57 protein-coding genes (1 of these 57 cut by a window edge) are annotated in these 57,671 nt (G+C 48.0%); 29 read left to right on the top strand and 28 right to left on the bottom strand.

What is annotated here, in order from left to right:
• Positions 1-608 precede the first annotated feature (608 nt).
• Positions 609-1,667: a response regulator gene (locus ACYVFD_RS09330; protein WP_461089644.1), complete on the bottom strand. Its 1,059-nt coding sequence runs from the start codon at positions 1,665-1,667 to the stop codon at positions 609-611.
• Positions 1,645-2,862, bottom strand: coding sequence for a PAS domain-containing sensor histidine kinase (locus tag ACYVFD_RS09325; RefSeq protein ID WP_461089642.1), 1,218 nt, complete (start codon positions 2,860-2,862; stop codon positions 1,645-1,647). Before ACYVFD_RS09325 ends, ACYVFD_RS09330 begins: the two co-directional genes overlap by 23 nt.
• A gap of 208 nt (positions 2,863-3,070) precedes the next feature.
• On the opposite strand from ACYVFD_RS09325, the gene ACYVFD_RS09320 reads away from it, so the two are divergent.
• The 5 genes from ACYVFD_RS09320 (at position 3,071) to ygiD (ending at position 6,008) form a co-directional block, all read left to right on the top strand.
• Positions 3,071-3,373, top strand: coding sequence for a thioredoxin domain-containing protein (locus ACYVFD_RS09320; protein WP_461089640.1), 303 nt, complete (start codon positions 3,071-3,073; stop codon positions 3,371-3,373).
• Between the two features lie 17 nt (positions 3,374-3,390).
• On the top strand, positions 3,391-3,795 hold the full coding sequence (locus ACYVFD_RS09315) for a hypothetical protein (RefSeq protein WP_461089638.1): 405 nt from the start codon (positions 3,391-3,393) through the stop codon (positions 3,793-3,795).
• A 54-nt stretch (positions 3,796-3,849) separates the two neighbouring features.
• Positions 3,850-4,431, top strand: a complete 582-nt coding sequence (locus tag ACYVFD_RS09310; protein WP_461089636.1) for a Crp/Fnr family transcriptional regulator — start codon at positions 3,850-3,852, stop codon at positions 4,429-4,431.
• Between the two features lie 157 nt (positions 4,432-4,588).
• Entirely contained in the window at positions 4,589-5,110 is a 522-nt protein-coding gene (locus ACYVFD_RS09305; protein WP_461089635.1) for an NAD(P)-binding domain-containing protein, read from the top strand.
• Positions 5,111-5,174: 64 nt separating this feature from the next.
• A complete protein-coding gene (ygiD, locus tag ACYVFD_RS09300) occupies positions 5,175-6,008 on the top strand; it encodes a 4,5-DOPA-extradiol-dioxygenase (protein ID WP_461090146.1) in 834 nt (277 codons plus the stop codon).
• Positions 6,009-6,197: 189 nt separating this feature from the next.
• Here the strand turns inward: ygiD and ACYVFD_RS09295 are convergent, their stop codons facing one another.
• From ACYVFD_RS09295 to ACYVFD_RS09275, 5 genes are all read right to left on the bottom strand, one after another.
• On the bottom strand, positions 6,198-6,959 hold the full coding sequence (locus ACYVFD_RS09295) for an SDR family NAD(P)-dependent oxidoreductase (protein WP_461089634.1): 762 nt from the start codon (positions 6,957-6,959) through the stop codon (positions 6,198-6,200).
• Between the two features lie 97 nt (positions 6,960-7,056).
• Entirely contained in the window at positions 7,057-7,965 is a 909-nt protein-coding gene (locus tag ACYVFD_RS09290) for a helix-turn-helix domain-containing protein (RefSeq protein ID WP_461089633.1), read from the bottom strand.
• Between the two features lie 110 nt (positions 7,966-8,075).
• On the bottom strand, positions 8,076-10,745 hold the full coding sequence (locus ACYVFD_RS09285; protein WP_461089632.1) for an ABC transporter permease: 2,670 nt from the start codon (positions 10,743-10,745) through the stop codon (positions 8,076-8,078).
• A 212-nt stretch (positions 10,746-10,957) separates the two neighbouring features.
• Entirely contained in the window at positions 10,958-11,923 is a 966-nt protein-coding gene (locus ACYVFD_RS09280) for a bestrophin family protein (RefSeq protein WP_461089631.1), read from the bottom strand.
• Positions 11,924-11,984: 61 nt separating this feature from the next.
• Entirely contained in the window at positions 11,985-13,547 is a 1,563-nt protein-coding gene (locus tag ACYVFD_RS09275) for an aminotransferase-like domain-containing protein (protein ID WP_461089630.1), read from the bottom strand.
• A gap of 91 nt (positions 13,548-13,638) precedes the next feature.
• Between ACYVFD_RS09275 and ACYVFD_RS09270 the strand changes: the two genes are divergently transcribed.
• The 6 genes from ACYVFD_RS09270 (at position 13,639) to ACYVFD_RS09245 (ending at position 16,818) form a co-directional block, all read left to right on the top strand.
• Complete coding sequence (locus ACYVFD_RS09270; protein ID WP_461089629.1) at positions 13,639-14,262, top strand: pyridoxamine 5'-phosphate oxidase family protein; 624 nt, start codon at positions 13,639-13,641, stop codon at positions 14,260-14,262.
• Positions 14,263-14,309: 47 nt separating this feature from the next.
• Positions 14,310-14,759 (top strand): GNAT family N-acetyltransferase, encoded by a 450-nt coding sequence (locus ACYVFD_RS09265; RefSeq protein ID WP_461089628.1) that lies wholly within the window; start codon positions 14,310-14,312, stop codon positions 14,757-14,759.
• Between the two features lie 14 nt (positions 14,760-14,773).
• The gene (locus tag ACYVFD_RS09260) at positions 14,774-15,418 is read left to right on the top strand and encodes a LysE family translocator (RefSeq protein ID WP_461089627.1); all 645 of its coding nucleotides are present in this window, start codon (positions 14,774-14,776) and stop codon (positions 15,416-15,418) included.
• A 27-nt stretch (positions 15,419-15,445) separates the two neighbouring features.
• A complete protein-coding gene (locus tag ACYVFD_RS09255) occupies positions 15,446-15,787 on the top strand; it encodes a cupin domain-containing protein (protein WP_461089626.1) in 342 nt (113 codons plus the stop codon).
• Positions 15,788-15,888: 101 nt separating this feature from the next.
• Positions 15,889-16,365 carry an OsmC family protein gene (locus tag ACYVFD_RS09250; RefSeq protein WP_461089625.1) on the top strand — a complete coding sequence of 159 codons (477 nt, stop codon included), beginning with the start codon at positions 15,889-15,891 and terminating at the stop codon, positions 16,363-16,365.
• A 9-nt stretch (positions 16,366-16,374) separates the two neighbouring features.
• Complete coding sequence (locus tag ACYVFD_RS09245) at positions 16,375-16,818, top strand: GNAT family N-acetyltransferase (protein WP_461089624.1); 444 nt, start codon at positions 16,375-16,377, stop codon at positions 16,816-16,818.
• Positions 16,819-16,830: 12 nt separating this feature from the next.
• On the opposite strand, the gene ACYVFD_RS09240 is transcribed toward ACYVFD_RS09245, so the two are convergent.
• The 5 genes from ACYVFD_RS09240 to ACYVFD_RS09220 form a co-directional block, all read right to left on the bottom strand.
• Entirely contained in the window at positions 16,831-17,574 is a 744-nt protein-coding gene (locus tag ACYVFD_RS09240; RefSeq protein WP_461089622.1) for a universal stress protein, read from the bottom strand.
• 101 nt (positions 17,575-17,675) lie between these two features.
• Positions 17,676-18,629 (bottom strand): SPFH domain-containing protein, encoded by a 954-nt coding sequence (locus ACYVFD_RS09235; RefSeq protein WP_461089621.1) that lies wholly within the window; start codon positions 18,627-18,629, stop codon positions 17,676-17,678.
• Between the two features lie 92 nt (positions 18,630-18,721).
• Positions 18,722-19,897: an MFS transporter gene (locus ACYVFD_RS09230; RefSeq protein ID WP_461089620.1), complete on the bottom strand. Its 1,176-nt coding sequence runs from the start codon at positions 19,895-19,897 to the stop codon at positions 18,722-18,724.
• Positions 19,898-20,424: 527 nt separating this feature from the next.
• On the bottom strand, positions 20,425-23,520 hold the full coding sequence (gene polA, locus ACYVFD_RS09225; protein WP_461089619.1) for a DNA polymerase I: 3,096 nt from the start codon (positions 23,518-23,520) through the stop codon (positions 20,425-20,427).
• Between the two features lie 248 nt (positions 23,521-23,768).
• Positions 23,769-24,776: a fasciclin domain-containing protein gene (locus ACYVFD_RS09220; RefSeq protein WP_461089618.1), complete on the bottom strand. Its 1,008-nt coding sequence runs from the start codon at positions 24,774-24,776 to the stop codon at positions 23,769-23,771.
• Between the two features lie 239 nt (positions 24,777-25,015).
• On the opposite strand from ACYVFD_RS09220, the gene ACYVFD_RS09215 reads away from it, so the two are divergent.
• Positions 25,016-25,531 carry an acyl-CoA thioesterase gene (locus tag ACYVFD_RS09215; RefSeq protein WP_461089617.1) on the top strand — a complete coding sequence of 172 codons (516 nt, stop codon included), beginning with the start codon at positions 25,016-25,018 and terminating at the stop codon, positions 25,529-25,531.
• A 104-nt stretch (positions 25,532-25,635) separates the two neighbouring features.
• On the opposite strand, the gene ACYVFD_RS09210 is transcribed toward ACYVFD_RS09215, so the two are convergent.
• Together ACYVFD_RS09210 and ACYVFD_RS09205 are read right to left on the bottom strand one after the other, a co-directional pair.
• On the bottom strand, positions 25,636-26,118 hold the full coding sequence (locus tag ACYVFD_RS09210) for a nuclear transport factor 2 family protein (RefSeq protein ID WP_461089616.1): 483 nt from the start codon (positions 26,116-26,118) through the stop codon (positions 25,636-25,638).
• A 162-nt stretch (positions 26,119-26,280) separates the two neighbouring features.
• Positions 26,281-26,781 carry a hypothetical protein gene (locus ACYVFD_RS09205; RefSeq protein ID WP_461089615.1) on the bottom strand — a complete coding sequence of 167 codons (501 nt, stop codon included), beginning with the start codon at positions 26,779-26,781 and terminating at the stop codon, positions 26,281-26,283.
• 209 nt (positions 26,782-26,990) lie between these two features.
• Here ACYVFD_RS09205 and ACYVFD_RS09200 point away from each other — a divergent pair, with 209 nt between their 5' ends.
• Positions 26,991-27,428: a hypothetical protein gene (locus ACYVFD_RS09200; protein ID WP_461089613.1), complete on the top strand. Its 438-nt coding sequence runs from the start codon at positions 26,991-26,993 to the stop codon at positions 27,426-27,428.
• 14 nt (positions 27,429-27,442) lie between these two features.
• On the opposite strand, the gene ACYVFD_RS09195 is transcribed toward ACYVFD_RS09200, so the two are convergent.
• Positions 27,443-28,771 (bottom strand): rhamnogalacturonidase, encoded by a 1,329-nt coding sequence (locus ACYVFD_RS09195; protein WP_461089612.1) that lies wholly within the window; start codon positions 28,769-28,771, stop codon positions 27,443-27,445.
• A gap of 195 nt (positions 28,772-28,966) precedes the next feature.
• Here ACYVFD_RS09195 and ACYVFD_RS09190 point away from each other — a divergent pair, with 195 nt between their 5' ends.
• The 4 genes from ACYVFD_RS09190 (at position 28,967) to trxA (ending at position 34,048) form a co-directional block, all read left to right on the top strand.
• Complete coding sequence (locus ACYVFD_RS09190; protein WP_461089610.1) at positions 28,967-29,263, top strand: DUF6922 domain-containing protein; 297 nt, start codon at positions 28,967-28,969, stop codon at positions 29,261-29,263.
• A gap of 8 nt (positions 29,264-29,271) precedes the next feature.
• Positions 29,272-29,832: a nucleotidyl transferase AbiEii/AbiGii toxin family protein gene (locus tag ACYVFD_RS09185; protein ID WP_461089608.1), complete on the top strand. Its 561-nt coding sequence runs from the start codon at positions 29,272-29,274 to the stop codon at positions 29,830-29,832.
• Positions 29,833-29,995: 163 nt separating this feature from the next.
• On the top strand, positions 29,996-33,631 hold the full coding sequence (gene dnaE, locus ACYVFD_RS09180) for a DNA polymerase III subunit alpha (protein ID WP_461089607.1): 3,636 nt from the start codon (positions 29,996-29,998) through the stop codon (positions 33,629-33,631).
• A gap of 72 nt (positions 33,632-33,703) precedes the next feature.
• Positions 33,704-34,048, top strand: a complete 345-nt coding sequence (gene trxA, locus ACYVFD_RS09175) for a thioredoxin (protein ID WP_020595105.1) — start codon at positions 33,704-33,706, stop codon at positions 34,046-34,048.
• Between the two features lie 93 nt (positions 34,049-34,141).
• Here the strand turns inward: trxA and ACYVFD_RS09170 are convergent, their stop codons facing one another.
• Both ACYVFD_RS09170 and ACYVFD_RS09165 read right to left on the bottom strand, forming a co-directional pair.
• Positions 34,142-35,875 carry a pyruvate dehydrogenase complex dihydrolipoamide acetyltransferase gene (locus ACYVFD_RS09170; RefSeq protein WP_461089606.1) on the bottom strand — a complete coding sequence of 578 codons (1,734 nt, stop codon included), beginning with the start codon at positions 35,873-35,875 and terminating at the stop codon, positions 34,142-34,144.
• A gap of 159 nt (positions 35,876-36,034) precedes the next feature.
• Positions 36,035-37,228 (bottom strand): class I SAM-dependent rRNA methyltransferase, encoded by a 1,194-nt coding sequence (locus tag ACYVFD_RS09165; RefSeq protein WP_461089605.1) that lies wholly within the window; start codon positions 37,226-37,228, stop codon positions 36,035-36,037.
• A gap of 154 nt (positions 37,229-37,382) precedes the next feature.
• Here ACYVFD_RS09165 and ACYVFD_RS09160 point away from each other — a divergent pair, with 154 nt between their 5' ends.
• The 3 genes from ACYVFD_RS09160 to ACYVFD_RS09150 all read left to right on the top strand — a co-directional run bounded on the left by ACYVFD_RS09160 (position 37,383) and on the right by ACYVFD_RS09150 (position 39,091).
• Positions 37,383-38,252 carry a sugar phosphate isomerase/epimerase family protein gene (locus tag ACYVFD_RS09160; protein WP_461089604.1) on the top strand — a complete coding sequence of 290 codons (870 nt, stop codon included), beginning with the start codon at positions 37,383-37,385 and terminating at the stop codon, positions 38,250-38,252.
• A gap of 67 nt (positions 38,253-38,319) precedes the next feature.
• Entirely contained in the window at positions 38,320-38,619 is a 300-nt protein-coding gene (locus tag ACYVFD_RS09155; RefSeq protein ID WP_461089603.1) for a hypothetical protein, read from the top strand.
• Positions 38,612-39,091, top strand: a complete 480-nt coding sequence (locus tag ACYVFD_RS09150) for a PDDEXK-like family protein (protein WP_461089602.1) — start codon at positions 38,612-38,614, stop codon at positions 39,089-39,091. The genes ACYVFD_RS09155 and ACYVFD_RS09150 overlap by 8 nt, the downstream gene beginning before the upstream one ends.
• On the opposite strand, the gene ACYVFD_RS09145 is transcribed toward ACYVFD_RS09150, so the two are convergent.
• The gene (locus tag ACYVFD_RS09145; protein ID WP_461089601.1) at positions 39,088-40,101 is read right to left on the bottom strand and encodes a zinc dependent phospholipase C family protein; all 1,014 of its coding nucleotides are present in this window, start codon (positions 40,099-40,101) and stop codon (positions 39,088-39,090) included. The genes ACYVFD_RS09150 and ACYVFD_RS09145 overlap by 4 nt on opposite strands.
• Before the next feature lie 103 nt (positions 40,102-40,204).
• Here ACYVFD_RS09145 and ACYVFD_RS09140 point away from each other — a divergent pair, with 103 nt between their 5' ends.
• The 3 genes from ACYVFD_RS09140 to radC all read left to right on the top strand — a co-directional run bounded on the left by ACYVFD_RS09140 (position 40,205) and on the right by radC (position 41,851).
• A complete protein-coding gene (locus ACYVFD_RS09140) occupies positions 40,205-40,603 on the top strand; it encodes a Dabb family protein (protein WP_461089600.1) in 399 nt (132 codons plus the stop codon).
• A 103-nt stretch (positions 40,604-40,706) separates the two neighbouring features.
• The gene (gene rpsT / locus ACYVFD_RS09135) at positions 40,707-40,973 is read left to right on the top strand and encodes a 30S ribosomal protein S20 (RefSeq protein ID WP_461089599.1); all 267 of its coding nucleotides are present in this window, start codon (positions 40,707-40,709) and stop codon (positions 40,971-40,973) included.
• 182 nt (positions 40,974-41,155) lie between these two features.
• Positions 41,156-41,851, top strand: coding sequence for a RadC family protein (radC, locus tag ACYVFD_RS09130; protein ID WP_461089598.1), 696 nt, complete (start codon positions 41,156-41,158; stop codon positions 41,849-41,851).
• A gap of 85 nt (positions 41,852-41,936) precedes the next feature.
• Here the strand turns inward: radC and ACYVFD_RS09125 are convergent, their stop codons facing one another.
• The 5 genes from ACYVFD_RS09125 to ACYVFD_RS09105 all read right to left on the bottom strand — a co-directional run bounded on the left by ACYVFD_RS09125 (position 41,937) and on the right by ACYVFD_RS09105 (position 45,375).
• Positions 41,937-42,515, bottom strand: coding sequence for a pseudouridine synthase (locus ACYVFD_RS09125; protein ID WP_461089597.1), 579 nt, complete (start codon positions 42,513-42,515; stop codon positions 41,937-41,939).
• Between the two features lie 66 nt (positions 42,516-42,581).
• Positions 42,582-43,361: an exodeoxyribonuclease III gene (locus ACYVFD_RS09120; protein ID WP_461089596.1), complete on the bottom strand. Its 780-nt coding sequence runs from the start codon at positions 43,359-43,361 to the stop codon at positions 42,582-42,584.
• 78 nt (positions 43,362-43,439) lie between these two features.
• On the bottom strand, positions 43,440-43,742 hold the full coding sequence (locus ACYVFD_RS09115) for a hypothetical protein (protein WP_461089595.1): 303 nt from the start codon (positions 43,740-43,742) through the stop codon (positions 43,440-43,442).
• A 125-nt stretch (positions 43,743-43,867) separates the two neighbouring features.
• Positions 43,868-44,065 carry a hypothetical protein gene (locus tag ACYVFD_RS09110; protein WP_461089593.1) on the bottom strand — a complete coding sequence of 66 codons (198 nt, stop codon included), beginning with the start codon at positions 44,063-44,065 and terminating at the stop codon, positions 43,868-43,870.
• Positions 44,066-44,154: 89 nt separating this feature from the next.
• Entirely contained in the window at positions 44,155-45,375 is a 1,221-nt protein-coding gene (locus tag ACYVFD_RS09105; RefSeq protein WP_461089592.1) for a nucleoside permease, read from the bottom strand.
• Positions 45,376-45,563: 188 nt separating this feature from the next.
• Here ACYVFD_RS09105 and ACYVFD_RS09100 point away from each other — a divergent pair, with 188 nt between their 5' ends.
• From ACYVFD_RS09100 to ACYVFD_RS09090, 3 genes are all read left to right on the top strand, one after another.
• Positions 45,564-46,283, top strand: coding sequence for a DUF4292 domain-containing protein (locus ACYVFD_RS09100; protein ID WP_461089591.1), 720 nt, complete (start codon positions 45,564-45,566; stop codon positions 46,281-46,283).
• Between the two features lie 144 nt (positions 46,284-46,427).
• Positions 46,428-48,617 (top strand): M28 family peptidase, encoded by a 2,190-nt coding sequence (locus tag ACYVFD_RS09095; RefSeq protein WP_461089590.1) that lies wholly within the window; start codon positions 46,428-46,430, stop codon positions 48,615-48,617.
• Positions 48,618-48,720: 103 nt separating this feature from the next.
• Entirely contained in the window at positions 48,721-50,142 is a 1,422-nt protein-coding gene (locus ACYVFD_RS09090) for a vanadium-dependent haloperoxidase (protein ID WP_461089589.1), read from the top strand.
• A 31-nt stretch (positions 50,143-50,173) separates the two neighbouring features.
• Here ACYVFD_RS09090 and ACYVFD_RS09085 read toward each other — a convergent pair whose 3' ends face one another.
• From ACYVFD_RS09085 to mutS, 4 genes are all read right to left on the bottom strand, one after another.
• Positions 50,174-50,677, bottom strand: a complete 504-nt coding sequence (locus ACYVFD_RS09085) for a Rad52/Rad22 family DNA repair protein (RefSeq protein ID WP_461089588.1) — start codon at positions 50,675-50,677, stop codon at positions 50,174-50,176.
• 154 nt (positions 50,678-50,831) lie between these two features.
• Positions 50,832-51,041, bottom strand: coding sequence for a hypothetical protein (locus ACYVFD_RS09080; RefSeq protein ID WP_461089587.1), 210 nt, complete (start codon positions 51,039-51,041; stop codon positions 50,832-50,834).
• Positions 51,028-51,498, bottom strand: coding sequence for a DUF6932 family protein (locus ACYVFD_RS09075; protein ID WP_461089586.1), 471 nt, complete (start codon positions 51,496-51,498; stop codon positions 51,028-51,030). The genes ACYVFD_RS09080 and ACYVFD_RS09075 overlap by 14 nt, the downstream gene beginning before the upstream one ends.
• Positions 51,498-54,143: a DNA mismatch repair protein MutS gene (mutS, locus tag ACYVFD_RS09070; RefSeq protein ID WP_461089585.1), complete on the bottom strand. Its 2,646-nt coding sequence runs from the start codon at positions 54,141-54,143 to the stop codon at positions 51,498-51,500. Before mutS ends, ACYVFD_RS09075 begins: the two co-directional genes overlap by 1 nt.
• 126 nt (positions 54,144-54,269) lie before the next feature.
• On the opposite strand from mutS, the gene ACYVFD_RS09065 reads away from it, so the two are divergent.
• The 3 genes from ACYVFD_RS09065 to ACYVFD_RS09055 all read left to right on the top strand — a co-directional run bounded on the left by ACYVFD_RS09065 (position 54,270) and on the right by ACYVFD_RS09055 (position 56,442).
• Positions 54,270-54,803 (top strand): RNA methyltransferase, encoded by a 534-nt coding sequence (locus ACYVFD_RS09065; protein ID WP_461089584.1) that lies wholly within the window; start codon positions 54,270-54,272, stop codon positions 54,801-54,803.
• A gap of 71 nt (positions 54,804-54,874) precedes the next feature.
• Entirely contained in the window at positions 54,875-55,330 is a 456-nt protein-coding gene (locus tag ACYVFD_RS09060) for a hypothetical protein (protein ID WP_461089583.1), read from the top strand.
• Between the two features lie 287 nt (positions 55,331-55,617).
• A complete protein-coding gene (locus ACYVFD_RS09055; protein ID WP_461089582.1) occupies positions 55,618-56,442 on the top strand; it encodes a sensor histidine kinase in 825 nt (274 codons plus the stop codon).
• Between the two features lie 66 nt (positions 56,443-56,508).
• Here the strand turns inward: ACYVFD_RS09055 and ACYVFD_RS09050 are convergent, their stop codons facing one another.
• On the bottom strand, positions 56,509-57,671 hold the final stretch of the coding sequence (locus ACYVFD_RS09050; RefSeq protein WP_461089580.1) for a PVC-type heme-binding CxxCH protein. It continues 2,602 nt past the right edge of the window; only the last 1,163 of its 3,765 coding nucleotides appear in the window; the start codon falls outside the window, past its right edge — the gene reads right to left on this strand; it ends in the stop codon at positions 56,509-56,511.

The following is a 57,671-nucleotide window of genomic DNA, read 5'->3' as shown; positions in this document are numbered from 1 at the left end:
CCTTAAACTGATGACCTCACCTGGAGTCTGCCAAAAAATCTTTTTAGGCACCTAAGATTTTTTTTCTACCAGGTCAATTGTTTAGTAGACTAAGAAGCTGATTAGATAGTGCTCAGAAATGACAAGGTCTATGCCAAAACGGGAAAGGGTATCTGGAAGGTAAAAAGCAAGTTTACCTAAAAATTGATCGATCACTCAACGTGTAACTATACACCATGAACCATAAATAAGTTACATTACTAGCAAAATTCATACCTATTTGATATACCATAAAAAGTATGTTTATATATAGATAAATGAAATTGCCGTTTTTACATATAAATACCAACTCAAGGCTAACGAACAACAATAAAGTTCATATATTACTAATAATCAGCAACTTACCTGATCAAGAAAAGAAATACGGTGTTTAGCATTTTTTTTGTGCCAACAAATAATTCAGGGGCTCCTGGCTACGCTTATCGTGTAGCCAGGAGCCCCTGAATTTACTAGAGTAAAAGATTCGATAAAGGGCGTTTGCACGCCCAATCTGGCAGACCGTTATTCGATGAAGTTGATCCTCGTTTTTCGCCAGACTCAACCATCGAATTTTCAATTTACCAAACCGTTTACCAATTTGCCCGGCGTAGTTTGTCGGGCTGCAGCACACGAATTCCTGCGCCCGAAATTTCGATTAGTCCGTCGTGCTTGAATTCGCTCAGCGTTCGGATCAACGATTCGGTGGCGGTGCCGATTACCGACGCCAGATCATCGCGTGACAGTTGAATCGGTGGAGCAGGTTCGCCACTGGGCAGGGGTTCCTGCAAGCGTAAGAGTGCATTCGCTACCCGTCGACGCAGCGAACTATAGGCCATACCCAGTAACTGATCTTCCCGATCGCTGATCCGCCCGGCCAGCATCCGCACAAACTCCCGCCCGACTTCGGGATGGACGGTCAGCAGATGTTTAAAATCGTCCTTAGGAATATACACCAGTTCAGAATCGTCGAGTGTCAGGGCCGATTCGGTGTAAGGCTTCTCTTCCAGCAGGGCCAGATCGCCGAAAAATTCACCGGCTCCGTAGATTCCGGTCACTAATTCTTTTCCATCGTTGTTGGTCCGAACGGTTTTTACCCGGCCGCTTTTCAGAAAATACAGGCGAGTAGGTTCATCTCCTTCGGTGTATACAAACTGCTTTTTGGCCATAAAATGGGGCTTACGATCGATAGACAGGCGTTGCAGCCCTTCTACTGCACTCACATCATCCAGAAAATCGTTAAACCCTTCCTGCTTCAGGTTGTAGCCCTCAGGCCGAATTTTGGCAAATCGATTCAGGCGCCCTTCTACCGCACTGAGCAATTCCGACTCATCGAATGGCTTGGTCAGGTAGTCGTCGGCTCCTAATTCCATGCCCTTTCTGAAATCCGTACGTTCCGACTTAGCCGTCAGAAAAATAAAGGGAATACCTGACAACTCCCGATTTTTGGTAACGATGTGCAACACGCCGTACCCATCCAGTACGGGCATCATAATGTCACAGATAATCAGATCCGGCCGATCAACGAGCGCCAATTCTACACCGACTTTACCGTTATTGGCCGTCTGCACATTGTATCCGGCCAGCTCCAGAATTTCAGCCGTGTTCTCCCGAATATCGTCGTTGTCTTCAATTAACAGAATAGTTTTCATAGGGAAATGTTATAGTTACGGTGGTGCCCTGCCCTAACTCACTGTTCAGTACAATAGTACCGCCCAACAGCTCGAGGTATTTGGCAACAATATGAAGTCCAAGGCCTGTACCCGCGAAATTGGTGGCGTTCTTAGCCCGGAAAAAACGTTCAAACAAATGCTTCTGATCATCAGCCGCAATCCCAATGCCTTCATCACGAACGGTCAGTTGAAAAGCGGTCTCATTGCAGTTAGCCTCCAGCTCAATAGTCTGATTTTCGGATGAATACTTAATCGCATTCGACAATAGGTTAACGACTATTTTACGCAACAGCGACGGGTCACTTCGGATCAGCTTCGGGCAGTTGACCTGCATTTGAATACGCTGTCCGGTTTTCAGCATATCTTGCAAATCGGTTACCACCTCGTTGATCAAACCGCCTAGTTCAACCCACAACCAGTTGGCTTCCAGACGCCCTTCCTCCAGGCGTCCGACCGACAGAAACTCTTCCAGAATGGTGTTCAGATGATAAACGGAAGCCTTGATCCGGTGAATGTGCCGGGTTCGCTTGTCCTGTTGTTCGGTTGCCGGATATTTTTCAATCAGGGCCGCCGATGTCAGTATGGCACTCAGCGGAGTTCGAAATTCGTGTGATGCCATCGAAACAAAGCGTGACTTTAGTTCACCCAATTCCCGTTCTACTGCTAAGGCTTTAGCCAGTTCATCTTTCGACTGCTCAAGTTGATGAAGCGTTGCCATCAGGGCATGCGTTCGATCGACAACTTTCTGCTCCAGTTCGGCGTTGAGCTGCTCGATTCGGGCCTTTTGAGCCAATAAAGTCAAATCAGCTTCTTTTTTGGCGGTAATGTCAATTATATAGGCAACCGTCAATAGAACCGTTTCCCGATAAAAATAACTCAGACTGATTTCGGCCGGAAAAACGGAACCGTCTTTACGTTTGGCATATAGGTCGCGGCCGTGCCCCATGGCGCGTACCTGCGGGTAGGTATTAAACGACATTCGTAACTGAGCATGTCGATGCGCAACCGAATCGGGAACCAGCGCATCGATCAACAGCCCCGTCATTTCTTCTTTCGTGTACCCAAACAGGGTATGCGCATGTCGGTTGGACGATACAATATGACCTTGTTCATCCGACACGATTATGCCGATGGTAGCATGGGTAAAAACGGCCTCAAACGAGTCGTCGAACATGGTAAACGATACAGTTAGCGTCCAGTCTTTTTGTCTGGGATTTGAACAACCTGACAAAAATTACTTCTGAGTGCAAAATAAATGGCTGTGTAGCGTAGCCGACTGATTAAAATCAGGTTCTCTGCTGATCTGTGTCACCTACTACCGGGGCCAAAAAGAACAACTTTGACCTATTAATTGGCTTATTGTCATGGTATCTTATTCGTCCATGGTAACGACAGCTCCACAACTGCCTGTACTATTGGTATTTACTTCATCGTCAGCGGTCCAGCAGACTCATGTGGGCCACCTGCTGGATACCCTGCGTTCGGTGCTTCGTCCGCAGGTGCAGATCATGCAGGTAAACGAAAGCAGTCATCCAGAAATAGTACGCAGCTTTGGCATTACATCCTTACCGGCTTTTGTCTTACTGAAGCGAGGTCTGGAGCTGTGGCGGTATACGGGCCCTATCGACAATTCTGATCTTTTCAACCAGCTACATACCCAGTTGATTGAAACACCCACAACATAGAACTACTGCAGATCATTATGAACTCAACAACTGATTCCACTTTAACACCAACCTCCTGCCATCAAAATCATCAGTACTGGCAGCAGATTATTTGTCAGCAGGCCGAAGAAATTCGTCAACTCCGCTCGTTACTGCTGGAGGTTATGAACCATTATAACAGCCGTAGCCTTCGTCATGACGCGGTTGACTACTTCGAAGATTTAAGCCATTTACAGGTAAAACTGGACCAGCTTAACCAGAATCTAATTTGTACCGGAACAGAATGCCCCCCCATCAAACAAACGCTGAGTTGCTCGGATAAACACTTCGGCCTATCGGCTGCCATTGAGCGTCATACCACGGTGCTGATGAATGAATTTACCCGTGTAAAAGACGGTTGCCTGCAATTCCTGTCGGGTATGATGAGCCTGAACATGTTGTAGGTTTGGTGGCTACGTTGCCAGGTCGTATACTTGTTGTGATCTTTTCCTCACACGATGTACGACCGGCTCCACCAGCATGTTTCGCGTCTGGTCAATCTGACCGACGATGAATTTGCTCTTCTGAAAACACTCTTTATCCCCAGGAAACTTCGCCGGAAACACTATTTGCTCCAGGAGGGCGATGTCTGCAAATCGATTGCCTTTGTGGAGAAAGGGTTATTGCGGGCTTACACCGTTGATTCGAAAGGCACGGAGCATATCCTTCAGTTTGCGCCCGAAGACTGGTGGATATCCGATATGTACAGTTACCTCACGGGCGAACCTTCGGATAGCAACATCGATGCGCTGGAAGATGCCGAGCTATTGCTGTTGGAGCGGGCAAATATGGACGTAATGGTCGAAAGCGTACCCAAAATGGAGCGTTTTTTTCGGATTACACTACAGAATAATTACCTAGCAACACAACGCCGAATCAAGAGCGCCCTTAGCCAGTCGGCCGAAGAGAAATACGCGGATTTTGTACACCGATACCCCGACATCGTACAGCGCGTTCCTCAGCACATGATCGCTTCTTACCTGGGCATAACGCCCGCTTTTCTGAGCCGTATTCGTGGCCGGAAGGCAAATCACGATTGATTTTCAATAGTTTTCGGCCTGAGCCGTGCCACGGTTCTGACCGAAAACTATTGACCTGGTACAACGTTTTTTCTTGGCTTAAGCCATCGTTTTCAGCCGTATGCTGGTGGTAATTTTGTTCTGTCAGTCGATCGAAACGACCTGACAATGAATCATTATGAAGCCAACAATCGCCATTATCGGTTTGGGTAGTACGGGTTCTGCACTAGCCGCCCGGCTGGCCGATCATACATACCGATTGCTCCTTGTCGATCAGGATGTTTCGAAAGTACAGACATTGACAGATAAGCTTGTGCAGTCAGCGAATGCTGTAGATGTTGAGCCTATCGACAGTAAAGTAACTGCCTGCTGGGAAGCGGATATATTGGTTCTGGCAGTTCCAGAATCAGCGAAGAAAGCCATAGCAGAACAGATACGGCAGGTAGCAACCTGCAAAATTGTGATCAGTTTGGCGGTCCTTTCCAATGACAACAAACTGGATACACAGGTCAGCGAAGAACTCCAGCAATGGCTACCCAATTCGAAAGTGGTAAACGTACTGATAGCCTCTTCAGAAGAGGCTACTCTATCCGACAATGCTTTTCTATCGGGCACGCACGAGGGGGCAATTGCCACTGTTTCGGACTTACTGACTGTTGCGAACCTGACACCGATTGTCGTTGAAGACTGGTCGGTTTAACCCACGACGATTCGCTATGAAGCGAGGACAATTTGTAAAAACGATTTTAACCGGGGCCATTACCATGAATACCTTATCTGATTTTAAAAAATTCACCGATGATCTAGCCGAGAAAGGACCACTGATGCCGGTTCTGTTCGTTGGTCACGGTTCGCCCATGAACGGGATCGAAGACAATGAATTTAGCCGTCGATGGAAGAAAATAGCGACCGAAATACCGACGCCAACGGCGGTTCTGGTGGTTTCGGCGCACTGGTTCAGCCGGGGAACGAAGATTACAGCGATGGATTTTCCAGAGACTATCCACGACTTTGGGGGCTTTCCGCAGGCGCTGTTCGATGTGCAATATCCGGCTCCTGGCAGTCCGACACTAGCCAAAGAAACCGCTTCATTAATTCACTCGGCGCATGTGGAACTGGCTCACGATTGGGGCCTCGATCACGGCACCTGGACCATTGTTCGGCACATGTATCCCGATGCGAAGATTCCCGTTTTGCAATTGAGTATTGATTTCACCAAAGGACCACAGTACCATTATGATCTGGCGCGCGAACTGTATGAGTTACGCAAGAAAGGTGTCCTGATCATGGGCAGTGGTAATATGGTGCATAACCTGCGGATGGTGGCCTGGGATAAAATGAACGTGCCGAACTATGGCTACGATTGGGCACTGTCGCTGAACGATCGATTTAAGCAATTGATCAGCGATGGTGATACCAAACCGCTGATCAACTACAACCTGCTTGGTCGGGAAGCGGCACTGGCCATTCCGACACCCGAACATTATCTGCCGCTTCTGTACACGCTTGGTCTGAAAGGCAGCCACGATTCGGTATCGTTCTTCAACGACCACGCCGTAGCGGGTTCGCTGACGATGACCTCGGTTAGGCTGGGTTAGGGGCATGGAGCAAGGAGCGGGGCGCGGGGAGTAAGGGGCAGGGATGGCAGGGGTTGCTTGGATGGCAAAGCTGTAACCATACGGCTACACCTGAACAATCCCCGCTATCCCAGCAACCCTTGCTCCTTGCACCACGCTCCCTGCCATCCCTGCCCCATGCTCCTTGCCCCACGCACCCTGCTCCCTGCACTACAACCCTTGCCCGCCGGATACTTCGATCCGTTGCGCATTGATCCATCGGGCTTCGTCGGTACAGAGGAATGCCACTACACCGCCAATGTCGTCGGGAAGGCCAACCCGGCCCAGAGCCGTTCGGCTGGCAATCTGCGCGTTGATCTCTTTATTGTCACGAACGTGGCCACCGCCAAAATCGGTTTCGATAGCGCCTGGTGCCACCACATTGACGGCAATACGTCGGGGGCCTAATTCCAAGGCCATATACCGCGAAAGTACTTCAATAGCCCCTTTCATCGACCCATAAGCCGACGAACCGGGGTAGGTCATGCGGGCCAGCCCTGATGAAATGTTGATAATGCGGCCACCGTCGTTGATGAATGGAAGCGCTTTCTGACTGAGGAAAAATACCCCTTTGTAATGAATGTTCAGGGCTGTATCAAATTGCTCTTCAGTAGTTTCGGCAAAGGCGCCATAGAGAGCGGTTCCAGCATTGTTGATCAGAAAGTCGAACTGATCGGTAGCGAACGTCTCCTGCAAAACAGTTTTCAGTTGCCCGAAAAATGCATCGAAACTTTTCACGTCGCCTGCATTGAGTTGTAAGGTAGCGGCTTTCTGCCCGGCCTTTTCAATTTCAGCGACTACCGCGTTTGCTTCGTCTTTTTGAGTATGATACGTTAGAATGACGTCGATTCCTTTTTGAGCGAGACTCAGCGCCATATTTTTGCCTAGCCCACGGCTACCACCGGTTACTAATGCGATTTTACTTGTGCTCATCGTTTCTGGTTGATTTTGATGAGACAAAGGTAGATCGGCCACCAGAGCAGGTGTTTGCGCGAATCAATCCGAGATTTGCAAAAATCAAATCAAGCCTTTACGCTCGAAACGTAACTGGCGAAAAGGAGGTCTGCTTTTTGAAGAAGTTGGAGAAGTGAGCCACCTCTTCAAAGCCCAGGCTGTAGGCAATTTCGGAAATGTTCCAGTCGGTTTGCTTCAACAGAATTTTGGCCTCCTGAATAATTCGGCTACTAATCAGATCAGTCGTAGTTTTACCCGTATTTTCTTTGAGCACTTTGTTGAGGTGATTGACATGAACCGCCAGCCGATCGGCAAAATCCTTGGCTGTCCGCAAACCCAGTTTCTGCTGGGGCGACTCGATCGGAAATTGCCGTTCCAGCAACTCAATAAATAAGGAAGAAACCCGCGCAGAGGCTGTATGTGTAGGATAAAGTGCCGAAGCGGGTTGTAATTTCTGACCGTAGTGGATTAATTCGAGGACGTAATTCCTGAGCAAATCATACTTATATGCATAATCTGAAGAGATTTCCTTCGCCATCTTTCGAAAGATATAGAGCAGGTCTTCAATGTTCTCATCCGACAGTTGAAAGACCGGGTAGCCACCTGGCTTAAATATCGGCAGTTCATCGAGCACAATTCCACTTTTCTGCTGAATGAGGAAATCGGCGGTGAAAATGCAGAAATAGCCCGCCAAACCCTCCTCCTGCGGAATCCAGTGATACGGAATTTTGGGCGTAGCGAATAGAAGTGCACTCTGCTCAATATCAATGACCTTATCGGCATATTCGGCTTTGCTACGCCCACGAATCAGACTGATTTTGTAATACGCCCGTCGATTGTACGGCATCAGGCGGGGATTCTTTTTAATTCTCGCATGCACTTCTTCAATATTAAATACATTGAAGTGCCCGATCTCTTTGTTAAGATCTTCGGGAATAAGTGTGGCAATCTCTTTATAGAATCCCTCCAGCGTTGTCGTCTCCATACCGCATCTGATTTGCAAAAATCAAATATAGGCATTTTTGGGCGAAGGGTAAAGGGGTAAGGGCAGGGGGATACAAGTTGACCCTTTGCCCTTACCCCTTTGCCCTATGCTCATTCACTTCGCAAACTCTTCACCGGATTTACCAGGGCGGCTTTGATGCTGTGGAAGCTGATCGTTGCCAGGGCGATAAAAAGGGCCGATAGTCCTACTAATACGAAAACCCAGGGGCTTACATCAATCCGGTAGGCATACCCAGAGAGCCATTTGTCCATTCCAAACCAGGCTAATGGAATAGCAATGGCAAGTGCGATCAGAACCAGCTTGACAAAATCCCGCGATAAGGTGACAATGATGCCGGGGATGCTGGCGCCCATGACTTTTCGAATACCTATTTCCTTCGTCCGTTGTTCGATGACGATGAGGGCTATGGCAAACAGACCGATACAGGATAGCAGAATGGCAATGCTGGACGCCAGACTAAACATCCGCGAAAGCATCTCTTCGTTCTGGTACCAGGCATCTACGTTCTCATCCAGAAATGACCCCATGAACTCCGATTGGGGAGCTATTTCTTTCCAGATCTGTTTCATTCGGTCCATCGAACTAGCCAGGCTCTGGGGGGATACCCGCACAAAAATATACCGAATCGGATCAGCATGCGAAATGTGAATAGTGATGGGCTTTGCCTGATCGGCCAGGGAATAGAGATGAAAATCGGGTACGACTCCAATAATCTGCGTTTGAGCGCCCGATGTATCGGCATCATCGTGGTAGAACGAGCCAACCGGATTCTTCTCGCTCAAAAGCTTCGCCATACTTGCCGTAACCACCACCCGATTTACCGAATCAGCAGCATAGGCCGGATTGAAATCTCGGCCAGCCAGCAACTTTATATTCAACGTTTTGAAGTAGTCATAATCAACGAGGAGCAGGTCTGACGTTATTTCACGGCCTTTGAAGGTAAACCCAACGCTACTCCGCGAACTCACGCGGTCTTTACCCTTTCCCAGATTGACATCGGTACCTGTTATGGCCAGAACCGTCGGGTCGGTCGCCAACACATTTCGCATCCGTTGGAGTACCTGCCGCCCGTTCACCTGATTCCCAACCGGTATGCTGATGACCTGCTCTTTCTGAAACCCAAGCGGCTGCTGACGCAAAAAATCGACCTGCTGCATGGCAATAATCGTAGCGCAGGCCAGCATACTCGACAACGAGAATTGCGTAACAAGCAGTGAATTGCGCAGGAAGCCGGGACGCTTGAGCGAGATTTTCCCCTTGAGTACCTCCACCGGATTGAACGTCGCCATTTGCCAGGCCGGATAGCCCCCAGCCAGTAAGGTAACGAGGACAAATATGCCTACAATCAGACCAATAAAACCGGGTTGAGTAAGGTGGGCCAGCTCAAGTCGAGCCTGAAAAAAGGCGTTAAATGAGGGTAGGAGCCAATAACTCAACAACACACCAAGGCTAAAGCCAGCCAGACAAATGAGTGTCGATTCACTCCAGATCTGGACAAAAAGCTGCGTTTTCAGCGCCCCCAGCGATTTGCGCACGCCCACCTCTCGTGCACGCATAAATGACCGGGCAATGCTCAGATTGATAAAGTTGATGCAGGCAATCAGCAGAATAAAAAAGGCAATCCCTAACAGCACATAAACCATAGCCATTGGCGCCCCTCTCCCACCCGAAACCTCCCGATCAAAGTGCGTATCGGCCAGTTTCTGCAAGCGGATAGCAAACAAATCGCCATGACTATCGGGCTTAGCGCCTTTCTTTTTCAGGTCGTCCAGACTTTGAGCCAAGTATTTCTGCGTAAACGGCTTCAGCCGTGCTTCAAACGTTGCCTGGTCAACCTCAGCCGGTAATTTCAGAAAAACCCGATGCGAATTGTCGTACCAGTTGCCTTTCCTTGCCTGATAATTTGGGGAATTTTCAACTCGAACGAGCGCATCGAACTGAATCGACGAGTTATACGGCGGAGTGGCCAGCACCCCGGTGACGATGTACTGTTTTTGATCGCCATCGCTGCCTACCAGCAGGGTTTTGCCCATTGGATCGTCGGCCCCAAATACGGCTTTTGCCATGTCTTCGCTGATCACAATACTGCTCAGATCGTGCAAAGCCCTGCTGCGACTCCCTTTGAGCATGGGAAACGAAAACATGGTCAGAAAATCCGGGTCAGTCAGTGTGATCAGCTTGTCGAAGTAATTTCCTTTATATTCAACCAGACTTTTCCGTCCCTGAACCACCTGAGCACCAGCTTCCAGTTCGGGGAAATCGGCTTTTAACGCTGGCAGTAACGCCAGAGGCATGGTGCCCGACTTACTGGGCTTCTCAGGATCGTTCGAGAAGTAATAGGTCTGAAAAAGCCGGTCCCCATCCTCGTGAAAGGAATCAAACGTAAGCTGTAAATAACTCGTCAAAAACAGGAATGTGCAGATACAGAAGGCCACGGCCAGTCCAACAACGTTGATGGCCACATGCCCCTTGCTGCGCCAGAGCGTGCGTAGGGCAATTTTGAGGTAATTCGATAACATAGACGGATGGAGTGATGAGGGTTGGGGATATTCCTGTTGCCGGGGACGCCTACGCCGAACAAAAGGAGGAATTGCTGAAAGCACATTCAGAATGTATCGCAGGCTAGCCTGTGGTTTACCAGCCCGTTGCAACCAGTATGTATACAGCTCGTCCAGATCGCCCTGCACTTCCTCGACCGTTTCAGACGGATGTAGCCAGATCAGTAGCTGCTCAGCCCAGCGAGGTGGTGATGGTCTCATAGCGCTTAAGCATTAGTCTACATTTTATCGTACAAATCAATTGCCAAAAATAAAAATAGGCTCCTAAGCGCTTAAAATGGCATTTTCCAGCTAGTTAACTGGTTAACGTCTGTCCATTAACGGACAAACTTCGTCCCTAACCGGACAGGCAAATCAGGCGTAGGGCATAAGGAGAATAGACTGCCCCTATGCCCTTACCCCCATGCCCTATACTAATTGACCTTTATGTAATCGACCTCCTGCTTTGGCGCGTCGACAGTCAGCGGAGTTACGCCCAGAATTTCATGCATATTCCGTCGGATGTTGTGGGCAATCTGATTGAGGGGAAGATCATTGCAATCCAGGCCAAACGGCTCTTCTATTTCGTCGCCGATCATCTCGATGCCAATCAGGGCATAGGCAGCCAGAGTAGTAGCCGGTATGGCGAAATAACCATACGATTTTACCAGAACGAATGGAATCAGTAGTACGTAAGCCGTAATAAATAGCTTGATGAAAAAACTATACGAGAAAGGAATGGGCGTTTTTTTGATCCGTTCGCAGGCACCGGTTATATCGAGCAACGCCTGATGGTAGAGTCGAACCGTAATCAGGTCGGCATCATTCACGATGTTGTCCTGACGCAGCATCTGTGTTCGACGCAGAATCAAAGCCGCAATTCGGCTCGGAACATGAGCATACTGTTGTAGGGACTGAAGTTCATCGTCGCCCATCTCGTCCAGTTCTGCGAAATCAACCCCAGAGCGTAAATGGCCTTTAAGCGCCAGCGCAAAATTAGATAGCGAACGGGCAAAGTACGTACGATTGGTGATGGCATCGTCGGGAAGAAGCGCATCGAGCAGCACAGCCAGGTTTCGGCTATAATTGACTAATGAACCCCATTGTCGACGACCTTCCCAGTATCGATCATAAGCTGTGTTGGTACGAAAAACGAGCAGTAAGCTAAGGGTAATCCCCAACAGGGAAAACAGCGTACCGTCGAAAGGGAGGTGAACATCAACAACATGCTGATCGACCAGCGTAAGTAGAAGGCCGTAGACACTGACATAGCCCACACGTTGTAGCAATATCTGAATACTATAACTCGTATAGAAATGCTTGAGGGCACCTGCCCAATCTTTTGCCTGATAAATAACCACGGAATATTGAGGAAGAAGGTTAAGCCGAAATATACTCATGTCACCGAAAATTCACCTGAAAGCCAGTTGAAAGATTAGCCAATGGCCAATTACCCCACTGTCAACCTCTCCCCCTTGCAATCACTTTCTTCAGCACGGCTACGCTTTGCGCCAACTCATCTTCTGTACTCGACGCAAAGCCTAGTCGTGTGCCATTAAGTTGCTGACCAGGTGGATTATGGGTTGTACCACTCGCCAGTGTCAGCCCTTCACGACTTGCCCGAAGCGCCATGGCCTCCATATCAATCGCCGAATCGAAGGTTGTCCAGACGGCCATACCGCCATCGGGCTTCGTAAATTGAACTGTATCTTTTAGCTCGGTTGTCAGCAACTCGCAGAAATGATCACGTCGGGCCTGGTAAGTGCGCAGCGATTTTCGGAAATGACGTTTCAGGTCGCCCATTTTGAATAGTTGCCCGATCGCAAATTCGAGCATGGGGTCCCCTTGCCGGTCGATGATGCGCCGGAGCTGGGCCAGTGCATCAATCAAAGCCGTTGGCGCTACGACATACCCGATTCGAAAAGCAGGGGCCACCGATTTGGTCAGTGATCCTACATAAACGACCATACCCCGCTGATCGGCACTGGCTAGTGGCAGTATGGGTCGGCTGAGGTAATGAAAATCGTAATCATAATCGTCTTCCAGAATAGCGAACCCATATTGCTCAGCCAGTTGCAATAAACGAATCCGGCGGTCGGCCCGCAGTGTAACGGTTGTTGGGTAATGATGATGGGGCGTTACAAACACCATTCGGATTGGCCGGGCGACGCTTCGCTGTTTCTGGCACAGTTCAGCCAGCGTATCCACATCCATCCCATGCTGGTCTACGGGTACAGTCAGTATAGAAGCGCCAGTGTTGCCAATGTTCATGACAGCGCCAAACCAGGTAGTTTCGCCCGTTACGACAACATCACCAGCCCGCAGGAGCGTCCGACAAGTCAGGTGCAGGCCCATAATGCTACCCCGCGTAATGAGTATATTATCGGGTTTTGTACGCAAGCCACGGGTTTCGTTCAGGTATAACGACAACTGCTCCCGCAATAACGAATGCCCTTTTGTATCAGCATAGCCAAAATGCTGCTGTGGATTTCCCCACCGAAAATACGAGCGGTAAGCCCGGCCCAGTTCCTCCATCGGTGCCAGTCGAATATCGGGGAAACCATCGTCCAGATGAAGTCCGACCGAATACGTCAGTACAGGCCGCACCAACAGGGGGTTCGTTTCAAATGAATAGCCGGGGGTTTCCAGTGATGATTCAGGAATTGGTATCGGTAGTTCGGCAAGCAACGGTTGCGGTTTTACGTCCGGGAAATGCTTGGCCACATAAGTACCGCTTCCCGATCGACTTTCGAGCCACCCCTGTGCCAGTCCTTCATCGTAAGCAGCCACTATCGTCTGACGATTCAACTGGAGTAGCTCCCCTAACTGACGCGTACCCGGCAATCGCTGCCCTGGTGCCAGCGTGCCTGCCCGAATGAGTTGTCCTAGCTGATTGCTCAGTTGAACAAATACGGGCACTGTCGATGCTTTGTCGATCTGAATGAGGGATTTGAAGGGTAGCATAACCGGACTAGTATAATTCTCAAAACTGGACGAGATCAATAGTCCGGTAAAGAACGACATTTGTTTTGAAAAGTAATGCGGCCGAACTGACGTTTCAGCATCTTGTCCGCTATGTTGTTAACCCTGCGGACAAGATGTCCGCGTTACAGTCATGCAAACCACCCGTACAACACCCAGCCGTTTAGCGAAACGCGCTCATTACGACGAAGCGACTATTCATCCTATTCTGGACGAAGCTCTCTTCTGCACCGTCAGTTACGCCATTGATGGACAACCAATGGCTATTCCTACAGCGTTTGCGCGGAAAGGCGATAAACTCTATATCCACGGATCGGTAGGCAGCCATTTTATCCGAACCATCGAACGAGGAGCACCGGTTTGCATCACGGTTATGCTGGCCGATGGGTTCGTACTGGCAAAATCGGCTTTCCACCACTCCGTCAACTACCGATCGGTCGTCATTTTCGCCAATGCCGAAAAAGTGACCGACGAAGCTGAACGGCTGGAAGCCCTGGCCCTCATCACCGATCACCTGATTCCGGGCCGCTGGGATGACCTTCGCCCAACCACCGACAGTGAAATGCGTAAAACAACGGTGCTGTCGTTTTCGCTGAATGAAGCCTCAGCCAAACTCCGTACGGGTGGCCCAAATGACGATCCTGAAGATGAACAGCTACCAACCTGGGCGGGTGTAGTTCCCTTGAAAATTGTTCGTCAGACACCTATTCCTAAAGAAGGTGATGCGGTCATTCCACTACCTGATTATCTGTTATGAGATTGGTTGAACTGACGTCAGCTAACAACTTTGGTTATCAATCTTTTATGCGCAAGGGCTTTACCCGGCACCAAGATTGTTTCCGTATTACCCCTGCCGATCAGAATTACGAATCATTCCCAACCGATGGACTACCCGACAGCTTTACACTCGGCATACTTACTGACTCTGATGAACTGGCAGGGTCGGTAAGTTTCCGTCGGGAGGGATACAATCGCCAAAAACTCCGACATAAGGGCTTACTGTTTGCCATGTATGTAGCTACTGAATACAGCGGGCAAGGTATTGGCCGTCGACTGATTGAGGAAACTATCCGCCGGGCAAAGCAACTACCCAACATGGAGCAAATTCTCCTCACTGTAATTGCCAGTAATCGTCCAGCCAAACGACTGTATGAAACGATGGAGTTTCGTTCGTTTTCATGCGAACCGAAAGCCATTAAAGACGGAGATATGTATTACGATGAAGAGCAAATGGTTCTTTTTCTGAACCAATAATCGCGTCTGTTTCTATGCTGCCTATCAACGAATTATTGCTGTTTAGTTTAGCCGCTCTGGGACTTGTGTTAACACCCGGTCCGAACATGATTTACCTGATCTCCCGCTCCATCACCCAAGGGCGACGGGCAGGAATTTTGTCATTGTCCGGTGTACTAATGGGATTCTGGGTTCATATTCTTCTGGTATCAGCGGGTCTCACGGCTATTTTTATGGCGATTCCGGTTGTATATGAGGTTCTTCGCTGGCTGGGCGTTGGTTATCTGCTTTATCTGGCCTGGGTAGCTATTAAACCAGGCAGTGTTTCTCCATTTGACGTCAAAAAAACCGTTGGCACTTCCACACACGATTCGGCAGGGAAGCTCTTTCGGATGGGTTTTCTGACCAATGTGCTCAATCCGAAAGTGGCCGTATTTTATGTTTCATTCTTTCCGCAGTTCACCCGTCCCGAATACGGTTCGTTATGGACGCAGAATGTTCAACTTGGCGTCACCCAACTGCTCATCAGCGCGACGATTAATCTGGCCATTGTGCTGTCGGCTTCTCGGATGGCCCGTTGGTTTCAGGCCCGTCCGGGTTATATTCGGGTCCAGAAATGGGTCATGGCCAGTATTCTGACTGGCCTTGCCGTGCGAATGGCCATTGATAAAGGGAAATGAGTCCGTTCGTATAAACCAGAATTATAGATGGCTCAACCAGCAAATAGCCTATTTTCGCCCGAAGATGGTGTCCGTCAACTAAAGACGGTTTCTACCGAATTTGTTGAGCTGTTCAGTCATGGTAGCCTGGTTGTTGAATATTACAAACCGGATCGAATCGACAAGCAGCAGCCTCACCAGCGCGATGAAGTATATGTGATTACCTCAGGTAGTGGTACATTTCTGTATGCGGGGACTCCTAGACCCGTCAAACCGGGTGATCTGCTCTTTGTGCCAGCCGGTGTGGATCACCGATTCGAGAATTTTACCGACGACTTTGCTACCTGGGTTTTATTTTATGGCCCTATTGGGGGTGAAACAAATGAATAGTATAGTCAAGTATTGTCAGGTGTAGTCAAGAATAGTCAAGGGTGGTAAGAAGTCGCAATACTTGACTATTCTTGACTACACCTGACAAAAATTACTTCCTCATGGCGAAGCAACATCAATACGAAATCAAGACAACCTGGACCGGAAATACAGGAGAAGGCACCAGCGGCTACCGGCAATACGAGCGGTCACATGTAATCTCGGCCGCTAACAAACCCGACATTCCCGGTTCATCGGACCCTGCTTTTCGGGGCGACAAAACCCGGTATAATCCAGAAGAGCTATTGGTAGCTTCTTTGTCTACCTGCCACATGCTCTGGTATCTGCATGTTTGTACGGATGCGGGCGTTGTTGTGGTCGATTATACTGATACAGCCAAAGGCACTATGGTCGAGACGTCGGATGGTGGTGGACATTTTACGGAAGTCACTTTATATCCCTCTGTTGTGGTCGCCGATGCGTCGATGATCGAAAAGGCCAACCAACTTCATCATAAGGCCAACCAGCTTTGCTTTATCGCCAATTCCTGCAATTTCCCAGTTCACCACCAGCCAACTTGCCGCGCCCTAAACGAATAAACCATTCTGATGACCATCCGTCTGTTTACTCAAACCGATATTGAGCCGCTTTTGGAAGTTTTCAGTAAGAATGTGCCTGCGGCCTTCGGCGAAAACGAACGGGATGAATACGCTGAGTTTCTGCAAACCTATACTGACCCTTACTTCGTCGCCGAACTGAATGGCTCAGTAGTTGGCGCTTGCGGACACTATTTTTCGGATGATCAGACTGTCGCCCACATCTGCTGGATTCTCACCGACCCGGAGTTGAATGGCTTAGGGATTGGCAGTGCCTTATTAATCTATAATCTCGGACTTATCCAGAAACAACCTACTGTCCGGCGGATCGAATGTCGGACATCACAGGTTGCTTACCGCTTTTTCGAGAAATTCGGATTTCAGATCCAATACACCAAACCCGATTTCTGGGCGCCGGGACTTGATCTGTATTTTATGGAGTTGAATAATGCATAAGACCCTCCTGCCCTATTCAGGCTGGTGATAAACCAGTACTGGCACATCCGACTTTTCGATCAGCGATGCTACAGGATTGGGATGGAATAGCTTATCTAAAAAGCCTTCCTGAGGATACAACTGAAGAACAATGAGATCGGCATGAATTGTATCGAGTTTATCTTCAGTCACTATAAGCAACTCAGCATTAAAGGCCTTCACCAGCGACTCGGTTTGATCTTCCACCAGCGACCTCGTCGTTTGGGGTTGCATGGCATACGCAATCGTCCGCACCTGCGCCGGGCGAATGGCTTCTCCTTTGCCTGTAGTTGGAGTTGGCACAATCAATACGGGGCAACGAGCTTCGTCGGCCACATCCGACACGGCGCTTCCGGCTACTCGATCGAAGAACGTGCTTAAGTCACTCCGGCCCATCACAATTAAATCGGCCGAGTGGTCACGGGCCGCTTCCAGAATACTATCGTCCACTAGCCCAATCCGCCAGTCAACATCGACGGATAACCCTTCGGCCCGTAATCTGTCAGCCAGCTCATCCAGCCGTTGCCGACTTAGTTCTTCCAGTTCCAAAGCGGCCACCGACCCTAGGCCCGGATCGCTAATACCGCCCACGGTTGGAAACGTAGTATCAGGAATCATAGGCTGATACACGTGCAACAGCGTGACCGTGGCACCCGTTTTATGGGCAAACAGGCGTACCCAATCCTGAGCCGCCATCGTATTCGTAGAAAAATCGGTAGGGAAAAGCAGGTTTGTCATAGGTTTACAGTATTCGGTTTACGGTATTCGGTGGACTGACGCATAAACGCGATGACGTGCCAGCCTACCGTAAATGGTAAACCGAATACTGTAAACTATGTTCAACGTTTTGCCGACGGTACAATCCCATTAGGGTCGCCATCATTGTTCAATTTCTGAATGGCCATTAGCTGTTGCATCGTTTTGTCCATGCCTTCGGTTGATCCATCGAGGAAAATGACGTTTCCTTTACCATTTTCGGCAAAATGCTTGATGGCTTCGGTCCAGATCGAGAACAGAATCAACGATGCATCCAGCTTGGCCTCATTCATTACCCGAGCCGATTCAGCCATCCCTTTGGCCACTTCTTCGCGGAATAACGCAACCCCTTGTCCACGGAGTTGCGAAGCTGTTTTCTCGGCTTCGGCCGAAATCTGAATGGCATTCCCTTCAGCCTGAGCGGCTTTGGTTTTGGTGATCAACAACGCCTGACCTTCGTTTTCGGCAGCCGCTTTTAGGTTCGAGGAGGCTACTACCTGCGCCATCGACCGCATGATGACTTCATCAAAGGCAATGTCATTTAACTGAAGATCAATAAGATGGTAGCCCCAACTTTCGAGCAGCGCATCGATCTGCGACTTCACGTGCTCGATAATTTCGGAACGGAGGGCTAGAATTTCGGACTGGCGCTTCGTGGCAACAAAGCTGCGAATAGATCCTTCGATGGTTCGAATCAACGCCTGCATAAAGGAGGCTTCATCGATAAATTTAAAGGCTACATTTTTGATCGTCTCCTCGGCCTGATTTAGCACCGAATAGACCAGCATGGCTTTAAAATTGACATTGGCCTGATCGGCTGTAATAGCCTGAAACGCCAGTTCGACCGATCGGTTCTGGATTGAGATACGGCGGTAAATGAATTCGATAAATGGGATTTTGAAGTTCAGGCCCGGCGTCATGACGCGGGTGTATTTCCCAAAAACTGTAACAACAGCCACTGTCCCCTGCCGGACAATGACTACAGAAAGATAAAGGACGATAATCGCCAGAATGAACAGCACTAACAGAAAGTCCATGCAATGTTTAGGTTTAGAAAAAATAAGGGATTCCGTCTCAATGTACGGAATCCCTTATTTTTTTCTGCAAACTATTGTTCAAACGGTAAGCCTCAGTGACCCGTCGCCAATTCATATTGTTCGGCATGTTTCTGGCGGAAATACATGATTACCGCCATGCCAAAGCCCGTGAGCGCGAGCATAGCACCAACCCACATTGGCGAGGTATACCCCATGCCGGCTGCAATGGGCAGGCCACCCAGATAGGCTCCCAGCGCATTACCCATATTGAACCCAGCCTGGCTCACCGACGACGCCAGCATTTCGGAACCATTAGAAGCCCGAATCATCAAAATCTGAATCGGTGCCCCCAGCGAAAACGCAATAGCCCCTGTTATGAACGTCATAACCAGTAAAGGCACTTTGAAAGGAGCTACAAAATAGACGATCGTCAGCGAAAGCACCATCAGTAGCAGAAACAAGGCCGTCGCTTTAATGGGCGAAATCAGATCGGCTGTACGACCGGCAATCAGGTTTCCGACCGCCATTCCCAGACCCGCAAGCACCAGAATCCAGGTAATCTGACTGCTCTCAAAACCGGCTACTTCGGTCAGTAATGGAGCGATATAGCTGAACCAGGCAAACAGTCCGCCTGTGCCGATGGCCGTGATGCCCAGAATCAACCAAGGCTCTACGTACGTGAACAATTTCAGATCTTTTCGAAGGTTCGATTCTCCCATAACCGGCATATCGGGAAGCAGTTTCTGAATGCTGGCCATCGTAATCAGTCCAACACCGGCAATGATCAGAAACGTCAGACGCCAGCTCATGGTATGACCAATGTAGGTTCCCAGCGGCACGCCAATGATATTGGCAACAGTAAGTCCGGCAAACATCATCGAAATAGCCTGTGCTTCTTTGCCACGACCCGCCAGCCGACTGGCAACCACCGCCCCCACGCCAAAGAATGCCCCATGCGGTAAGCCCGACAACAGCCGGGTAATCATCATGGTTTCGTAGTTCGGGGCGAAAGCCGAGAGGGCATTACAGAATGTAAACAGCGCCATCAGGCCCAGCAGAATCTTCTTCGGTGGGTAGTTTCCGGCAATACCCACCAGCAGCGGAGCACCCAGCACCACACCCAGTGCGTAGGACGAAATCAGGTGCCCAGCCGTCGGAATCGAAATATGTAAGGCAGTAGCAATATCAGGCAGAATCCCCATCATAACGAACTCGGTCATGCCGATTCCGAAGCCTCCGATGGTGAGAGGCAATAAGCTTTTTTTCATTTTGCAGCGTTCTATTTACTAACAGCTTGTGAGTGAGTCAATCTTAAAAAACTCACACTACCATTCGCCTACCGAACAGTATACTATTACGCAAATAGAAAAAGTACAAAATTGTTCCTCAGCCTACGAATGTTCAAACTTATTGGCCAGCGAATCCAATTATGACGCAGTAATAAAATAGAACGCAGGTTTCTATGATCGTTATGATTGGTTAAGATTTAACTCAGGAATTCCGTTTTCTGGATGCTTACAATACACATTTTCAGTTTTTGGGGACCCGTTTGCCCGACCTATCGCGCCCGTTCTGATGAAGAATCAGCTACCCTGTTTTTCGGCACAAAAAAACCTGCTCTAATACATGATTAAAGCAGGTCTATATTGATAAGCGTGTTTAACTATTTTCAATCACTACAGTTATCCGAACTGAGATTTTGTCATTCTGAGGAACGAAGACTCTCAAACTTCTCATGAGTTAGGCTTGAGATTCTTCGTTCCTCAGAATGACAAAGTGAGATCATTTTACCTGATCAGTGTGCCAGCAGCCAGTTTTCACCGACACCGATGCCGGTTTCCATTCGAACGGCCATGGGGATGGCGTTTTTCATAATGTCGTTAACGCGAGTGCTTAGTAACTCTATTTCATCGCGATGGGCGTCGAATACGAGTTCGTCGTGGACAGTCAGGATCATTTTTGACTTCAATCGCTCCTGCTGCATGAACTCGTGGATGCGAATCATGGCAATTTTGAGCATATCGGCAGCACTTCCCTGAATAGGCGCATTCACGGCGTTACGCTCGGCAAACATCCGGTCGGTCTGGTTGCGGGAGTTAATGTCGCGCAGGTACCGTCGGCGGCCCAGAATCGTTTCTGCATAGCCAAATCCGCGTGCTTTTTCGATGCATTGATCGATGTAATCTTTTACGGCCGGGAAACCCGCAAAATACTCCTCAATGATCTGAGCGGCTTCTTTACGGGGAATCTTCAGGCGCTGCGACAAACCGAAGGATGAAATGCCATAGATAATCCCAAAGTTGATCGTCTTGGCTTTCCGACGCATATCGCTCGTTACCTCATCCAGCCCTACATGGAAAACTTTGCTGGCCGTCTGGGTATGAATATCGACGCCGTTGTTGAACGCATCCAGCATGGTTTTATCGCCACTGAAAGCCGCCATGATCCGCAGCTCAATCTGTGAATAGTCGGCCGACATAATCAGAAACTCTGGTCCACGAGGTACAAATGCTTTCCGAATCTCCTGCCCGCGTGGGGTACGGATCGGAATGTTTTGCAGGTTCGGATTCACCGACGACAACCGTCCAGTAGCCGCTACCGCCTGATTGAAGGATGTATGAATACGGCCCGTTCGCTTGCTGATCAGGGTTGGCAGTACGTCGACATACGTATTTTTAAGCTTGACCAGTTCACGGTAGTCCAGAATCTTCCGGGCAATCTCGTGCTCTACTTCCAGCTTCGACAGGATTTCTTCGCCCGTAGCATACTGACCCGTTTTGGTCTTTTTGGCGTTCTTATCAAGCTTCAACTTTTCAAATAGCACTTCGCCCAACTGCTTTGGCGAACCGATGTTGAACGGTTCACCAGCAATGTCGAAGATCTCCTGCTGTACCTGACGCATATCGACCTCCAGCGTAGCCGACAGTTCGGCTAGCGCGTTGGTGTCGATGGTCACGCCTTCGAGTTCCAGATCGGTCAGGACGCGAACGAGCGGCATTTCAACCTGATCGAATAGTTTGTACAGGTTGTCTTTTTCGAGCCGGGGAGCAAAGGTTTCTTTCAGTTGCAGGGTAACGTCAGCATCTTCACCGGCATAATCCACCACTTTCTGAACATCTACATCGCGCATGGTGAGCTGACCTTTGCCTTTTTTACCGATTAGCGATTCGATTTCGACCGGGCTGTAGTTCAGGTACGTCATGGCCATCATGTCCATGTTATGGCGCATTTCGGGCTCAATGAGGTAGTGGGCAATCATTGTATCGAACAGTTTACCCTGTACTTCCACACCATACTTTTTCAGCATCAGCAGGTCGTACTTCAGGTTTTGCCCAATCTTATGGATGGCTGGATTTTCCAGGACAGGTTTAAACTGATCGACAACGGCCTGCGCTTCAGCCCGGTCTTCGGGGACGGGCACATAGAAGGCTTCGCCCGTGCGATAGGCAAACGATAACCCAACCAGGTCAGCTTCGACAGGGTCAATAGCCGTCGTTTCCGAATCGAAACAGATACTCTCCTGAAGGTTCAGGTAATGCACCAGACTCGCCCGCAATTCGGGCGTATCGACCAGCCGATAATCGTGCTTGACCGACAGAATCGTTTTCCGACGTTCGGGCTGGTTTTCGTCCAGTTCATAGTCTGGATAAACATCGAGATAAGCCGGTTCTTCGGTCACTTCTGCTCCCGGTTTATCGTCGGTCGTAATGGTTTCGGTAACCTTGCCTGGCGTAGCTTCTGTACCCGACGCCACTGGCACCTTAACCGGAGTTTCTTTCCCCGAACCGCTGGACCGTCCAGCCCCCCTCTCCTGTTTTGGGAGAGGGGCCGGAGGTGAGGGCTTACCATCAAAATCAAACGGCAAATCATCCGCTCCTGAGGGATTTACCGCACTCATATTTGGGAATGGTAGGAACGCCGGCGACGAATCACTCGGTGAATCGAACAGGTTCATCTGTCCCGATTTACCACCCGCTTTGAATGCTTCTGGTAGCGGTTTCTCGTCGTAATCGGCTCCAAGTAGCCGGGTTTTCATCTGCCGGAATTCCAGTTCATCCAGCAAAGCCGATAATCTCGGTTTATCGTATTCGGTATGCCGAAGTTTATCTTCATCGAAGTCGACAGGAACGTCCAGATGAATGGTCGCCAGTTGCTTCGACAGTAACCCTTGCTGGGCAAAGTTGACAACGTTTTCTTTCTGCTTGCCTTTCAGTTGATCGGCGTTGGCAATCAGGTTTTCAATCGATCCGAAGTCGGCGATGAGTTTCTGCGCCGTTTTTTCGCCAATACCCGGAATACCCGGAATGTTATCGACCGAATCGCCCATCAGGCCAAGCATATCCGTCACCTGCTCAATCCGTTCGATTTGCCAACGATCCAGTACTTCCTGTACGCCCAGCTTTTCGGCCGGTTTGCCCATAAAGGCCGGCTTGTAAATATGGATATGCTCTTCGACTAACTGACCGTAATCTTTGTCGGGCGTCATCATATACACCTCAAAATCAGCCAGTGCTGCTTTCTTGGCGATGGTCCCGATAATATCGTCGGCTTCGTATCCTTCCAGAATCAGAATCGGGATATGCATGGCCTCTACAATCCGCTTGATATACGGCATAGCTACACTAATATCTTCGGGTTGCGATTGGCGGGTAGCCTTATACATCGGGAACTGTTCATGCCGGAAGGTCTTCTTGGCCGAATCGAAGGCCACACCGATATGGGTGGGTTTTTCTTTAGTCAGCACCTCGATCATAGCGTTCATAAATCCGAACACGGCTGACGTATTGACCCCGCGCGACGAAATACGGGGCGCTTTATTAAAGGCAAAATGAGCGCGGTAAATCAGAGCCAGCGCGTCTAATAAAAAGAGTTTTTTCTGTGGTTTGGCCATTCGATAGGAGTCACAAATCAATTCGCCAAAGGTCGAAAGACTTACGGACAATCAAGCGCTTTCGAGTAAACAAATTGACGAATTCAGGAGAGAAATTACGTATGTATAAAACACCTTCCGACGGGTTTTGATTCCGTTAAAATAGGGCTTAAACGCAAAGGTGCTGAGGTTCCGCAAAGATCGCAAAGATAGATAATGTTCTTCCTTACGATCTTTGCGGAACCTCAGCGCCTTTGCGTTTAAGCCATTTACTGTGGTAACAACAGCCGGTCGATGATATGTACCACACCGTTGGTAGCAGTAATGTCGGGGCCGGTAATGTTGGAAGCGGTCCCTCCGTTGCCTTTACCCGTTATCGTCAGAGCGGTTGTGCTGATACCAGCCGTAATGGTACCTCCTTGCTGAGTTGTCAGACTGGAACCATTGGTAATCAATGGGGTATACACACGACCTCCTAACAAATGATAACTGAGAACGCTGGTCAGGGCTGGAACGGTGGCTTTTGCGATAGCTGCTGAGTCATAACCTACGGCTTTAAAAGCGGCATCGGTCGGGGCAAAAACGGTAACCGGCCCAGCGGCTGTCAGTGAACTTACGGCACCCGTTTTGGCAACTGCCGCCTGAAGCAGCTTAAACGATGCCGATGGAATCAGCAATGGAATATTTTGAATCGTTGCGGCAATATCGCCAAAGGCGGGGGGGATCAATACCCGATCAATGGCATAAACAACGCCGTTACTAGCCTGTCCATCGGCCTGTAAAATGTGGGCTCCGTTGATCGAAATTGTACTCGACGTAACCGATGTGGTCGTTGAGGAGGCCGACGTCACTCTTGACATATAAACAGGTGCACCAGCCAGGGTTTGCTGAGGTGTATTTACGCCAACGGGAAGATCGGCAGAAGCGACCCGAGTACTCAGCACATGGTATTGTAAAATGGCTTTAATCAGATCAGTCGATGCTGAGTTAATGGCATTAACATCCCCGTATCCTAACAGTTTAAACGCGGCATCAGTCGGGGCAAATACGGTGTACGTTCCGGCCTGGCTCAGGGTTGCATCAAACCCAGCTTTAGCCACAGCCGCTTTCAGCAAGGTAAACTGACTACCCGTACTAATTAACTCATTAATGGTTGACAGTGTTGGAGGATTACTGTCGTCTTTCTTACAGGCTGAAAAGAATAGTGTCAGAACGATGGCAAAGGCGCCTAACAAGCCCCAGCTTCGTAGCATGGGGGCCTGACGTTGAGTGTGCATGATTGATTGGAAATTGGTGAATGTATTCAAAACAGGGTACTCGCATTCAAAGAACGACAATCCAGTAGATTTGTTTGGCAGGCAGTTATTGATTATAACCGTTTTATAATTGCTTTGTACTACAGTAGCGAGGAGTTAGGAGCGAGGAGTGAGAAGGCTGACGCGAAAGCAATAGAATGCGACAGCCATTCTCACTCCTCGCTCCTAACTACTAACTACTTTCATTAACGACAATAAAAATGCCTCAACCAAAATTTGCCCGAGAATCCATGACGGTTATGACCGAAATGGTACTTCCCAATGATACCAACACCCTGAACAATCTGATGGGCGGGCGCCTACTGCACTTCATGGACATTGCCGCAGCAATTGCGGCTCAAAAACACTCAAATCGAATTGTCGTGACGGCTTCGGTCGACAATGTCTCCTTTTCGGAACCCATCCGGCTGGGCAATATCGTGACCATGAAAGCACAGGTAACCCGCGCCTTCAGCTCGTCGATGGAAGTATTTATCGAGGTATGGGCCGAAGATATTCCGGCTGGGATTCGAGTCAGCACCAACAGTGCCTTTTACACCTTTGTGGCCGTTGACCAAAGTGGCCGACCAATTGAAGTACCCGCTGTGATTCCTGAAACGGCCGACGAAAAAGCCCGCTACGACAGTGCCCTTCGCCGTCGGCAACTCCGGCTGGTTCTGGCCGGACGAATGAATCCGCACGATGCCACAGAACTGCGCGAGTTTTTGAAAGTCTGAACCAGGATTTATATGATTGAACTGACCGACTATGATTTTGTATTAACGCTTTCTTCAAAAGCAATCACAGTCGGTCAGTTTAATCATATAAATCCCGGTTCGGATTAATAAGCCAGTTTCAGCGACTGCCAGGCTACCATTTGCCACTGCCCGCCTTTTTTTACATAGACCGACAGATAGCGCAGGTGGTTATTGACTGGATTACCATTGCTGGTCGCTTTGAGCATGCATAGCCCGTTGATGACAGCTGTATTGCCATAAACACGGACTTTTTGCTCTTCTATATCAATGGCCTGGTAGACGGTTTTTCCATCCCGGATCGACTCGACAAATGACGTTTTGGTGTCGGATACGCCACTTGAGTGATTATAAATCATATCACTGGCCAGTACGCGATCCAGCACAGCAAAGTCTTTATCAATCTGGGCAGTAAATCGCTTTTTTTCGGTAGCAATAACTGCTTTTTCATCTGCCGATGCTGGTTTAGTAGCTGTTGAGGCAGTAGCGGCAGCCGATGGAGCAACGGGTGTCTGTGCCCACAAACCATGGTAGCAGACAGCCAGGCAAAACATTAAGATGTATTTCATAGTCAGGAATAGACCTATTGGTTAAAATGCAATGGTTCGTTTCCTTTCAAAGAATAGCCTTTCGGTATTCTACCGCACTTGACGAGTGCATAAAAAAAACCGGCCAATGGCCGGTTCGTAATCGGGTATCAGATGGTTCGATCAACTGATTGGTCATTTACGTTACTTCTTCGTACCAGTAATATCTCCCCGTTTGGTGAGGGTAACGCCCAGTTGTACGGTTTCGGCGGTTGTATTGAGCGTAAACGTTTTCTCCTGTACCACAAACTGGCCCTGAGCTACATATTGAGCATCGTAGGTTTTACCACCAAAGACAAGAGGCTCGCTGTTTTTATCCACAATCGTAAACGTAGCGTTGGTCAATTCGGCTGTCACAGTCTGCTTGGTTGCCCCATTGAAGAGTAGTTCCAGCGAAACCTGATTATCCGCCTGAGCTTTGGCAACCGTAATCTGGACCGTACCCACTTCAGGGTCACTGGCGGGCAAGGTGTTATTTATGTAAAGCGTTGATCGGTAATTTCCGGTATATACTCCCAAGTATTGATCGCGGGGATCGACAACATCAGTGCCTCCATTTTTTTTACAGGATGTAGCCAGGAAACCAATAGCCAGTAGGGCTAGTAACGTAGTGCAAAAGGATCGAACGGCGTAATGAGTAGCCATGATAGTATGATTAGCGATGGGTTATGTTCACAGCTTTTCTATCAAACGCTGTGCCATGTTTTTTAGGTATAAACAGGCCTAAAAAGTGTGAATTTATAGGCATTTTTAAAATTATACGCTACAAAAATCGGCTTTCATTAATTTATTAGCTGATAGTATAGACAATTTTATTCTTTAAGAGTTATCCTGTTCAGGCAATTCAGCTTGACATGATAAAGATCCTGCGCATCACTCTTCTTTGGGCAAGCATCCTGTTTATAACGGATTGCAAACAGGCAACTAATGATCCCCAAACGACTGGCTGTCAACCGCCAGCGACCTTAGTAGCACAGGCTCCCTGCGAAAGTGGTTACCCAGGTGCTCTGCTGGTCGCTTCTGATTATCAGGGCAACTCGTCAAATCAACTCATCTATGACATTTACGTCCAGAAAGACACCCTTTCCAATGATCTGACAAAAAGTACGTATAAAAATGCGTCGAATAATCAGATTATTATTTCCGAAACCATACTCCAAAACGCACCCAAATTCGTGGTTCAGGTTACCCTTAACTGTGGTGGGAAAGACTACCCATCTCCAGTTTTTTCGTTTGTAAAACGGCCTACAGCCAGTTCAGGCTGTTACGTCTGGGCCTTACAGAAACAGTAGCCTGCCTGTATTTCTTACTCTATCAGCTTATCGTTAACTCGCACATTTTTGAGAGTAAGTCCCCAGACAACCCGTTTGTCGATAGCCGCATTTTTGCTTTCGACCCTGAAGTTCTCGAAGGTGAAGTTGGTCAGTTTGTCGTTTTCAGAGACCGCCACATCAAAGAACGTATCACAGTTAAGTTCAATGTTTTTCAGCGTTACATGATCGGAGAACGAGATCGGGATGTCTTTACGGCCCTGTAGGTCAAAAAACTGAGTCCAGGGTTTTGCGTATAAAAGACTACGCGCCTGTCCTTTTATATTTTCCACGGTAATGTATTCATAAAGCTGTGGTGTATCGGGCCGCATCTTGAGCCACAACACCCGGCTGGCCTCGCTGACATGGCAGTTGCGCATCACAATATTCCGGTTGTGAATAGCTTCGCTTCCGCAGGTGAGCGCCGAATGGCAGAAACCAAATTCACAGTCTTCAATGATGATGTTTGTATTAGCTCCATTGTTCGGCACCCGATCAGCCCAGGGACCTTTACCACCTTTCAGGGCAATAGCATCATCATTTACCGACATATAACAACCTTTGATCAATACATTGTTACAGGCATCAATGTCAATGGCATCTGTACTAGGGGCTTTCACAGGTTTGTAGGGCGAATAAATATGGGCATCCAGCACTTTCACGTTCTGGCACTGGTAGTAATGACTGGTCCAGAAACCGGCATTGTGCAGTTTGACATCCTGCACCTGCACGTTAGTACATTTCCAGATAAACACCAGCCGAGGACGCGACACTTCCAAATTGGTGCAGTTCGGATTTTCTTTACGCCGGGCCCAAAACGCTTCCCAGAAGTGTAAACCATTGCCGTCAATTGTCCCTTTGCCCGAAATGGTAAAGCCATTCACCTGATAAGCATTGACCAGCGCGGCAAAATAATCCAGACTTTGCCCCTCCATTCGAGATGGTAACTTTGGGTAGTCGGCAATATTATCAGAGCCTTTCAGCACTGCTCCTTCCGATACATACAGATGGGTTTTCGGCTTGAAGAAGAGGGCTCCGCTCATGAATGTCCCCTTCGGAATCACGATCACACCTCCGCCTTTTTGCGCGGCAGCATCGATAGCCTTCTGAATGGCTACCGTCTGCACCAGCGTACTGTCTTGCTTTACTCCAAAGTCCGTAATCACGTACGCCCTCCCGAGCTGGGCAAGGCTCACTTTTTGTATAGTCGTAAACCAGTTGCTTATCGGACTCCCATCAGGAAAGGAGGTATTTGTTGTCTTTTGGGCTATAAGCTGTACACTTCCAATAAGCGTAAAAGCGAGCGCAATAAGGTTTTTTTTCATTTTGAATAAGATTCAGCCGTAGGATCTGCCGGATTTTAAGGTGCAAGATGGACAGTCTTGTTAACTCATCCATCCTGCACCTTCGGGTATCTTGTCGTAAGATGGCTCAATTAATCTTAAACTACGCTGTCTATAGAACTCACTAGATTTTCTATTTTTACGAAAGCAACAAATTCTAGATGCAGCATTTCCTCTATGACTTCACACCCTAACCTTTCTCCTACAGCTTTCTGGGATGTGGATATGCAGAAGCTTGACTATGAAGTTAATGCTCAGTTCATTATTGAGAAGGTAATGAACTATGGGCTATGGGCTGATATTCTTGAAATTCTGCACTATTACGGTCACGAGCGGGTTAAAGCAGAAGTTATTCAGGCTGCTTATTTAAAAAAGAAAACCCTGTCATTCTGCTGCGCCATTTTTGCTCTCTCTCCCCAACAGTTCCGATGCTACACCCGTCAACAGTCGAGCCAACAACCCTGGAATTACTAAAGCGACTCATGCAACACCCATTGCTTGATCCATTTGCGTTAGCAGGCGGAACTAATTTAGCCCTCCAATTTGGACATCGTTTATCCGTAGACCTCGACTTGTTTACCGATCGAGCCTTTTCTGAGCAGGAAGTATTTGATGAACTCGTAACTGAATTTCCCACTTTAATCAAAACAGACGAAGCCAGACATACGCTGAGTCTCCTGATTGACGGAGTTAAGGTTGACCTACTGGCCCATCGTTATCCGGTCCTTAGCCCATTTATTCAAGATGAGGGTATTCGGTTATGGTCTCTTGAAGACATTATCGCTATGAAATTAGGAGCGGTTAGTGGACGCGGAGCCAAAAAGGATTTTTGGGATATAGCCGAACTGCTCAATCACTTCTCCTTAACAGAGATGCTCCACTGGTTTATAGTGAAATATCCTAACAGCGACCCTGGCTATGTGATTCGTTCATTAACCTATTTTGACGACGCAGATCAACAGACAGACCCGGTTACCCTAAAAAACATCACATGGCCGCAAGTGAAAGACAAGGTTATACAAGCCGTTCGAACTTTAGTATAGGTTGACAAGAATGCTTTTCATCCTCAACCGATTACAGAACTCGTTCAAAAAATCCTTGTCTTGCACTATTACTGTCCTAGCCGGATTTCCTATTTTTACCAAAGGAACAAAATCCCGTTAATCAGGAAAATCATATAAATCCTGGTTCAGAAAGTTTAGACCCATGCAATTCTCCCACCTCCACTGCCATACCCAATACTCCCTGCTCGACGGGCAGGCCGACATTAAGAAGCTGATTAAGAAGGCCAAAGCCGACAATATGCCCGCCGTTGCTATCACCGACCATGGCAATATGTTTGGTGTATTCGAGTTTGTTGCCGAAGCCAGTAAGCAGGGTATCAAACCGATTGTGGGGTGTGAATTTTATGTGGTGGACGATCATACGCGCAAGCAGTTTACCAAAGAGCAGAAGGACATTCGCTATCACCAACTGCTACTGGCCAAAAATCCGCAGGGCTACAAAAACCTGGCGAAACTTTGTTCGCTGGGTTATATGGAAGGGCTTTACGGCAAATACCCACGCGTAACCAAGGCGCTAATCGATAAGTATAAGGAAGGGCTCATTGCAACGACCTGTTGCATCGGTGCCATTGTGCCGAAAACGATCCTGAAAAAAGGCGAAGAGGCTGCCGAAATCGAATTTAAGTGGTGGCTCGATCGGTTTGGCGAAGACTACTATGTTGAATTACAACGGCACGAAATTCCCGATCAGATCAAAGCCAATGAAGTGCTGGTCAAGTTCGCCCGGAAATACAACGTCAAGATTATTGCTTCCAATGATTCGCACTATGTAGACCGCGATGACTGGGTAGCGCACGATATTCTGCTCTGCGTGAATACGGGCGAAAAGCAAAGCACACCGTCGATGAAGGAGTTCAACGACGAAGAGGCTATGCCCAAGAATACACGCTTTGCATTCTTTTCTGATCAGTTCTATTTCAAGAACACGCAGGAAATGAGCACGTTGTTTCATGATCTACCCGAAGCCATCGACAACACCAACGAGATTGTCGATAAGGTTGAGGTGTTGAAACTCAAGCGGGATATTCTGCTGCCCAACTTCCCAATTCCCCAGGAATTTCAGATCCATACCGACGACGTTGCTAACCAGTGGGAGTACCTCAAGCACCTGACCTTTGAAGGAGCGAAAAAACGCTGGGGCGAAATTGACCAGAAAGCCCAGGAACGACTTGACTTTGAGCTATTCACGATCAAGACAATGGGATTTGCCGGGTACTTCCTCATCGTAGCCGACTTCATCAAGGCTGGCCGTGATCTGGGCGTGATGGTAGGCCCTGGCCGGGGAAGTGCCGCCGGTAGTGCTGTCGCTTATTGCATTGGGATTACCAATATTGACCCCATTAAGTACGACCTGCTGTTCGAGCGTTTCCTCAACCCCGACCGGAAGTCAATGCCCGATATTGATACGGACTTCGACGACGAAGGCCGTCAGCGGGTAATCGATTACGTGGTCGATAAATACGGAAAGCAACAGGTAGCCGCGATTGTTACGTATGGTACGATGGCCGCTAAATCGTCGATTAAAGATGTAGGGCGGGTAATGGACCTTCCGCTCCCCGATGCCAACGCGCTGGCCAAACTCGTGCCCGATAAGCCAACGTATAACATGACACTCAAGCGAATCTTCGAGGACCCTATCGATGGGCCTGGTGGACTTGCGAGCGTTATTCAGCCCGATGAGGTCGAGAACGTAAAACGGATGCGGGCTCTCGAAGCGGGCGATCAGTCGGTAGGGCGGGCTATGAAGCTGATCGATACGGAGAAAGTGCAGAACGTACTGCAACAGGCGCGTCGACTGGAAGGAACCGTACGAAACACGGGTGTTCATGCTGCCGGAATCATCATTGCCCCCGATGATCTGTCGAACATCGTGCCGGTATCAACATCCAAAGATACGAACCTGATTATAACCCAATATGAGGGAAAGGTTATTGAGGATGCGGGGGTTATTAAGATGGACTTTTTGGGTCTTCGCAACCTCACCATCATTAAAGAATGCCTGCGGCTCATCAAGCAAAATCACGGGGGCTTTTTTATCAACGGTGTTGAAACCGACATTGACGATATTCCGTTAGACGACCCTAAGGCTTATGAACTGTTCCAGCGGGGTGAAACCAACGCTATTTTCCAGTTCGAATCCGACGGAATGAAGAAGCACATGAAAGACCTGAAGCCTGACCGCTTCGGGGACCTCATTGCGATGAATGCCCTCTACCGACCCGGCCCAATTGCTTATATCCCTAACTACATTGCCCGCAAACATGGCCGCGAAGAAGTGAAGTACGACCTCCCCGAAATGGAGGAATTCCTGGCCGATACCTACGGCATTACGGTTTATCAGGAGCAATTGATGCTGCTGTCGCAGAAGCTGGGCAACTTCACCAAAGGGGATGCCGACGTGCTGCGGAAAGCGATGGGTAAGAAAGACCGGGCGACCCTCGATAAGATGAAGGGCAAATTTATGGACGGTTGTTCGGCCAATAATCTTCCCCTAAAAACCTGCGAGAAAATCTGGACCGACTGGGAAGCCTTCGCATCCTACGCGTTCAATAAATCGCACTCGACCTGTTACGCGTTTGTCGCCTACCAGACGGCTTATCTGAAAACGTACTACCAGTCAGAATACATGGCTGCCGTATTAACCAGTAGCTTAGGCAACATTGAAAAGATCACGTTCTTCCTCGAAGAATGTAAAAACCTTGGCATTCCCGTACTTGGCCCTGATGTAAACGAATCGGAGCGTGTATTTGGTGTGAATAACAAAGGGGAAATCCGGTTTGGATTGGGTGGTATCAAAGGGGCAGGTGATGCGGCTGTCGAAGCCATCATTGAGGAACGGCAGGCAGGTGGTCCATACAAAGACATTTTTGACTTTGCGATTCGGGTCAACCTCCGCACCGTTAACAAGAAAACCCTCGAATCGCTCGCTTATGCAGGTGCGTTCGATGCGCTTGACGAGTATCATCGGGCGCAGTACTTCGACATTCCAGTTGGGGAAACCAGTGCTTATCTGGAAAAAATAATCCGTTACGCCAACAACTACCACGCCGAGAAAGCCGCAGCGCAGCAGTCGCTGTTTGGTGCTTTGACCGGTGGCGAACCGATGCTACCCCGCCCGAAAGCGCCAACGGTGCCCGAATGGAATCAGATCGAAAAGCTAAAATTCGAGAAAGATGTGGTGGGTTTCTACATTACCGGCCACCCGCTTGATGAGTTTAAGCTCGAGCTGGAAGGTTTTTGTAATTGCACGCTCGACAAAATTTACGAAATCAAGGCTCCTGAAATTAAAGTGGCGGGTATTGTGTCGGCCATGCAAACGAAAATCGCCAAAAACGGTAACCCGTTCTGCATTTTCAAGATTGAGGATTACAGCACCTCTATAGAAATGGCCCTTTTTGGAGATGATTACGTTCGTCTTGGGCAGTATATTGAAGTCGGTCGTTTTCTGCACATTACGGGTAAAACGCAAAACCGCTGGAATTCCGAGAATCTGGAGTTTAAACCTATAACCATTCGGTTATTGAGCGAGATGCGCGAGAAATTCTGTAAGGAAGTCCGCGTATCGCTAACGCTGGATTCGGTGAATGCCCAGTTAATCAGTCAGATCAACGAACTGGTCAATGCGCATCCAGGCACTTGCTCCCTGTCGCTCAATGTAATTGACCCTATCGAACGGATCGAGGTCAGTTTACAGGCACGAACCCTGAAGGTATTCCCGGCCAACACCTTCCTGCGTGCGCTGGAAGCCATGGACGGGGTCACCTGCAAGGTGGCGTAGGATTCGGAACTAATCGGACTGAAAACGGTTTATGTGGGAGAAACAAGTTAAACTAATAAACTATTTTCACTCATGGCAGCAGGATCACTTGCCGTAGAAGCAACCGACGCGAACTTCAACGAACTCATAAATTCTGATAAACCTGTTTTAGTAGACTTCTGGGCTGAATGGTGCGGCCCTTGTCGGATGGTAGGCCCGGTTGTTGAACAACTCGCCAGCGAATACGAAGGGAAAGCCGTTGTCGCCAAAATGGACGTAGACCAGCATTCGCAGGTTCCAGCCAAATTTGGTATCCGCAGCATCCCAACGCTGATGATCTTCAAAAACGGTCAGTTAGTCGATAAAGTAATCGGTGCCGTTCCCAAGAACGTACTGGAACAAAAACTGCAAGGCGCTCTAGAGCCCGCAGCGATATAAATTTTTAGAGGAACAAGGAAAAGGGACGAAAGGAGAAAAGGAGTTGCGTTTGCATTCCTTTTCTCCCTTCGTCCCTTTTCCTTGTTCCCATTTTTATACCAACATCCGCATCGGATCTTCGAGCAGTTGCTTCACCGTTTGTAGGAAAGCAGCCCCTGTAGCGCCATCCACTACGCGGTGGTCGCAGGAGAGCGTTACTTTCATGACGTTGGTTGGTTTAGCCACCTCGCCCTCAAACTTTACAGTCTGCTTGATCGTGCCTATCGCCAGAATGCAGGAATCGGGTGGGTTGATGATCGCAGTAAACTCGTCGATGCCAAACATACCCAGATTCGAGATCGAGAATGTGCTACCTTCCCAATCTTTCGGCTGTAGTTTTTTGTCTTTTGCTTTACCGGCCAGATCTTTTACTTCGCCCGAAATGGTCGACAGCGTTTTCTGATCGGCATTGCGAATAACCGGCACCAGCAGCCCTTCATCAACGGCTACGGCAACACCGATATTCACGTATTTATATTTACGGATTTTATCACCCAGCCAAGACGAATTTACATTCGGGTGCTGTTTCAACGCCAGAGCAGCCGCTTTGATTACGAAATCATTGAACGATACTTTTACGGGACTTACGGCATTGACCGTACCACGCAACTCCATCGCCTTGTCCATGTTGATTTCCATGGTCAGGTAGAAATGTGGAGCGGTAAACAGACTTTCGCTCAGGCGACGGGCAATGGTTTTCCGCATCTGACTGACCGGAACATCTTCGTATTCGCCCCCAACGGATGTTGCAGCAGGTGTAGGCACTGCTGGTGCCGTAGGAGTTGGTGTTGCGGCCGGTACCTGTGCAGGCTGAGCCGTTGGTTGGGCTGGTGCAGGTTTAGCAGCCGGAGCAGCTCCAGGAACAAACGATTCTACATCGCTCTTCACAATACGGCCTTCCGGACCAGTACCATGTACCTGCGCCAGATTAATCCCTTTATCGGCAGCAATAGCCTTCGCCAGAGGGGATGCTTTGACTCGTCCATTTGAGCCTTGTTCGTCTCCGGAGGCACCAGCATACGATAAGTCCGTATCGGCGTTGGCGGGTACACTCGTCTGTGGATTTTGCTGAGCGGTAGCACTACCACCTTCACCGGTAGCAGCCGGAGCAGGTGAGCCACCTCCTTCAAGGAGTACTTTAAAGTTTGCTCCTTTTTCTCCGACAACAGCGATAACATCATCAACGGCTACCGACGAACCCTCTTTCACACCAATGTAAAGCAATGTGCCTTCTTCGTAGGCTTCGAGGTCCATGGTTGCCTTATCGGTTTCAACCTCGGCCAATACATCACCCGACTTTACCGTGTCGCCTTCTTTTTTATGCCAGGCAACGATGGTTCCTTCAGTCATGGTGTCGCTCATTTTCGGCATCCGAATGACCGAAGCATTTACTTTCTCAGCCGGAGCTGCTGAAACAGCCTGCTGATCGGGTAATTTTGTGGTAGCCTCGTTGCTGACGCTATTGGCCGGAGCAGGTGCTGTGCTGGAGGCAGGAGCTACTTCCTGACTTCCACCACTGGACCCGCTGAGTAACGCTTTGTAGTCTTCACCTTCGGCTCCGATCACGGCCAATACGCCATCGACCGGTACAGAAGCGCCTTTTTCAACACCGATATAAAGCAGGGTTCCTTCCTCATACGATTCGAGATCCATGGTTGCCTTATCGGTTTCAACTTCGGCCAGTATATCGCCGGACTTTACTTTATCGCCCACTTTCTTGTGCCACTCCGCAATGACGCCTTCGGTCATGGTGTCGCTCATTTTGGGCATTCGAATTAATTCAGCCATAATTTAGCTATGTGTATATCGGTTTATACGAAAGATCGGCCGGGCTGGAGAGTACAGTCAGCACCCCAGTTAAGGGTCAAAATTAAGGGAAAGGAAATTAATAGTGAAGAATGAAAAGTATAGAGTGCAGAATAAAAGGTTATAAGCTATTCTTCACTTCTATTCCACCCACAACACCAACCCCTTCAAATACCCTCCTTCGGGGTGAAATAAACTGACGGGATGGTCGGCCGGTTGGCTCAGATGATGCAGTACGCGTACCTGCCGACCCGCTTCAATAGCGGCTGCCACAATCGTATTATAAAACAATTCGCGGTCGACTACCTGCGAGCAGGAGAAGGTAAACAGGATTCCCCCCTGGGCTACCCGTCGAAACCCTTCAGCATTCAATCGTTTATAGCCCTGAACGGCACGGTGCCGGGCTGATAAACTTTTAGCAAACGCCGGTGGGTCAAGCACTACCACATCATATTGGTGATCGTGTCCTTTCAGATAATGCATGACATCTTCCGCAAAGGCTTCATGGGGGCTGTTTTCGCCAAAGTTGGCGGTTACGTTCCGATTAGTCAGGTCAATAGCTTTCTGCGATACATCAACCGAATGAACGGAACTAGCTCCCGCTTTGAGCGCATAGACGGAAAAGCCACCTGAATAACAGAAGGCGTTCAGCACCTTTTTGCCGTGTGCGTACTGCGCCAGTAAGGCTCTATTATCGCGCTGATCCAGGAAAAAACCAGTCTTCTGACCTGTTATCCAATCGACTAGAAAGGTATTGCCGTTTTCCTGAACTGGATGTGGAACAGGTGTGCGGCCATATAAATAACCATTGGTAACGGTAGCGCCGTATTCATCAGGCAATGTATCGGCGCTTTTATCATATACAGCTTTCAGCTCATCGCCAAAAACAGCTTTTAGTGCGTCGGTAATCAGTTCCCGCTCCCGATGCATACCAATCGAGTGAGCCTGTAACACAACCACACCATTATACATATCCAGAATCAGGCCGGTACAGCCATCGCCTTCCCCATGAACGAGTCGATAACAGTTGGTATCACCTGTCACAATCGTTTGGCGAATGCTACGAATATGCGATAGTTTCTCTGTCCAGTAGGCCACATTGGGCACCACAGGCCCACCCGCTGTAGCCCCAAACGAAAACAATCGTACAGCGATACTACCATCGTGATAATGGCCCGTTGCCAGGTACCGCTGCTTATTATCATACACCTCAACGACATCACCATCAGCCACATGACCTTCATAGCGACTGATAGCCCGCGAAAACACCCAGGGGTGAAACCGACGAACAGCTTCATCACGCCCAGGCTGTAAATAAATTTTGGAAAAATTCATGCACAAAGATAAAGATCAATTGAGTGATTGAGTGATTGAGCGGTTGAGTGAAAAAATTGACGCAGGATTTCACTCAACCACTCAACCACTCAACCACTCAATCACTCAATCTTTTTCCCCATCTTTACACTTTCGCTTTGTAAACTTTCAACCTATGCAACGACGTAGTTTCCTTAAGCATACCGGCCTGCTTACGGCGGGTGCTTTAACCCTTAACCAAACCAATCTACTAGCCAACGCTCCTGCCAAGACGATTAATCCATTTGGTGCTCAACTTTACAGCGTCCGTGACGTGATGCCGAAAGACCCAAAAGGCGTTATGACACAATTGGCGCAGATGGGCTATAAACAATTCGAAAGCTACAGTGGGCCACAAGGCTTTTTGTGGGGCATGCAGCCGAAAGAAATTAAATCGTTCCTTGATGGGCTGGGCGTAAAAATGGTCAGTACCCACTTCAACTATCGGGCCGAAGTTGACAAGCCGGATCAACTCAAGAAAAGCATCGAAATGGCACACGATGCCGGATTGACCTACCTTCTTTGCCCATTTTACGGCCCGCAAAAAACCTGGGACGATTGGAAGAAAGTAGCCGATCAGTTCAATACGGTTGGCGAAGAGGTCAAAAAAGCCGGACTAAAATTCGGGTATCACAACCACGACTATTCGTTCCGGCCGCTTGATGGCAAACTCCCTCAGGAATTCCTGTTGGCTAATACTGATCCCAAATACGTGATGTTTGAACTGGATTTGTGCTGGATTGATGTAGCCGGTGTAAACACCGAAGAGCACCTTAAAAAGTACGGTAAACGCTACGAACTCTGCCACGTAAAAGACTATAAAGTACAAGAAGGCAAACCCGTCCAGAATGACCTTGGCAAAGGCAATGTAGACTTCAAGAAGACTCTCCGTATTGCTATGAACAGCGGCATCAAGTACTTCCTCGTCGAACAGGAGCAATACCCCGAGTCGTCGATTATCAGCATGAAAAATGACGCTGAGTATATGAAGCAGTTGTCAGTATAGGGGTCAAAAGAGAGTTGCTCGAAGCAACTCTCTTTTCTATTTTTGAAACACAAACTCTGTCCTAATTATGATGCCAATCGATATCTATGTAAATCGTCAAATGGATGGTATTACATTCAATATGTCCCCATTGACTCGTAAGAAGTTCTATGAAGAGTTTCCAAATGCCCATCCATCAGGCAGCGTTTTTGTTAATTATGATACGAAAGCGGACTTTGAAACATACCATAACCGTGTGGAGCGTTTTATTGTACCCATTTTATTAGGCATAGATGACGATGAATCTTTAGCAAAAATTGGGCAGATTAAGTTTATTGACCCTGCTACCGATATAACCCTATATACTTATTCTTTTTCGCATGAGTAAAATGTTTAATAACTATATCGGCAAAGCCGGGCAGTTATTTGCAATGTCAGAATTCCTAATGCTTGGATGGAATGTTGCAATTCCAGAGGTTGACAGGGGCGACGATATTTTTGTAGTAAAAGATGACAATGGCGAACTTCGAAGAGTTCAAGTTAAAACAGCTCAAGCTAAAGCAAAGCTAAATGGTTATAGAGTTCAGTTTTCCTTACCTCGTCTACAGCTTTTGAATCCACCAATACAATTTTACTTCTTCTTGCTGGTAAGACAAGAAAATAGATGGAGCGACTTATTTGTAATAACCGGTCAGGATTTAGCAGTTATGCTCGCCGAGCGATTAAAACCTGGTAGGGGAGTGAAGAATATAACACACTCTCTCGTGATGAATAGTCGGGCCGATAAGGTCACAGCTGGAAATACAGATTTTACAGTGTATCGCAGTATCAAGAATTTGTTTAGCAAAATTAACCACTAATTCTCCTCCCTCGCCGAAAACAACCGTTTCAGCCAATTTTTCTTCTCTTCGACTTCCTCTTTTTGCTCAACTTCTGTGAGTTGATAGTTCGCTAAAGCTCGTAAATCGGGCTGACCAGCATCCACCCAACAGGTGTACCAGAAATCACCAACCATCTTCACCGACGCCCGCATTTGTCGCTCGACTTGTCCTTTTAGTCGTTCATGATAGCGTTTTGAAAAATCTGCCGAATAAACTTTGGTGGTTATCCCATTTCGCTCCTCGAAACCAAATTTCTGTGTTTCGCCTACTTCAGTGGTTAGTTGCTGTTCAAAACGTAGCACAGAGTCCAGAGCGGCATTAGCGTTGAAAACCGCTCGCCAGGCTGCTTTCTGTGGTGAATAAACGTATTCGGCCTGCCCCGTTAGAAAATCATAGTCGACACTGAATAACTCTGGCAAGCGCGATTCCCAAAAACCATGAATCCCCTGTTGATTGCTTAACTGCCCATTATAATTGCGCGTGGTATGTAGCGGCACATTCGCATCGGCAATGTAATGACCCAAATCAGCCGCAACTCGCAAAATCCGGCGAACATCCCGCTCCTTGAAGGCTTCAGTCAACTGATATTTCGTAAGCTGAATTTGCCAGGGCACAATACCATGTAGCGCCAGCGTATCAGCCCCATAGCGATTCGTAGCTTCCTTATAATACCGGGGCAGTGTAGCTGTTGTAGTATCCGGGTAAGCATCCAGATCGATAAAATGACGCGGGGCTTCTCCAACCACAGCGTACCGTCGCTTATCAGGATTTACTGCATTATCACTCAGATAGGTTATGTACTTTTTAAAGAAGGGCATCATCTCCGTTGGTAGCGTAAAAACAGCCAGTCGATTGATCTGCTGATGGGCATAAAATCCCCAGACAGGGCGCTTTTGAGCCGATTTCCCCACCACGATTGGGTTACCGCTTACTAAACCCCAAAAAAAAATATTGGCTGAGATGAACAACCAAATAAATCTATAGTACATTTGATCAAACATGGTACTTTACAGCGAAAAATAGTAACTATTCAATTAAAGATCCATGTTACTCAGAACAAAATTTCGAAAAACAGAAAAATATCGAATAATCATGAATGCTAAATCAAAAGGGTACGCCCTTGTCGTTGTGTTGATGTGTGCGTTTGCTTTAACAATCTATGGTGCTTACTCACCTGCGCGGAAAGCCCAGAAACAGCAAATTGTGTGCATAAAATTTAAAAAAGGGGTCGAATCTCAAGCTGTTGAACAGCATATGAACGGTTTTGCGTCCCTAAAGCATGAAATTCCACAGATCGTCAATTACACATCGGGCAAGACAATTTTGCCAAATCAGGCGGTTTCTGATTATGACGTAGTACATTATCTTACGTTTCAATCAGAAGCTGATATAAAAACTTTTGAGAAGAGCGCAGCCTATAAAGAGTTCGTAACACAGAACCAGGGAATTTGGGAAAAAACGTTGATTGTCAACGCTGATATTCGCCCATAAGAATAGGATAAAGCAAAGAAATTCGACTGGAACCTTTGGTTGTTCCAGTCGAATTTCTTATTTTTGCGCCCTCATATCGCGACAACGATCTTATTATATACCAATGGCAAACCATAAGTCATCAAAAAAAGCAATCCGGTCGAGTGCCAAGAAGCGGCTCCAGAACCGTTACCAGCATGTTACCACCCGTAACATGGTTAAAAAACTCCGTGCTACTACCGACCACGCAATGGCCGTTGAGCTGTTCAAATCGGTTTCGTCAGCGCTGGATAAACTCGCCAAGCGGAACATTATCCATAAGAATAAAGCATCTAATAACAAGTCGAAACTGGCTCGTTTGGTTAATGGCCTGAAAGCTGCTAACGCTTAATTCTGACGGACTCATTCAGATTCTCTGGATTCTATCGATTCGTTTTATGCCATTGATAGAGTAGAGAATCCAGAGGACCAATTAAATTGTCCGGACACTTCATCTAAAACCTTACCTATTTGTGGGTAAGGTTTTTTTGTGCATTTTGTCGACGGAAAACGCTCCGTAACTTACTTGCACGAATGAACTACGAAAATTCCGGCAACATCCAAAGCTGGGCCGAAGAAGACCGGCCACGTGAGAAGCTAATGCTAAAAGGCAAAGCGGCTCTATCCGAAGCCGAACTGATTGCTATTTTGATCAACTCGGGTACGGTCGATCTGACCGCTGTAGACGTCGCCAAAATCATTCTCAAAAGCGTCAACAACAACCTCAACGACTTAGCCAAGCTCAGTATCAAGGATCTATCAAAATTTCGGGGTATTGGCGAAGCTAAGGCTATCAGCATTGTAGCTGCGCTTGAACTCGGTCGTCGACGTAAAGAACAGGATCGTCCGCAACGAGCCCGAGTAACCTGCTCACGCGATGCGTATAATGAAATGATTCCGCACCTGATCGACAAACCACACGAAGAGTTCTGGATTTTGCTCATGAACCGGGCCAATGAAATTCTTCGACCGGTGCAAATCAGTTCAGGCGGCATATCGGGTACTGTCGCCGATCCAAAAATCATTTTCAAACAGGCGCTTGAACACCTGGCTTCATCGATTATTCTGTTCCATAATCACCCCTCCGGCAATCTTATGCCCTCACAGGCTGACAAAGATTTGACTCGTAAGTTGAAAGATGCCGGACGAATTCTGGACATTCCTGTACTGGACCATCTGATCTTCACCGATAAAGCCTATTACAGCTTCGCCGATGAGGGAATATTATAAAGGTCATTCGGTGGTTATTTTTGGTCATTCATTGTCATTGATCGTGGCCCACCAAAATGAATGACCACAAATGACAACTGAATGACTATACATTCAACCCCCGCATCATCACCGACCGATTTAATTCACGGATTTCACCAGGTTGCATACCTTCTGCGGTAAGACTTTCAATGGCCCAACGCACTAGTCGAAGTGTCGGGAATCCGACGGCAGCGGTCATTTTTCGAACCTGCCGATTTTTACCTTCATGCAGTGAAATCGATAACCAGGACGTAGGAATGCTGGCTCGATAGCGAATGGGCGGATTTCGTTCAGGCAGCGCCGGTTCAGAGATAATCTGAGCGTTGGCTGATAAGGTATGATACGGTTTCCCATCCACGGAAATAGTCACGCCCTTTGCCAGTTGAGAACAAGCCTGTTCGGTCAATGCACCTTCCACCTGCACATAATAGGTTCGGTGATGCCGAAACTTAGGATTCAGCAGTCGATGATTCAATTGCTTATCGCTGGTCAGCAGCAGCAAACCTTCACTATCCGCATCGAGCCGACCAACGGGGTACACATCTTTCGGAAAATCAAAATCCAGATCAGCCAACGTCGGCTTTTCACCCTCCCGCGAAAACTGCGAAAGCATGAGGTACGGTTTGTAGATGAGATAATACATGGATTAATTTTGAATGATAGAGTGATAGAATGATTGAATAAAAACCGCTTGCGCCAGCCTATTCAATCATTCAATCACTCTATCATTCAAAATTGATAACCACACCGGACAATGGTCGGCGTGGACGGCGTCGGGGAGCATCTGGCAGTCGAGGATCTGGTTGCGGAGATTGTCGGTTAGGGATGCATAATCGATACGCCAGCCCTTGTTGTTGCTCCGCGCCCCTGCCCGATAACTCCACCAACTGTAGGAAACCTTATCCGGGTTTTTATACCGGAATCCGTCGGTCATACCCGAACCAAACCAGCTATCCATCCAGGCCCGCTCTTCGGGCAAAAATCCAGTTGTATTTTTGTTCCGAACCGGATCATGAATATCGATGGTAGTATGTGCAATGTTGTAATCCCCTACCACAATGAGCTTAGAGCGGGTTTTGCGCAGGTTATCGATATAGGTATAGAAATCGGCCAGAAATTCCATCTTAACACCCTGACGTACCTCACCCGATGTTCCCGATGGAAAGTAACAATTAAGTAAAGTCAGATCATCAAAATCCGTCCGAAGAATCCGGCCTTCGCAGTCATATACGGGTAATCCACAACCCAGCACAACGTTGGTAGGAGGGATTTTCGAAAAAGTTGCTACACCCGAGTAGCCTTTTTTCTCGGCAGCATGCCAGTGGTATTGGTAGCCCAAATCTTCAAACGGTTTCAGATCAACTACATCGGCAGTAGCTTTAACTTCCTGAAAACAAAGAATATCGAATGATTGATTGGCTAGCCAGTCGATCAGGCCATTACGCATAGCCGCCCGGATACCGTTTAGGTTGTAGGATATAAGTTGCATTATAAAGGAGAAAAGGGAATAAAGGGAGGAAGGCTAGGAATCAGTCGATTCATCTTGTTTTTTAACAGCGTCGATGATTTAAATATCGTTCAAATCCTTTGTACGACGAGCTAATACCTTTACCTCCCGAAGATCATTTATGTGTAAAAAGTAAATCGTATATCCTACTTTTGCCACAAACGCTTTAGCCCTTTGTCGACAAGCCTTATAATCAAGGCGATGATGTACTTGCGTTAATACATCCATTGGAATGTCATGGATTTTTATGACCTGGGACTGTGTAAAATCGACTGAACGCATAGCCTCAATATCACTATCTTCATAACCAAAAGCCGAAATAGCTTTTAAAAATCGATCTCTATTTTCCTGCGTTGGTCCCAATCAAACATCAAAATCTTCAGTATTTCGGCGAATACCATTTAGATACATGGCAAAACCTCCAATAATCACATAAACCAATTGATTATCGGAGGCACATTTCGTAAAGTCTAGAAAATCCTGATTTGCTACATCCATGAAGGCTTATGTATGGTCAATCGCTGATCTGTCTTTTTTTTAAGACCAAACATAATTCTATTTCGTGCCCGCATTTCCATGAAACGAACATATAATTCATCAGGAGTCAGGTCCATACCATCCCGTAAAAATTGGCGATATGGATCATTTAAGTCTTTATAGATTACTATCCGTTGTTTCTTTTCCATACACAAAAAGAAAAATGAACGAAAGGAGAACGAAAATCAAAAAAATATTGCAACCAAATCCTTCTTCACTTTCGTCCTCTTCTCCCCTTCTATAAATTTCCAGTCACTAATTCTCCTTCCTTTGCTTGTGTTTTCTGTTTATCCGTAAACAGCAGCACAAACAGAATCAGCACAACAGCGGCAATACCGGCCGGAACCAGCCATACGTTCAGCCAGTCTTTGGTACCGTCGGGCCGGGTGTACATGTCCAGCACAATACCCGAAATTTTGGAGCCTATGCCCATTCCGATGCCGTAGGTAGCAATGGAAATCAGCCCCTGAGCCGACGATTTGATTTTTTCACCCGCCTTATTGTCGGTATAAATCTGCCCCGTTACGAAGAAGAAATCGTAACATACTCCATGCAGTACAATGGCAATATAAAGCATCCACTCGGAGGATACATCACCATAACCGAAGCAGATAAACCGGACAATCCACGCAATCAGGCCGACGATCAGCATCTTCTTCACACCCAACCGACTATAAGCCAGTGGAATGAGCAGCATAAAAATCACTTCAGATGCCTGTCCCAATGACATTTTGTTCTCGACATTCTGCATACCGCCATCGGTCAGCGAGGGGTTAGCCATGGCGTAGTAGAATGAAAGCGGAATACAGATCAGCACCGACGACAGGAAGAAAATAGCAAAGGAGCGATCTTTAAAGAGTTTGAACGCATCCAGACCCAGAATCTGCGAGAATGAGCTTGATGTAGCGACTTTGGGGGGGGTGTTGGGCAGAAAGAACGAGAGTACACCCAGTATGGCGGCTGAATACATCGACAGTTGGAAGATCGTTACCTTATCGCCAAAGCCATAATAGCCAACAATGTTCGTTACGATGATCCATGCCACCGTACCCAATACGCGTATGCCAGGAAACTCTTTCTCCGGACTACTCATTTGCTGCATGGCAATGGATGAGGTCAACGCCAGGGTTGGGGCAAACGTAAGGCAATAAGCCAGAATCAGGTAAAAAAACTGACTAGAATCGGTGTTCTGCGTAATAAAATACAAAACGCCAGCGCCAAGCAGGTTTAACACACCCAGTACTTTCTGAGCAGCGAAGTAACGGTCGGCAATCATCCCAACAAAGAAGGGGGCAATGATCATGGCCAGCGAAAAGGCAGCATACGCATTACCTACCTGATCACCTGTGGCATGTAGTTCGGTTAATAGGTATTTACTCATCTGACCGTACCAGGCTCCCCATACAAAAAATTGGAGGAACATCATGACGGAAAGTTTGACGCGGGTCGTAGGCGACATTATCTATTTTATCATTTAAGGTTTCAACCGATGAAGGTAGCCAACAGCCGTCAGCCCTGCAAGCCGATAGACCGCTAAAGTTGCCGACTGTGCAATAATGTATCTGCATCTCCGTCGTTATAACGAAACTTGCACATACTTTCAGTACCAGAGTTCTATCTTTGGTTAGGTTCTGACTAAACTATTCCATGAAAAAACAACTGAAAACTCTTATTGCCCTGGTGGTGTTTCCGGCCTTAACCTTCGCCCAGACAGCCGATGAAGTCATTGACAAGAACATTGCGGCTTTAGGCGGAGCTGACAAAGTAACCGCCGTCAAAACGTTGCAGTATGATCAGAGTTTGAGCATAGCAGGTATGGATCTTTCGGGCAAAGCGTCCATCGTTGTCGGCAAGTCGATGCGTCAGGACATTTCAGTAATGGGGCAGCAAATCACTACCGTCGTTGACGGCGATAAAGGCTGGACCATTAACCCCATGCAGGGTGGCACAACCCCGATGGCCCTTCCAGACGACCAGGTGAAAATGCAGAAAGGGAATACCAACGTGATGGGCGCCGACTTACTGGCCGCCAAAACGCAGAAATACCCGGTTGAATTTGTCGGGAAGGAAAAGCAGGGCGACAAAGATGTCTACAATCTGAAAGTAACTCGCCCGGAAGGCGTTGCCAATTACTACGTTGATGCATCAACTTATCAAATTGCCGGGATGAAAGCCACCGTCAGTATGCAAGGCCAGTCGGGTGATATAAAGCTTAAATATGGCGGCTACAAAACGATTGATGGGCTTACCGTTCCAACAACGATCGATATGGAGACCCCAGGCGCCCCTGGACCGATCACGATAACGATATCCAATATCGCTTTCAACCCAACCATTGATCCGTCAGTCTTCGCAATGCCCAAGTAAGGTCTGTATTGTATAAAACCGATTTTTAACCCCAAAAAGAGACGTCCTAAAAACGTCTCTTTTTAGTTTACCAAATATCCATCGGCCATTTTGCAATCTTGCCATAGTAAATGTCGATATTTGAGAATCACCGACCTGATTATTATGAGACATTTACAACTACTCAAAACAACCAGCTATGCTTTTACGCTGCTGCTGGGCGTTGTTACAACGCAGGCGCAGAACTTATCAGGCTTTGTTCCTGCCCGGCAAGCGGCTCAAATTAAGCTCGAATCCGATTTTAAGACCAAGCAGTCCTCGGCTGCGTTTAAGACTCACCTCGAAAAACTAAGTAGTGTTCCCCACATTACGGGTACAAAGGAAAACGAGCAAGTGCGCGACTACATTGCCGAAACGATGCGCAAAGCAGGCTGGCAGGTCGATATCTACCCCCACGATGTACTACTCCCCAAAGGCCCTGGCGATATTGCCGTTGAACTGGTCGAACCGATTCGCCAGCCGCTGAATATCCGTGAGTTTCTCTTCAAAGAAGACAAGTACAGTACTGACCCACGCCTGACGCCCGGTTATAATGCCTGGTCGGGCTCAGGCGATGTGACAGCCGAAGTTGTGTACGCTAACTATGGTCGGAAGGAAGATTTTGAGCAATTGAAAGCCATGGGCATTTCAGTAGCCGGTAAGATCGTACTGGCCCGCTACGGCGGAAATTTCCGAGGCTACAAGGCACAATGGGCGCAGGCTGCGGGGGCTGTGGGCGTCATTATTTTTACCGACCCTGCCGATTCGGGCTACATGCGTGGGCTGACGTTCCCCGAAGGTCCTTATTACAGCGAAAGTGTGATTCAGCGCGGTTCATTACTCACCACACCCTATACTGGCGATCCGCTAACCCCCGGCGAACCATCCCTACCGATGGATGCTAAAAACACCCCCAAACGGCTCGATCAAAAGGATGTAGCTTTCCACAAAATTCCCGTTACGCCCCTCCCCTATGGCTCGGCCACCGAAATTCTGAAACGCATGACGGGAATTCAGCCAGTTCCGGCAGGCTGGCAGGGTGGTTTACCCTATACGTACCGGCTCGAAGGGGGTAGTGATCTGAAAGTTCGGTTGATGGTCAAACAGGAAAAAACTATCCAGCGGATTTATCAGGTCGTTGGAACGCTCACCGGGGCCGAATTTCCCGACGAATGGATTATTGCGGGTTGTCATTACGATGCCTGGTCGTATGGGGCAACAGACCCAAATTCAGGTACGGCAATGCTACTCAGTATGACCGAATCTCTTGGAAAACTGGCGAAGGCAGGGCAACGGCCACGACGCACGATCAAGGTCTGTCACTGGGATGCTGAAGAGCCGGGTGTGATCGGTTCAGCCGAATGGAGCGAGCAATTTCGGGATGAATTGACCCAGAAAGCCGTTGCTTACATGAACTACGATGCGGCTGTTTCGGGCCGACGATTTGGCGCCAGTGCGTCGCCTTCCATGAAGAAACTAATTATCGAAGCCACCCAGTCGGTACAATACCCTGATTCGAACAAAACCGTTTATCAACATTGGCTAAGCCATACGGCGGCTGGCAATCCTACTCGTGTAACGGGCTCTTCGGCACCAGCTACACTGGCAGGAGAGCCGACGATCGGCAATCTTGGTGGTGGCTCCGACCACATTGCCCCCTACATGCACATTGGGATTCCGGCCCTTAGTGCAGGTACGGAAGGCCCAACACTTTACCACTCGCAATATGACGACCTCTATTTCTACAACAAATTTGCCGATCCGACTTATAAAATGGGTCCGATGATGGAACAGGTTGTCGGTACGATGACCCTTCGCCTTGCCAACGCCGACCTGGTCCCCTACGATCTGGCCCGGTATCCGGCTGATTTGGAAGTCCATTTGAAAGCGGCCGAGAAAGCGATTCAGTCGTATGCGCCGAAGTATTCAATCGCTTCCTTACTAAATTCTGTCGCTGACCTAAAGAAGAACGCAGATGCCTGCGAAACCGCTCGCCAAACCTATTTGAAATCAGGTCGTACTGACAAATTGGTAGAGTTGAATAAAGAGCTACGGCTGCTGGAACGGTCGTTCATCGATCCGAAAGGCAACGCGTTCGGAGGCTGGTATAAGTCGCTATACGCATCCTCCGATCCGTACAGTGGTTATGCCTCCTGGATGCTACCAGGTCTACTCTACGAAGCCTCGTTAAAATCTACCACTAATTTGCCTGACTTGGAAGCGCGTTATAAAAGGGCAATCCAAACACTGAGCGATAAGCTATTGGCACTCTCACAAGGCATGGGCGCTCCGGCCAGTGTGGGTAGCGGAAAGTAAGTTCAGCCCTTAAACGACCCTGTCTATATGCATACCATCTTTCTGGTTTCTGGTTGGCAAACTTTTTGTTAAATAGTTTCCATCGGTGAAACAATAGCAAGCAATGATAAAGCATATAGCAGGGTTTAGTTTACTTCTAAGTTCCACACTCTGGAGTTATGGCAATTCAGCTCAGGCACAATCCATACGCTCCAACATAACGGTTGACCCTGTTGCAACAACTTGGGCTGATATGACGGTACAGATCATGACAAAAGCCCCTAAAAACACCCCTACCTATGGGTCTCGAGCCATCGGCTATCTGGGCTTAACCATGTATGAAACCGTTGTTTACTCGTCAACTAAGCACCGCTCCATCATTCGAAGTTTATCCGATACACTAGCGCTGCCTACACCCAACCTTAAAAAGGTCTATTGCTGGGAATTAGCCCTGAGTGCTGGTCAGGCCTACATGCTCAAAGCCTTGTATGGGTATACTAAAAAAATGCAGCGTATCGATTCGCTCGAACAAACGATACACCAGCAATATGCAGTCAAGTATAGTCCGGATGTCGTGGAACGTTCTGAACAATACGGCCGGGCAGTAGCAGCCAGGATTTACGAATGGTCAAAAACCGATGGCGGGCATGAAGGCTACCAGCGCAACTTCCCAACCGACTACGTTCGTCCGCAAGGAAATGGAATGTGGGTTCCGCCAGTTATTGGTCAGTCAAATATTAAGATTCCTATGCATCCGACCTGGGGTCAGAACCGTACCTTCTCTCTGCGTAATAGTCATTTACCGCTACCTAAGCCATTAACGTATTCGACTGATACAGCCAGCGCTTATTACCACTACTACAAAGAAGTATATGATCGCAAGCAAAGACTGACAGAGACCGATCGGGCTACGGTTATGTGGTGGGGCGATGATCCCACCGAAACCTGCTCCCCTCCTGGCCATTCGTATAATCTGGCAACTATTGCGATCCGGGATAGCCACGCTAGTCTGGTAAAAGCCGCTGAAACCTATGCCCGTGTTGGTATGGCCGTTGCCGATGCGTTCGTTTGTTGCTGGAAAACTAAATTTACGTATATGGTTGAGCGACCATCTTCATTTATCCAGACAATAATTTCCGGTACTCAACCATGGCAACGATGGCTTCCTTTTTTCCTGGAGCCGCCTTTCCCGTCCTTTTATTCAGGCCATGCCGTACAATCGGCGGCCACTGCCACTGTACTAACTAATCTGTATGGCAATGGCTTCTCATTTACCGATTATACACACACAAATCGGCTCGATATGGAGTACCTCGTCCAAAATCCCCTACCAAGCAAAGTTGAAGATGCGGAAGAATTTGTGCCTTCGTTCACGACCCACAGGCTCAAGTTCCAATCGCGGCATTATAAGTCCTTTTGGGACGCTGCCCAGGAATGTGCCGAATCACGATTGATGGGCGGCATACATACCCGCTACGATAACGAGGTAGGCTTAACCGAAGGAACTAAGATTGGAAAGAACATTAACGCCTTCCGATGGCATTAGTTCATCGGAAGGCTCACTATACATAACTTGTTTAAGCGGCTCTGGGAGCGGGCTTGGCGTGTTCGGGTTTCAGCACCACCACATCGCGAACCGTACCACCGGCATTAATCTTGTCAACCATTTTATCCAATAGAGGGCCAGCCCAATCCGGAATATATTTATCCGTAGTTTGAATCAGCACCTTAGGAAAATCATACAGCGATCGGCCGAGTCCAAACTGAACCGCGCAACGTTTCATGGCGTCGCTGATACCACCTTTTACCGGCTCAACGGCTGTCCGGCTGGCTCCGTCTGTTTTTCGAACGATTTCGCCACCGGGTAACACAACCGTTATCGTACACAGAAAACCACCTTCGATTTCCTTAATTTCGTTCTGCCAGCTCGCCCAGCCAAACTGTTCATCAAAACGCTGCATAACACAACGGTTGGTGATATACGGTACGACCACTATTTTCTGGCCGTCTTTAGTCTGGCTCTGTACACGCCACTCAATTTCCTGCACCGTCAGTGGCGCATTTAATACGCTTAAATCCATTTTTATTGTTGTTTACTTTATTAAGTTGATGCGTAATAAGTATACAAATCGTACTATATCGGATACATATAATGTTTCTAGATCTGCATACCATTTATTACTATGATTTTTGGTATTGATACCTCTTTTTTAAGTCTACAATGAGGCCGACAATTTAAGCGGCTATCTGCCAGGGAGTTTCTGTCACTTTCGACAATAAATCCTGTAGTTCGGTATTAAGTCGTTGCTTAATTTCCTGGAACTGCTCAATCATAAATGTATTAGCCTCTTCGGCTCTCTGGTGCCGACGAATAGCATCATTCATACGCTTGATGTGTTCAAGCGTATGAAACAACTGTATTTCCAGCTCATCATTGATTTCCATAGTCGAATTGCAGTTCAATAATTCCCTTGGGTCGTTTCCTTCGATCGGTTCTTAGAAAATGATACCAATCTAACTCGTCGGCCCGGCTAATCTCAAATTTTGGGTGATTAACCGGAAACACTTCCACAAAATAACAATCTATCCGACCGATCCATTCTTTTTTTAGCTGCTTTAACTGGTCGACAATTTTATTAAACTCGGAATTAGGCACAAAAACGATCACATCAATATCTCCTGGCTTTTCTTGCCAACTAATAAAGCTTCCGTCAATCCATTGCCGATGGCTAACATGTAAAATACTATGCAACGCATTTAAAAAATGCTCATAATCAACCAACAACTGCTCTCGATGATCTCCTTTTCCAAATAACTGCGCAAATACCGACCAGCTTACTGAAACAATATCATAAGGTTGTAGGTAGCCATTTCGGTCAAATTTCAATGATTCTTCTTCCATCACTCTACCAATTTCAGCAGCTCATTCAGCTTTAATAGTGCTTCAATTGGGGTAAGCCGATTGACGTCAATCGTTCGGAGTTTCTCTTTGATAGCTTCGGACTTGGGATCGCCCGATTCGATGATGCGAAGGGCCAGTTCACGCTCCTGGGGTACGGCTTCCCGAATCTTTTCGCGGTTTGTTTCCCGGCCGTGTGACGATTCCAATTGTTTTAAAATCTCGCTGGCCCGATTCACCACTTGCGCGGGCATACCGGCCATTTGCGCCACGTGAATACCAAAGCTATGCTCTGATCCGCCTTCTTTCAGTTTACGCAGGAAAATTACCTTATTGCCCATTTCCTTCACCGCCACATTGAAGTTTTTGATCCGGGGGTTATCGGTAGCCAGATCGTTCAGTTCATGGTAATGCGTGGCAAACAACGTCTTGGGTCGACAATCCGTTTTATTGTGCAGGTATTCGGTTATTGCCCAGGCTATCGATACGCCATCGTAGGTGCTCGTACCCCGCCCGATTTCATCCATCAACACCAGGCTCCGTTCGCTGAGATTATTCAGAATGCTGGCCGTTTCGGTCATTTCGACCATGAACGTACTTTCTCCCCTCGACAGGTTGTCGCTGGCACCTACCCGCGTAAAAATCTTATCGATAATACCGATTTCAGCCAATGAAGCTGGTACAAAACTTCCCGACTGGGCCATGAGCACGATCAGAGCTGTTTGTCTTAATAAGGCTGATTTACCGGCCATATTTGGTCCGGTAATAATTATGATCTGCTGGGTTTCGTCGTCCAGATAAATGTCGTTCGGAATGTACGGTTCGCCGGGGGGCAGTTGCTGCTCTACGACTGGGTGCCGACCATCTTTGATAGTCAACACCTTACTTTCGTTGATCTGCGGACGAACGTATTTGTTCTTTACCGCAATCCGGGCAAACGACGACAGGACATCCAGTACCGACAGTACACGGGCATTCTGCTGAATAGCCCCAACATACTCACCTGCCGCTATCACCATCTCATTGAACATCCGGGCCTCGATCTGGAAAATCTGCTCCTCAGCGTTCAGTATTTTGTCTTCGTATTCCTTTAGTTCGGGCGTTATATAGCGTTCCGCATTCACCAACGTCTGTTTTCGAATCCAGTCTTCGGGCACCCGGTTCTTATGAGCGTGCGTTACTTCGAGGTAATAGCCAAATACTTTGTTGTAAGCTACCTTGAGCGAGCTGATGCCCGTTCGTTCTACCTCGCGTTCCTGTAACTGTAATAAGTAATCTTTCCCCGAATAGGCTATCGCCGTCAGTTCATCCAGGTCGGCGTTTATACCAGATTTAATCATACCTCCCTGGTTGGAAAGCGTCGGCGGGTCTTCGCGAAGTTCAGCCTCGATTCGATCCAGCAGAAACGACACGGGATTTAGCTGATCAGCATATTTTTTCAGCGAAGGTGATTCCGTCTGACTTAAGGCCGTAATGAGCATTTCCTTGATCGGCAACACATGCTGCAGTGACCGTTTCAGTTGGAGTAATTCTCGCGGATTAATCCGCCGAACGGCCACTTTTGAGACCAGCCGTTCCAGATCGCCAATCTGTCGTAGATGATTCACCAGTGTGTCGGTCAGGTCGAGTTCATTCACCAGCAGCTCAACCATGCTGAGCCGCTCATCGATCAAGGCTTTTTCTTTCAGGGGCAGACTCAGCCACTTACGGAGTAGTCGTGCGCCCATAGGCGTAACGGTCTGATCGAGAATTTGGATGAGCGGAACGCCCCCCTCTTGCTGGGCTGCCGTCAGTTCAAGGTTACGAATGGTGAATCGGTCGAGCCATACGTAGCGGTCCTCTTCGAGCCGCGTCACTCGGGTAATGTGCTGAAGATCTTTATGCTCCGTTTCGTTCAGATAATGCAGGATTACCCCAGCCGCAATGATACCATCGGGCAAACCCTCGATACCAAAACCTTTTAGTGAAGTGGTCTGAAAATGCTGTTTCAGAAAGTTGTAGCCAAAGTCGTAGGTAAAGGCCCAGTCTTCGAGCGTAAACGTGTGAAACTTATCGCCAAACAAAGCGCCAAACTCCTGCCGGTTGCGCTTGCAATACAGCACCTCCGACGGATTAAAACTTTGTAATAGTTTATCGACATAAGCCGCATTGCCCTGTGAAGCCAAAAACTCACCCGTAGAAATATCCAGAAACGACACGCCAAACTGATCGTCAACTTTGCCGAAGTGAACAGCAGCCAGGTAATTGTTTCGCCGGGTATCGAGCACATTGTCGTTGAATGAAACACCTGGTGTTACCAGTTCCGTAACGCCACGCCGAACAATCCCTTTGGCGAGGGCGGGGTCTTCCAATTGATCGCAGATGGCTACGCGTTCGCCCGCCCGGACGAGCTTGGGAAGATGCGTATCCAGCGAATGATGCGGAAAACCCGCCAGTTCTTCGTTAGAACCGCCGTTGTTACGTTTAGTGAGCGTAATACCCAGAATCTTACTGGTTTTCACGGCATCTTCGCCGAAGGTTTCGTAAAAATCACCGACCCGAAAGAGCAGCAGCGCGCCGGGGTATTTGGCCTTAATCTGGTTGTATTGGCGGTTAAGAGGGGTTTCGTTTTTCTTCGTTTGTGGCTTTGCTGCGGTGGCGGTTTTCACTGATTTTTGCTGGATTGTATTAAACAAATCTACAAAAATCTGGTGACATTTACGGTATACAGTTGATAAACAAATGCCTGCGTAGCGTTTAATTTTGCGGCTTCCAGTTTATTTAAAATCTGCTTTATGCCTCCTCGCAAACTCTCGCTTGAAGAATTGAATCGCCTGTCGGTCGATGATTTTAAGCAAGCCGAAAAATTCCCATACTGTCTCGTTTTGGACGATATACGTAGTCTCAACAATGTGGGTTCAGTTTTCCGAACGGCCGATGCCTTTCGGGCTAACAAGCTCTATCTATGTGGCATTACGGGCCAGCCCCCTCACCGCGATATTACCAAAACAGCTTTGGGTGCTACTGAATCCGTAGCCTGGGAATATATACCCGATATTATCAGGCTTCTCCAGCAGTTACGAACGGATGGATGGGTGATTGTTGCCGTCGAACAGGCGGAAGGAAGCAAGCTGTTGAATGATTTTGCACCAGACTCAAACAAACCGTACGCTTTTGTGTTGGGTAATGAGGTAACGGGCGTTCGGGATGAAGTGGTCCAACTGGCCGATGTCGTGTTGGAAGTTCCACAATATGGCACAAAACATTCGCTCAATATTGCCGTCACAGCGGGTATTATCTGCTGGGATTTCCTGCAAAAAAGCCGGTGAAAACTTAACATTGGATTTTTGACTGTCCAGATAATTCCGTATTTATTTGTAAATTTTTCCTACCAAGTCATATGGCAAACAAGACCCTGAAAACCAAGCAGAAGTCGCTGGCTTCCGAGATCGTAAGCACGATTGAAAATAAACTCAGCGAAGCCGGTGAAGCCACCAAGAAAATGAAAAAATCCATCGAGAAATCGGCGGAGAAACTGGCCAAAAAGCTTTCTAAATTGATGCATAAGGCGGAGAAAAAAGCGGCTAAACCAGTTAAAAAGACCAAGAAAGAAACGTCAAAAGCTAAAAAGAAACTGGTAAAAGCCGAGGCAAAGGCTGAACAAACCGCCACCAAAGCCGTTGACGCCGTAGCCAAAACAACTGCATCTGCTGGTTCTAAACCAACACGTCCAGCCGCTAAACCAGCCGCTGCCAAAACGACAACACCTGCCAAAAGCCCACGAACAACTCGTGCCAAAGCGCCTGAGACCAGCACACCAGCCACTACCGAACCAGTAGCCGATAACGCTCAATAAGCTCGCTGTTCTATACCATTTCATGAAAAGCCCGTATTAAACGGGCTTTTTTGTTAAAAAATATTGCTTTTTAGGATATTTTGGTGTGACATTTACGTAACTGCTTCGTCCATTTAAGGTAAATTCATTATTGGATTTTGCCTTTGTCTAACCCATAAAAGGAATTCAGCAGTATGCTGCCACGTCCAACTTCTTTTCTGCTTGTAACGCTTGCCATTCTATTGGCCCTTGTAACAGTCGGACTTGTCGGTGGAAGTTGGTTATTAGCCCATGAAAACCCGCAAACTATGAACTCAGCCTTACAGGGAGCGAGCCTATTTATTCTGGTTCTGATAGTGCAGGGATTAATTGGGGGGCTGATCTGGTGGTTTTTACGGCGACGGCAGCAGCCGCCTACTCAAACAGAGGTTTTGCATTCTATTGTCCATGAATTTCAAACGCCCATTTCAGCGATTCGAATGGCGGTCGATATTCTAGACTCACCTATCGCCCGAAATCATCCCGAGCGAACAGATAAATATGTTCGGATTATTCGTGAAGAAACCGAGCGGCTGCAACATCAGGTCGAAACAATGCTTACATTGGCCCGGGCCGATCGAAATACGTTAGTCTTAAATCCTGAACCAGTTCATATACAGCACCTGCTTCGTTCCATTGCGGAGCGACATGGCAATTACTTAACCCTACAGTTAATCGCTACAGACACGTACATACTGGCCGATCGGTTGCACCTGACGAACGTATTGTATAACCTGCTCGACAATGCCATTAAGTATAGTGCCGACGAACCGGTTATTACCTTACATACCAAAGCAGATACCGACGGCCTGACGATTACTGTTCGGGATAAGGGGGTAGGTATTCCACCAAAGCTGGTTGCCCAGATTTTCCAACCATTTTTTCGGGTTCATGACCGCAATCAACCCAGCGTGAAAGGATTTGGCTTAGGATTGAGCTATGTGCAACGAATCGTTCAGGCACACAATTGGACAATTTGGGTAAAGAGCGCGGTAGGTCAGGGAAGCGAGTTCATGATTCAAATCCCCCCAAAAGCAATTCTGCCCTCGACAGAGCAAGGGCAGATAACAAGTTCAAAAAAGGCAAGAAATTAATCGTTTCAGGTTTCAAGCTAGTCGACACAAGGTGCATTGATCAGTCAACTTGAAACCTGAAACACTTTATTTGGCATTCACAGCCTGTTCAGCTTTCGTCACTTTCATGACTCCGTTCATTATACGCCAGTGGCCAGGGAATGTGCACACAAACGGATAGTCTCCGGGAGTGGCCGGTGCCGTAAACTTCAGACGGTATGTCTGGTCAGGATTCACCAACGGGGTAGCCACAATGACCTGCGGGATTGAGGGCACATAGTTCCTTTCAGCCCCATCTTTTGCCGTAATGAGTTTGTCGGCTGCCGCTCCAATGATCTCCATACTTTTAGGCTTGCCAATCACCAGATTATGCTGCATGGCGTCGGGGTTTTCCAGAACGATTTCGACTTGTTTACCCGCTGTGACCGTAAACTCCTTCTTATCATACCGCATCTCTTCGCGCACCGTTTTGATTCGTACGACTTCTACATTCGGGTCAACAGGCTCGGCTTTAGTGATTCCCCACAGCTCGTATAGGCGATTCAGGCGGCTGCTATTATCGGCCGACACCGAATTATTCAGACTCGCCAGGAAGGATTTATCCGCTTCCTGAACCGTGGCTTTTTGGCGCGGGTTCCAGCCTTCGGCCACGCCTTTTACAATGGCCTCTTTTTGGGTAGCATCCAGTTTTTGCGTCTGTTTTAGTACAGCAACTACCTCATCGATAGGGGCCACTGACGCATAGCTTCGTATGGCCCGTTCAAGTGCATAGGCGCTCAGGCTCTGCGGAGCGCGGTAGGTCAGGGTAGTCGTCGTATTATTATTCTGCTCATTGCTTTCGGCAATTTTATTTTCCCGATCAAGCATAGCTGTGATCGCATACTGCCCTGCCCGCTCAAATTGAACGGCCATATCACCCACCCAGGGGCCATTGTTCGACTTACTGATGGTTACGGTTTCACCTGGTTTAATACCCGTGTTATGTGTAACGCTGACAAAATCAATTTTAGGGCCATCAACAGACCCTTTGGGGCCCTCGATCCGAACTGATAACGGAATCGGCGTTCCCTCTGGAACGGCTACTCCGCCCGCATTCATCACATCCACAAACAACAAAGCCCGTTCGCGAACCGAAGGTGATTCGGGTGTGGTACGAATGGCCTTAATCACCAGATCGGGCTTATCAGTGGCCGAGGCTGTAATCGTAGCAGGCTGGCTGGAAGCGGTTCCGTGGTCGTGATGACTCATAT

The organism is Spirosoma gilvum, assembly GCF_054776815.1.
The sequence above is the reverse complement of the archived record's forward strand: the minus strand, read 5'-3'. Positions and strand labels throughout refer to the sequence as shown.

Coding starts and splice junctions, on each gene's coding strand:
- ACYVFD_RS09190 (WP_461089610.1), top strand. CDS start 28,967: ATGACTTCACACCCTAACCTTTCTCCTACAGCTTTCTGGGATGTGGAT.
- ACYVFD_RS09075 (WP_461089586.1), bottom strand. CDS start 51,498: ATGGAAGAAGAATCATTGAAATTTGACCGAAATGGCTACCTACAACCT.
- ACYVFD_RS09085 (WP_461089588.1), bottom strand. CDS start 50,677: ATGGATTTAAGCGTATTAAATGCGCCACTGACGGTGCAGGAAATTGAG.
- radC (WP_461089598.1), top strand. CDS start 41,156: ATGAACTACGAAAATTCCGGCAACATCCAAAGCTGGGCCGAAGAAGAC.
- ACYVFD_RS09080 (WP_461089587.1), bottom strand. CDS start 51,041: ATGGAAATCAATGATGAGCTGGAAATACAGTTGTTTCATACGCTTGAA.
- ACYVFD_RS09240 (WP_461089622.1), bottom strand. CDS start 17,574: ATGACAAACCTGCTTTTCCCTACCGATTTTTCTACGAATACGATGGCG.
- rpsT (WP_461089599.1), top strand. CDS start 40,707: ATGGCAAACCATAAGTCATCAAAAAAAGCAATCCGGTCGAGTGCCAAG.
- ACYVFD_RS09230 (WP_461089620.1), bottom strand. CDS start 19,897: ATGAAAAAAAGCTTATTGCCTCTCACCATCGGAGGCTTCGGAATCGGC.
- ACYVFD_RS09310 (WP_461089636.1), top strand. CDS start 3,850: ATGTACGACCGGCTCCACCAGCATGTTTCGCGTCTGGTCAATCTGACC.
- ACYVFD_RS09090 (WP_461089589.1), top strand. CDS start 48,721: ATGATAAAGCATATAGCAGGGTTTAGTTTACTTCTAAGTTCCACACTC.
- ACYVFD_RS09305 (WP_461089635.1), top strand. CDS start 4,589: ATGAAGCCAACAATCGCCATTATCGGTTTGGGTAGTACGGGTTCTGCA.
- trxA (WP_020595105.1), top strand. CDS start 33,704: ATGGCAGCAGGATCACTTGCCGTAGAAGCAACCGACGCGAACTTCAAC.
- ACYVFD_RS09325 (WP_461089642.1), bottom strand. CDS start 2,862: ATGTTCGACGACTCGTTTGAGGCCGTTTTTACCCATGCTACCATCGGC.
- ACYVFD_RS09210 (WP_461089616.1), bottom strand. CDS start 26,118: ATGAAATACATCTTAATGTTTTGCCTGGCTGTCTGCTACCATGGTTTG.
- ACYVFD_RS09220 (WP_461089618.1), bottom strand. CDS start 24,776: ATGCACACTCAACGTCAGGCCCCCATGCTACGAAGCTGGGGCTTGTTA.
- ACYVFD_RS09270 (WP_461089629.1), top strand. CDS start 13,639: ATGCAAACCACCCGTACAACACCCAGCCGTTTAGCGAAACGCGCTCAT.
- ACYVFD_RS09110 (WP_461089593.1), bottom strand. CDS start 44,065: ATGGAAAAGAAACAACGGATAGTAATCTATAAAGACTTAAATGATCCA.
- ACYVFD_RS09295 (WP_461089634.1), bottom strand. CDS start 6,959: ATGAGCACAAGTAAAATCGCATTAGTAACCGGTGGTAGCCGTGGGCTA.
- ACYVFD_RS09065 (WP_461089584.1), top strand. CDS start 54,270: ATGCCTCCTCGCAAACTCTCGCTTGAAGAATTGAATCGCCTGTCGGTC.
- ACYVFD_RS09265 (WP_461089628.1), top strand. CDS start 14,310: ATGCGCAAGGGCTTTACCCGGCACCAAGATTGTTTCCGTATTACCCCT.
- ACYVFD_RS09215 (WP_461089617.1), top strand. CDS start 25,016: ATGCCTCAACCAAAATTTGCCCGAGAATCCATGACGGTTATGACCGAA.
- ACYVFD_RS09260 (WP_461089627.1), top strand. CDS start 14,774: ATGCTGCCTATCAACGAATTATTGCTGTTTAGTTTAGCCGCTCTGGGA.
- ACYVFD_RS09150 (WP_461089602.1), top strand. CDS start 38,612: ATGAGTAAAATGTTTAATAACTATATCGGCAAAGCCGGGCAGTTATTT.
- ACYVFD_RS09255 (WP_461089626.1), top strand. CDS start 15,446: ATGGCTCAACCAGCAAATAGCCTATTTTCGCCCGAAGATGGTGTCCGT.
- ACYVFD_RS09105 (WP_461089592.1), bottom strand. CDS start 45,375: ATGTCGCCTACGACCCGCGTCAAACTTTCCGTCATGATGTTCCTCCAA.
- ACYVFD_RS09275 (WP_461089630.1), bottom strand. CDS start 13,547: ATGTCGTTCTTTACCGGACTATTGATCTCGTCCAGTTTTGAGAATTAT.
- ACYVFD_RS09290 (WP_461089633.1), bottom strand. CDS start 7,965: ATGGAGACGACAACGCTGGAGGGATTCTATAAAGAGATTGCCACACTT.
- ACYVFD_RS09250 (WP_461089625.1), top strand. CDS start 15,889: ATGGCGAAGCAACATCAATACGAAATCAAGACAACCTGGACCGGAAAT.
- ACYVFD_RS09205 (WP_461089615.1), bottom strand. CDS start 26,781: ATGGCTACTCATTACGCCGTTCGATCCTTTTGCACTACGTTACTAGCC.
- ACYVFD_RS09280 (WP_461089631.1), bottom strand. CDS start 11,923: ATGAGTATATTTCGGCTTAACCTTCTTCCTCAATATTCCGTGGTTATT.
- ACYVFD_RS09125 (WP_461089597.1), bottom strand. CDS start 42,515: ATGTATTATCTCATCTACAAACCGTACCTCATGCTTTCGCAGTTTTCG.
- dnaE (WP_461089607.1), top strand. CDS start 29,996: ATGCAATTCTCCCACCTCCACTGCCATACCCAATACTCCCTGCTCGAC.
- ACYVFD_RS09235 (WP_461089621.1), bottom strand. CDS start 18,629: ATGGACTTTCTGTTAGTGCTGTTCATTCTGGCGATTATCGTCCTTTAT.
- ACYVFD_RS09155 (WP_461089603.1), top strand. CDS start 38,320: ATGATGCCAATCGATATCTATGTAAATCGTCAAATGGATGGTATTACA.
- ACYVFD_RS09330 (WP_461089644.1), bottom strand. CDS start 1,667: ATGAAAACTATTCTGTTAATTGAAGACAACGACGATATTCGGGAGAAC.
- ACYVFD_RS09055 (WP_461089582.1), top strand. CDS start 55,618: ATGAACTCAGCCTTACAGGGAGCGAGCCTATTTATTCTGGTTCTGATA.
- ACYVFD_RS09060 (WP_461089583.1), top strand. CDS start 54,875: ATGGCAAACAAGACCCTGAAAACCAAGCAGAAGTCGCTGGCTTCCGAG.
- ACYVFD_RS09100 (WP_461089591.1), top strand. CDS start 45,564: ATGAAAAAACAACTGAAAACTCTTATTGCCCTGGTGGTGTTTCCGGCC.
- ACYVFD_RS09160 (WP_461089604.1), top strand. CDS start 37,383: ATGCAACGACGTAGTTTCCTTAAGCATACCGGCCTGCTTACGGCGGGT.
- ygiD (WP_461090146.1), top strand. CDS start 5,175: ATGAATACCTTATCTGATTTTAAAAAATTCACCGATGATCTAGCCGAG.
- ACYVFD_RS09165 (WP_461089605.1), bottom strand. CDS start 37,228: ATGAATTTTTCCAAAATTTATTTACAGCCTGGGCGTGATGAAGCTGTT.
- ACYVFD_RS09195 (WP_461089612.1), bottom strand. CDS start 28,771: ATGAAAAAAAACCTTATTGCGCTCGCTTTTACGCTTATTGGAAGTGTA.
- ACYVFD_RS09320 (WP_461089640.1), top strand. CDS start 3,071: ATGGTAACGACAGCTCCACAACTGCCTGTACTATTGGTATTTACTTCA.
- ACYVFD_RS09185 (WP_461089608.1), top strand. CDS start 29,272: ATGCAACACCCATTGCTTGATCCATTTGCGTTAGCAGGCGGAACTAAT.
- ACYVFD_RS09245 (WP_461089624.1), top strand. CDS start 16,375: ATGACCATCCGTCTGTTTACTCAAACCGATATTGAGCCGCTTTTGGAA.
- ACYVFD_RS09170 (WP_461089606.1), bottom strand. CDS start 35,875: ATGGCTGAATTAATTCGAATGCCCAAAATGAGCGACACCATGACCGAA.
- ACYVFD_RS09285 (WP_461089632.1), bottom strand. CDS start 10,745: ATGAGACCATCACCACCTCGCTGGGCTGAGCAGCTACTGATCTGGCTA.
- ACYVFD_RS09095 (WP_461089590.1), top strand. CDS start 46,428: ATGAGACATTTACAACTACTCAAAACAACCAGCTATGCTTTTACGCTG.
- ACYVFD_RS09315 (WP_461089638.1), top strand. CDS start 3,391: ATGAACTCAACAACTGATTCCACTTTAACACCAACCTCCTGCCATCAA.
- ACYVFD_RS09200 (WP_461089613.1), top strand. CDS start 26,991: ATGATAAAGATCCTGCGCATCACTCTTCTTTGGGCAAGCATCCTGTTT.
- ACYVFD_RS09120 (WP_461089596.1), bottom strand. CDS start 43,361: ATGCAACTTATATCCTACAACCTAAACGGTATCCGGGCGGCTATGCGT.
- polA (WP_461089619.1), bottom strand. CDS start 23,520: ATGGCCAAACCACAGAAAAAACTCTTTTTATTAGACGCGCTGGCTCTG.
- ACYVFD_RS09145 (WP_461089601.1), bottom strand. CDS start 40,101: ATGTACTATAGATTTATTTGGTTGTTCATCTCAGCCAATATTTTTTTT.
- ACYVFD_RS09140 (WP_461089600.1), top strand. CDS start 40,205: ATGAATGCTAAATCAAAAGGGTACGCCCTTGTCGTTGTGTTGATGTGT.